56 protein-coding genes, 1 tRNA gene and 1 pseudogene (2 of these 58 only partly in view) are annotated in these 56183 nt (G+C 57.4%); 41 read left to right on the forward strand and 17 right to left on the reverse strand.

The window, feature by feature from the left end:
* The 20 genes and pseudogenes from frr to ispD all read left to right on the forward strand — a co-directional run.
* Positions 1-486: the 3' portion of a ribosome recycling factor gene (gene frr, locus AC19YQ_RS07085; RefSeq protein WP_019822187.1), read on the forward strand. 72 nt of this gene lie to the left of the window's left edge; only the last 486 of its 558 coding nucleotides appear in the window; its start codon lies beyond the left edge, outside the window; the stop codon is at positions 484-486.
* A gap of 15 nt (positions 487-501) precedes the next feature.
* Complete coding sequence (gene uppS / locus AC19YQ_RS07090; protein ID WP_133077727.1) at positions 502-1257, forward strand: polyprenyl diphosphate synthase; 756 nt, start codon at positions 502-504, stop codon at positions 1255-1257.
* Positions 1257-2063, forward strand: a complete 807-nt coding sequence (locus AC19YQ_RS07095; protein ID WP_219261625.1) for a phosphatidate cytidylyltransferase — start codon at positions 1257-1259, stop codon at positions 2061-2063. The genes uppS and AC19YQ_RS07095 overlap by 1 nt, the downstream gene beginning before the upstream one ends.
* Entirely contained in the window at positions 2060-3247 is a 1188-nt protein-coding gene (gene ispC / locus AC19YQ_RS07100; RefSeq protein ID WP_133077725.1) for a 1-deoxy-D-xylulose-5-phosphate reductoisomerase, read from the forward strand. The genes AC19YQ_RS07095 and ispC overlap by 4 nt, the downstream gene beginning before the upstream one ends.
* Before the next feature lie 43 nt (positions 3248-3290).
* Positions 3291-4643: an RIP metalloprotease RseP gene (rseP, locus tag AC19YQ_RS07105; RefSeq protein WP_500594857.1), complete on the forward strand. Its 1353-nt coding sequence runs from the start codon at positions 3291-3293 to the stop codon at positions 4641-4643.
* A 75-nt stretch (positions 4644-4718) separates the two neighbouring features.
* Positions 4719-7067, forward strand: coding sequence for an outer membrane protein assembly factor BamA (gene bamA / locus AC19YQ_RS07110; protein ID WP_133077723.1), 2349 nt, complete (start codon positions 4719-4721; stop codon positions 7065-7067).
* Between the two features lie 44 nt (positions 7068-7111).
* Positions 7112-7615, forward strand: coding sequence for an OmpH/Skp family outer membrane protein (locus AC19YQ_RS07115; protein WP_003440444.1), 504 nt, complete (start codon positions 7112-7114; stop codon positions 7613-7615).
* 2 nt (positions 7616-7617) lie between these two features.
* Positions 7618-8672, forward strand: a pseudogene (lpxD, locus tag AC19YQ_RS07120) (UDP-3-O-(3-hydroxymyristoyl)glucosamine N-acyltransferase).
* Between the two features lie 109 nt (positions 8673-8781).
* Positions 8782-9222 carry a 3-hydroxyacyl-ACP dehydratase FabZ gene (fabZ, locus tag AC19YQ_RS07125; RefSeq protein ID WP_016781990.1) on the forward strand — a complete coding sequence of 147 codons (441 nt, stop codon included), beginning with the start codon at positions 8782-8784 and terminating at the stop codon, positions 9220-9222.
* Positions 9219-9995, forward strand: coding sequence for an acyl-ACP--UDP-N-acetylglucosamine O-acyltransferase (gene lpxA, locus AC19YQ_RS07130; protein ID WP_133077721.1), 777 nt, complete (start codon positions 9219-9221; stop codon positions 9993-9995). Before fabZ ends, lpxA begins: the two co-directional genes overlap by 4 nt.
* Positions 9996-9997: 2 nt before the next feature.
* A complete protein-coding gene (gene lpxB / locus AC19YQ_RS07135) occupies positions 9998-11128 on the forward strand; it encodes a lipid-A-disaccharide synthase (RefSeq protein WP_219261622.1) in 1131 nt (376 codons plus the stop codon).
* Positions 11129-11139: 11 nt separating this feature from the next.
* The gene (rnhB, locus tag AC19YQ_RS07140; protein ID WP_133077719.1) at positions 11140-11757 is read left to right on the forward strand and encodes a ribonuclease HII; all 618 of its coding nucleotides are present in this window, start codon (positions 11140-11142) and stop codon (positions 11755-11757) included.
* A gap of 78 nt (positions 11758-11835) precedes the next feature.
* Entirely contained in the window at positions 11836-15357 is a 3522-nt protein-coding gene (dnaE, locus tag AC19YQ_RS07145; protein WP_133077718.1) for a DNA polymerase III subunit alpha, read from the forward strand.
* 184 nt (positions 15358-15541) lie between these two features.
* Complete coding sequence (locus AC19YQ_RS07150) at positions 15542-16489, forward strand: acetyl-CoA carboxylase carboxyltransferase subunit alpha (RefSeq protein WP_046810490.1); 948 nt, start codon at positions 15542-15544, stop codon at positions 16487-16489.
* Positions 16490-16597: 108 nt separating this feature from the next.
* A complete protein-coding gene (gene tilS / locus AC19YQ_RS07155) occupies positions 16598-17914 on the forward strand; it encodes a tRNA lysidine(34) synthetase TilS (protein ID WP_500594859.1) in 1317 nt (438 codons plus the stop codon).
* A 272-nt stretch (positions 17915-18186) separates the two neighbouring features.
* Positions 18187-19818, forward strand: a complete 1632-nt coding sequence (gene pyrG / locus AC19YQ_RS07160) for a CTP synthase (protein WP_019822213.1) — start codon at positions 18187-18189, stop codon at positions 19816-19818.
* Between the two features lie 5 nt (positions 19819-19823).
* Positions 19824-20669, forward strand: a complete 846-nt coding sequence (gene kdsA / locus AC19YQ_RS07165) for a 3-deoxy-8-phosphooctulonate synthase (protein WP_019822215.1) — start codon at positions 19824-19826, stop codon at positions 20667-20669.
* A 153-nt stretch (positions 20670-20822) separates the two neighbouring features.
* The gene (gene eno, locus AC19YQ_RS07170) at positions 20823-22112 is read left to right on the forward strand and encodes a phosphopyruvate hydratase (protein ID WP_133077716.1); all 1290 of its coding nucleotides are present in this window, start codon (positions 20823-20825) and stop codon (positions 22110-22112) included.
* A 168-nt stretch (positions 22113-22280) separates the two neighbouring features.
* A complete protein-coding gene (gene ftsB / locus AC19YQ_RS07175) occupies positions 22281-22559 on the forward strand; it encodes a cell division protein FtsB (RefSeq protein WP_019822218.1) in 279 nt (92 codons plus the stop codon).
* Positions 22556-23260 carry a 2-C-methyl-D-erythritol 4-phosphate cytidylyltransferase gene (gene ispD / locus AC19YQ_RS07180; RefSeq protein WP_133077715.1) on the forward strand — a complete coding sequence of 235 codons (705 nt, stop codon included), beginning with the start codon at positions 22556-22558 and terminating at the stop codon, positions 23258-23260. Before ftsB ends, ispD begins: the two co-directional genes overlap by 4 nt.
* Positions 23261-23383: 123 nt before the next feature.
* Here ispD and AC19YQ_RS07185 read toward each other — a convergent pair whose 3' ends face one another.
* A complete protein-coding gene (locus AC19YQ_RS07185) occupies positions 23384-24280 on the reverse strand; it encodes a LysR substrate-binding domain-containing protein (protein WP_133077714.1) in 897 nt (298 codons plus the stop codon).
* A gap of 108 nt (positions 24281-24388) precedes the next feature.
* Here AC19YQ_RS07185 and AC19YQ_RS07190 point away from each other — a divergent pair, with 108 nt between their 5' ends.
* From AC19YQ_RS07190 to rpoS, 8 genes are all read left to right on the forward strand, one after another.
* Positions 24389-25501, forward strand: coding sequence for an S-(hydroxymethyl)glutathione dehydrogenase/class III alcohol dehydrogenase (locus AC19YQ_RS07190; RefSeq protein WP_133077713.1), 1113 nt, complete (start codon positions 24389-24391; stop codon positions 25499-25501).
* 155 nt (positions 25502-25656) lie between these two features.
* Entirely contained in the window at positions 25657-26499 is an 843-nt protein-coding gene (gene fghA, locus AC19YQ_RS07195; RefSeq protein WP_133077712.1) for an S-formylglutathione hydrolase, read from the forward strand.
* Positions 26500-26561: 62 nt separating this feature from the next.
* Positions 26562-27035, forward strand: coding sequence for a 2-C-methyl-D-erythritol 2,4-cyclodiphosphate synthase (gene ispF / locus AC19YQ_RS07200; protein ID WP_095001325.1), 474 nt, complete (start codon positions 26562-26564; stop codon positions 27033-27035).
* On the forward strand, positions 27032-28090 hold the full coding sequence (gene truD, locus AC19YQ_RS07205) for a tRNA pseudouridine(13) synthase TruD (RefSeq protein WP_133077711.1): 1059 nt from the start codon (positions 27032-27034) through the stop codon (positions 28088-28090). Before ispF ends, truD begins: the two co-directional genes overlap by 4 nt.
* Positions 28078-28827, forward strand: a complete 750-nt coding sequence (surE, locus tag AC19YQ_RS07210; protein WP_133077710.1) for a 5'/3'-nucleotidase SurE — start codon at positions 28078-28080, stop codon at positions 28825-28827. Before truD ends, surE begins: the two co-directional genes overlap by 13 nt.
* Before the next feature lie 41 nt (positions 28828-28868).
* A complete protein-coding gene (locus AC19YQ_RS07215; RefSeq protein ID WP_219261723.1) occupies positions 28869-29504 on the forward strand; it encodes a protein-L-isoaspartate(D-aspartate) O-methyltransferase in 636 nt (211 codons plus the stop codon).
* 209 nt (positions 29505-29713) lie between these two features.
* Positions 29714-30541 (forward strand): peptidoglycan DD-metalloendopeptidase family protein, encoded by an 828-nt coding sequence (locus tag AC19YQ_RS07220; RefSeq protein WP_500594889.1) that lies wholly within the window; start codon positions 29714-29716, stop codon positions 30539-30541.
* Between the two features lie 106 nt (positions 30542-30647).
* Complete coding sequence (gene rpoS, locus AC19YQ_RS07225; RefSeq protein WP_500594860.1) at positions 30648-31652, forward strand: RNA polymerase sigma factor RpoS; 1005 nt, start codon at positions 30648-30650, stop codon at positions 31650-31652.
* Positions 31653-32279: 627 nt separating this feature from the next.
* Here rpoS and AC19YQ_RS07230 read toward each other — a convergent pair.
* The 3 genes from AC19YQ_RS07230 to AC19YQ_RS07240 are packed head-to-tail and all read right to left on the reverse strand — an operon-like array spanning position 32280 to position 34830.
* Positions 32280-33329 carry an alkene reductase gene (locus tag AC19YQ_RS07230; protein ID WP_133077706.1) on the reverse strand — a complete coding sequence of 350 codons (1050 nt, stop codon included), beginning with the start codon at positions 33327-33329 and terminating at the stop codon, positions 32280-32282.
* 20 nt (positions 33330-33349) lie between these two features.
* Complete coding sequence (locus AC19YQ_RS07235; protein ID WP_133077705.1) at positions 33350-34516, reverse strand: MFS transporter; 1167 nt, start codon at positions 34514-34516, stop codon at positions 33350-33352.
* Positions 34517-34527: 11 nt separating this feature from the next.
* Positions 34528-34830, reverse strand: coding sequence for an ArsR/SmtB family transcription factor (locus AC19YQ_RS07240; RefSeq protein WP_019822239.1), 303 nt, complete (start codon positions 34828-34830; stop codon positions 34528-34530).
* Between the two features lie 155 nt (positions 34831-34985).
* Between AC19YQ_RS07240 and AC19YQ_RS07245 the strand changes: the two genes are divergently transcribed.
* Positions 34986-35573, forward strand: a complete 588-nt coding sequence (locus AC19YQ_RS07245) for an acyl carrier protein phosphodiesterase (protein ID WP_133077704.1) — start codon at positions 34986-34988, stop codon at positions 35571-35573.
* 424 nt (positions 35574-35997) lie between these two features.
* The gene (locus tag AC19YQ_RS07250; protein ID WP_326397457.1) at positions 35998-36267 is read left to right on the forward strand and encodes a short-chain dehydrogenase; all 270 of its coding nucleotides are present in this window, start codon (positions 35998-36000) and stop codon (positions 36265-36267) included.
* Positions 36268-36908: 641 nt separating this feature from the next.
* Here AC19YQ_RS07250 and AC19YQ_RS07255 read toward each other — a convergent pair.
* Both AC19YQ_RS07255 and olsB read right to left on the reverse strand, forming a co-directional pair.
* A complete protein-coding gene (locus AC19YQ_RS07255; protein WP_326397459.1) occupies positions 36909-37688 on the reverse strand; it encodes a lysophospholipid acyltransferase family protein in 780 nt (259 codons plus the stop codon).
* Complete coding sequence (olsB, locus tag AC19YQ_RS07260) at positions 37688-38443, reverse strand: L-ornithine N(alpha)-acyltransferase (protein WP_133077700.1); 756 nt, start codon at positions 38441-38443, stop codon at positions 37688-37690. Before olsB ends, AC19YQ_RS07255 begins: the two co-directional genes overlap by 1 nt.
* Positions 38444-38681: 238 nt before the next feature.
* Between olsB and AC19YQ_RS07265 the strand changes: the two genes are divergently transcribed.
* The 4 genes from AC19YQ_RS07265 (at position 38682) to AC19YQ_RS07280 (ending at position 42514) form a co-directional block, all read left to right on the forward strand.
* Entirely contained in the window at positions 38682-39272 is a 591-nt protein-coding gene (locus AC19YQ_RS07265; RefSeq protein WP_133077699.1) for a YceI family protein, read from the forward strand.
* 1 nt (position 39273) lies between these two features.
* Positions 39274-40431: a phospholipase D-like domain-containing protein gene (locus AC19YQ_RS07270; RefSeq protein ID WP_326397460.1), complete on the forward strand. Its 1158-nt coding sequence runs from the start codon at positions 39274-39276 to the stop codon at positions 40429-40431.
* A gap of 89 nt (positions 40432-40520) precedes the next feature.
* Complete coding sequence (locus tag AC19YQ_RS07275) at positions 40521-41156, forward strand: LysE family translocator (protein WP_133077697.1); 636 nt, start codon at positions 40521-40523, stop codon at positions 41154-41156.
* Between the two features lie 80 nt (positions 41157-41236).
* Positions 41237-42514 (forward strand): diguanylate cyclase domain-containing protein, encoded by a 1278-nt coding sequence (locus AC19YQ_RS07280; RefSeq protein WP_133077696.1) that lies wholly within the window; start codon positions 41237-41239, stop codon positions 42512-42514.
* 85 nt (positions 42515-42599) lie between these two features.
* On the opposite strand, the gene AC19YQ_RS07285 is transcribed toward AC19YQ_RS07280, so the two are convergent.
* The 4 genes from AC19YQ_RS07285 to AC19YQ_RS07300 all read right to left on the reverse strand — a co-directional run bounded on the left by AC19YQ_RS07285 (position 42600) and on the right by AC19YQ_RS07300 (position 44687).
* A tRNA-Gly gene (locus AC19YQ_RS07285) sits at positions 42600-42673 on the reverse strand.
* A 106-nt stretch (positions 42674-42779) separates the two neighbouring features.
* On the reverse strand, positions 42780-43637 hold the full coding sequence (locus AC19YQ_RS07290) for an alpha/beta fold hydrolase (protein ID WP_326397461.1): 858 nt from the start codon (positions 43635-43637) through the stop codon (positions 42780-42782).
* Between the two features lie 84 nt (positions 43638-43721).
* The gene (locus AC19YQ_RS07295) at positions 43722-44432 is read right to left on the reverse strand and encodes a pseudouridine synthase (RefSeq protein ID WP_133077694.1); all 711 of its coding nucleotides are present in this window, start codon (positions 44430-44432) and stop codon (positions 43722-43724) included.
* 45 nt (positions 44433-44477) lie between these two features.
* Positions 44478-44687 carry a cysteine-rich CWC family protein gene (locus AC19YQ_RS07300; protein WP_133077693.1) on the reverse strand — a complete coding sequence of 70 codons (210 nt, stop codon included), beginning with the start codon at positions 44685-44687 and terminating at the stop codon, positions 44478-44480.
* Between the two features lie 273 nt (positions 44688-44960).
* Between AC19YQ_RS07300 and AC19YQ_RS07305 the strand changes: the two genes are divergently transcribed.
* The 3 genes from AC19YQ_RS07305 to ung all read left to right on the forward strand — a co-directional run bounded on the left by AC19YQ_RS07305 (position 44961) and on the right by ung (position 46662).
* Entirely contained in the window at positions 44961-45398 is a 438-nt protein-coding gene (locus AC19YQ_RS07305) for a DUF3757 domain-containing protein (protein WP_133077692.1), read from the forward strand.
* Positions 45399-45598: 200 nt separating this feature from the next.
* Positions 45599-45907 carry a hypothetical protein gene (locus AC19YQ_RS07310; RefSeq protein ID WP_219262926.1) on the forward strand — a complete coding sequence of 103 codons (309 nt, stop codon included), beginning with the start codon at positions 45599-45601 and terminating at the stop codon, positions 45905-45907.
* A gap of 62 nt (positions 45908-45969) precedes the next feature.
* Positions 45970-46662, forward strand: a complete 693-nt coding sequence (ung, locus tag AC19YQ_RS07315; RefSeq protein WP_133077690.1) for a uracil-DNA glycosylase — start codon at positions 45970-45972, stop codon at positions 46660-46662.
* Between the two features lie 44 nt (positions 46663-46706).
* Here the strand turns inward: ung and AC19YQ_RS07320 are convergent, their stop codons facing one another.
* The 4 genes from AC19YQ_RS07320 to AC19YQ_RS07335 are packed head-to-tail and all read right to left on the reverse strand — an operon-like array spanning position 46707 to position 50756.
* Positions 46707-47753 carry an AbrB family transcriptional regulator gene (locus AC19YQ_RS07320; protein ID WP_326397464.1) on the reverse strand — a complete coding sequence of 349 codons (1047 nt, stop codon included), beginning with the start codon at positions 47751-47753 and terminating at the stop codon, positions 46707-46709.
* Positions 47746-49260 (reverse strand): tripartite tricarboxylate transporter permease, encoded by a 1515-nt coding sequence (locus AC19YQ_RS07325; RefSeq protein WP_133077688.1) that lies wholly within the window; start codon positions 49258-49260, stop codon positions 47746-47748. Before AC19YQ_RS07325 ends, AC19YQ_RS07320 begins: the two co-directional genes overlap by 8 nt.
* A gap of 1 nt (position 49261) precedes the next feature.
* The gene (locus AC19YQ_RS07330; protein WP_133077687.1) at positions 49262-49720 is read right to left on the reverse strand and encodes a tripartite tricarboxylate transporter TctB family protein; all 459 of its coding nucleotides are present in this window, start codon (positions 49718-49720) and stop codon (positions 49262-49264) included.
* A 58-nt stretch (positions 49721-49778) separates the two neighbouring features.
* A complete protein-coding gene (locus AC19YQ_RS07335; RefSeq protein WP_133077686.1) occupies positions 49779-50756 on the reverse strand; it encodes a Bug family tripartite tricarboxylate transporter substrate binding protein in 978 nt (325 codons plus the stop codon).
* Positions 50757-51179: 423 nt separating this feature from the next.
* Here AC19YQ_RS07335 and AC19YQ_RS07340 point away from each other — a divergent pair, with 423 nt between their 5' ends.
* The gene (locus tag AC19YQ_RS07340; RefSeq protein ID WP_133077685.1) at positions 51180-51851 is read left to right on the forward strand and encodes a response regulator; all 672 of its coding nucleotides are present in this window, start codon (positions 51180-51182) and stop codon (positions 51849-51851) included.
* On the forward strand, positions 51844-53247 hold the full coding sequence (locus AC19YQ_RS07345; RefSeq protein WP_133077684.1) for a sensor histidine kinase: 1404 nt from the start codon (positions 51844-51846) through the stop codon (positions 53245-53247). Before AC19YQ_RS07340 ends, AC19YQ_RS07345 begins: the two co-directional genes overlap by 8 nt.
* Before the next feature lie 115 nt (positions 53248-53362).
* On the opposite strand, the gene AC19YQ_RS07350 is transcribed toward AC19YQ_RS07345, so the two are convergent.
* Positions 53363-54166, reverse strand: coding sequence for an HDOD domain-containing protein (locus AC19YQ_RS07350; protein WP_133077683.1), 804 nt, complete (start codon positions 54164-54166; stop codon positions 53363-53365).
* A gap of 30 nt (positions 54167-54196) precedes the next feature.
* On the reverse strand, positions 54197-55141 hold the full coding sequence (gene ygfZ / locus AC19YQ_RS07355; RefSeq protein WP_133077682.1) for a CAF17-like 4Fe-4S cluster assembly/insertion protein YgfZ: 945 nt from the start codon (positions 55139-55141) through the stop codon (positions 54197-54199).
* A 138-nt stretch (positions 55142-55279) separates the two neighbouring features.
* On the opposite strand from ygfZ, the gene AC19YQ_RS07360 reads away from it, so the two are divergent.
* On the forward strand, positions 55280-55534 hold the full coding sequence (locus AC19YQ_RS07360; protein WP_003440597.1) for an FAD assembly factor SdhE: 255 nt from the start codon (positions 55280-55282) through the stop codon (positions 55532-55534).
* Positions 55518-55970, forward strand: a complete 453-nt coding sequence (locus tag AC19YQ_RS07365; protein WP_326397465.1) for a protein YgfX — start codon at positions 55518-55520, stop codon at positions 55968-55970. The genes AC19YQ_RS07360 and AC19YQ_RS07365 overlap by 17 nt, the downstream gene beginning before the upstream one ends.
* Positions 55971-55980: 10 nt before the next feature.
* Here the strand turns inward: AC19YQ_RS07365 and AC19YQ_RS07370 are convergent, their stop codons facing one another.
* Positions 55981-56183, reverse strand: partial view of a lipase family protein gene (locus AC19YQ_RS07370; RefSeq protein WP_326397466.1) — the end only. The gene runs 1987 nt beyond the window's last position; 203 of the gene's 2190 nt are visible here — the last part of the coding sequence; its start codon lies beyond the right edge, outside the window; the stop codon is at positions 55981-55983.

The following is a 56183-nucleotide window of genomic DNA, read 5'->3' on the forward strand; positions in this document are numbered from 1 at the left end:
GGCCAGATTCGTACCGGCAAGGCTCACCCAAGCATCCTGGGCAGCGTGATGGTGCCTTACTACGGTTCGGATACTCCGATCAGCCAGGTAGCCAACATCACGGTTAAAGATTCGCGCACCCTGCAAGTTGTTGCATTCGAGCGCAACATGCTTGGCGCAGTAGACAAGGCAATCCAGAGCGCGGGCCTGAACCTCAATCCGACCAACCTGGGCGAATTGTTGCTGATCTCCATGCCTGCCCTGACTGAAGAAACCCGTAAGGTTTTCGCCAAGCAGGCTCGTGACGCAGCTGAAGATGCGCGTATTGCCGTGCGCAATATCCGTCGTGACGCGTTGAGCCAGTTGAAAGACCTGGTCAAGGAAAAGGAAATCAGCGAAGACGAAGAGCGTCGTGCTGCTGATGACATTCAGAAGCTGACCGACAAGGCCGTGGCTGATATCGAAGTGGCCACCAAGCAGAAAGAAGCGGACCTGATGGCCGTATAAGGGTCAGGGCGTTTTATGGAAAAGACGAAGCAGGCTGATCCGTCATCTGTTCCGCGACATGTCGCGATCATCATGGACGGTAATAATCGCTGGGCGAAAAAACGCTTTATGCCGGGTGTTGCCGGGCATAAAGCAGGTGTGGATGCAGTTCGTGCGGTCATTGAGGTGTGTGTCGAGGCCAAGGTCGAGGTACTCACCTTGTTCGCGTTCTCCAGTGAAAACTGGCGGCGTCCTGCGGCTGAAGTCAGTGCCTTGATGGATTTATTCTTCAGGGCACTGCGTCGTGAGGCCAAGCGCCTCAACGAAAACGAGATCAGCCTGCGGATCATCGGCGACCGCTCACGCTTTCATCCCGACTTGCAAAAGGCGATGCGTGAAGCGGAAGAAATGACGGTGGGCGAAGGTCGCTTTGTCTTGCAGATTGCCGCTAACTACGGTGGTCAGTGGGACATTGCCCAGGCTGCGCAGCAACTGGCGCGTCAAGTCCAGGCAGGCCACTTGCAGCCTGAGGACATTTCTCCGGAGTTGCTGCAAACCTGTCTGGTAACGGGCGATCTGCCTTTGCCTGACCTGTGTATTCGCACCGGTGGCGAGCATCGCATCAGCAATTTCTTGCTGTGGCAGCTCGCCTATTCCGAGTTGTACTTCTCCGACCTGTTCTGGCCGGACTTCAAACACGAGGCCATGCGTCATGCATTGGCTGATTTCGCTTCTCGCCAGCGCCGCTTCGGTAAAACGAGCGAGCAGGTTGAGGCTGGAGCCCGGATTTAATGCTTAAACAACGAATCATCACTGCACTTATCTTGCTGCCAATTGCCTTGTGCGGCTTTTTCCTGCTTGAGGGTAGCGGCTTTGCGCTGTTTATAGGCCTGGTCGTTACCTTGGGGGCCTGGGAGTGGGCCCGTCTTGCAGGTTTTGAGGCTCAATCTGCACGGGTTTTATTTGCAGCGGTAGTGGCCTTGCTGCTCTTTGGTTTGCACATTTTTCCTGATCTGGCGCCGTGGGTGCTGGGTGCGGCGGTGTTGTGGTGGGCGCTGGCAACCTTTCTGGTGCTGACCTTTCCGCAATCCGCTGTGCATTGGTCGAGTATTGCAACCAAGCTGGTGATTGGCCTGTTGATCCTGTTGCCAGCCTGGCAAGGTCTGGTTTTGATCAAGGCGATGCCGTTGGGCAATTGGCTGATCATGGCAGTGATGGTTCTGGTGTGGGGCGCAGATATCGGCGCTTATTTTTCAGGTCGCAAATTTGGCAAGCGCAAGCTCGCCCCTAAAGTCAGCCCGGGTAAAAGCTGGGAAGGTGTTTTTGGCGGTCTGTTACTGAGCCTGCTGATCACCGCTGCAGTAGGTATTGTGCGTGACTGGAGCGCCTCACAGATGTTTGCTGCGCTGGTAGGTGCTGCCTTGATCGTACTGATTTCGGTGGTGGGTGACCTCACAGAGAGCATGTTCAAGCGCCAGGCCGGTGTTAAAGACAGCAGTAACCTGCTGCCGGGCCATGGTGGTGTTCTGGATCGCATCGACAGCCTGACGGCGGCGATCCCTGTATTTGCTGTATTGCTGTGGATGGCTGCCTCATGAGTCGTCCACAACAGATTACTGTTCTGGGGGCTACGGGTTCCATTGGCCTGAGTACCCTGGATGTTATTGCGCGTCACCCTGATCGTTATCAGGTATTTGCCCTGAGTGGCTACAGTCGTCTCGCCGAGTTACTGGCCTTGTGCATCAAGCACAGGCCTCAGGTTGCTGTGGTGCCCCATGAAGGTGCTGCCGTCCAGTTGCAGGCAGATCTGCGCGCTGCCGGGCTCAACACCGAGGTGTTGGTGGGTGAGGAGGGCTTGTGCCAGGTGTCGTCTGCCCCTGAAGTCGACTCGGTGATGGCGGCAATCGTCGGTGCTGCAGGTCTGCGCCCGACGCTGGCAGCGGTCAATGCCGGCAAGAAGATCCTGTTGGCCAACAAAGAAGCGCTGGTGATGACGGGCGACCTGTTCATGCAGGCTGTGCGTCGCAGCGGTTCGGTTTTGCTGCCTATCGACAGTGAACACAACGCGATCTTCCAGTGCTTGCCGCAAGACTTTGCGCGCGGACTGGGTAATGTGGGCGTTCGTCGCATTTTGCTGACGGCGTCTGGTGGCCCTTTCCGTGAAACACCGCTGGCAGAGCTTGAGCACGTCACGCCGGATCAAGCCTGCGCTCATCCCAATTGGTCGATGGGGCGCAAGATTTCCGTAGATTCTGCGAGCATGATGAACAAGGGGCTGGAGCTGATCGAGGCGTGCTGGTTGTTCGATGCCCGACCGGATCAAGTTGAAGTGGTGATTCATCCGCAGAGCGTGATTCATTCGCTGGTTGATTACGTGGATGGCTCGGTACTGGCGCAGTTGGGTAATCCGGATATGCGAACACCGATTTCCAATGCCCTGGCCTGGCCTGAACGTATTGATTCGGGTGTTGCGCCACTGGATCTTTTTGCGGTCGCGCGGCTGGACTTCGAGCGTCCTGACGAGCAACGTTTCCCTTGTTTGCGTTTGGCTCGAGAGGCTGCGCTGGCAGGCAATAGCGCCCCGGCGATGCTCAATGCGGCAAACGAGGTGGCAGTGGCTGCCTTTTTGGACGGGCGCATCCGTTACCCACAGATCGCCCGTATCATCGAAGATGTATTGAATAGCGAGCCTGTGGTTGCCGTAGATGAATTGGAAGCGGTATTTGCCGCTGACGGCAAAGCCCGGATGCTGGCTGAACAGTGGTTGAGTCGTAACGGCTAAAAGTGGTGATTGCCGGACCCGGACAGAATCGCGGAGAAAGTAGATGAGCGCGCTCTATATGATTGTTGGCACCCTGGTGGCATTGGGGGTGCTGGTCACTTTTCATGAATTCGGTCACTTTTGGGTGGCGCGCCGTTGCGGCGTCAAGGTTCTGCGTTTCTCCGTGGGCTTCGGTACGCCTTTGCTGCGCTGGCATGATCGCCAGGGCACCGAGTTTGTTGTCGCAGCCATACCGTTGGGTGGCTACGTAAAAATGCTCGACGAGCGCGAAGGCGAAATACCGGCCGACCAGCTCGACCAGTCTTTCAATCGCAAGACCGTGGGTCAGCGCATTGCCATCGTCGCGGCGGGGCCAATTGCCAACTTCATGTTGGCGATGGCCTTTTTCTGGGTGCTGGCAATGATGGGCAGCCAGCAAGTGCGCCCTGTCATTGGTTCGGTAGAGAGCGGCAGTCTGGCGGCCCAGGCCGGTTTGGCAGCGGGTCAGGAAATCATTTCCATTGATGGCGAGCCGACGACGGGCTGGTCCAACGTTAATCTGCAACTGGTTCGCCGTCTGGGTGAGAGTGGTTCTCTGCAGGTTGTTGTGAGTGAGCCGGGCTCCACCGCCCAGGCCTCGCATCAGCTTGTATTAAAAGATTGGCTCAAGGGCGCTGACGAACCGAACCCGATCACCTCTCTGGGGATTCATCCGTGGCGCCCCGAGTTGCCTGCGGTTCTGGCGGAGCTGGATCCGAAAGGTCCTGCCCAGGCTGCCGGGCTTAAAGCTGGCGACAAACTGCTGGCGATGAACGATCAGGCTATCAAGGATTGGCAGCAAGTCGTGGACTGGGTGCGTGTGCGTCCAGGCAGTCGTGTTGTGCTGCACGTCGAGCGCGATGGCGTCCCTGTTGATATTCCTGTCACGCTGGCTGCTCGGGGCGAAGGCAAGGACGCTACGGGTTACCTGGGAGCCGGGGTTAAAGGTGTCGACTGGCCACCAGCGATGATCCGGGAGGTCAGTTACGGCCCGCTTGCTGCAATCGGGGAAGGGGCAAAACGTACCTGGACCATGAGCATATTGACGCTCGACTCACTCAAGAAAATGTTGTTCGGTGAGCTCTCGGTAAAAAACTTGAGTGGACCGATAACCATTGCTAAAGTGGCGGGCGCTTCTGCCCAGTCGGGTGTTGCGGATTTCCTGAATTTTCTGGCTTATCTGAGCATAAGCCTGGGGGTTCTGAACTTGTTGCCCATACCAGTACTGGATGGGGGGCATTTGTTGTTTTATCTGATCGAGTGGGCGCGTGGTCGTCCCTTGTCGGATCGGGTACAGGGTTGGGGAATGCAGATCGGTATCAGTTTGGTGGTCGGGGTGATGTTGCTTGCCTTGATCAACGATCTGGGCCGTCTGTAAACGCTTCGCTGAATTGCGAATCTGCCGCATTTTGCGGCAGTTTGTTTATTGCCAGTTGGAATAAGAAAGGACTTCATGAAACGTCTGCTGCTAACTGCGGTTCTCGCCGTACTGATGATCGCCGAAGTTCACGCCGAGTCCTTCACTATCTCTGATATCCGTGTCAACGGGCTCCAGCGGGTTTCCGCAGGTAGCGTGTTTGGTGCGTTGCCCCTGAACGTGGGTGAGGTAGCGGATGACCGCCGTTTGGTGGAATCCACTCGTGCGTTGTTCAAAACCGGGTTCTTTCAGGATATCCAACTGGGTCGTGATGGCAACGTGCTTGTTATCACGGTTGTCGAGCGTCCTTCTGTCTCCAGCATCACCATTGACGGGAACAAGGCGATCTCCACTGATGACCTGATGAAAGGTCTTAAACAGTCGGGGCTGGCCGAAGGTGAAATTTTCCAGCGCGCTACCCTTGAAGGTGTGCGTAACGAACTGCAACGTCAGTATGTTGCCCAGGGCCGCTACTCGGCGACTGTCGACACCGAAGTGGTGTCCGAGCCGCGTAACCGCGTTGCCTTGAAGGTCAACATCAACGAAGGCACTGTTGCCGCTATCCAGCACATCAACGTGGTGGGCAACACGGTTTTCCCGGAATCTGACCTGGTTGACCTGTTCGAGCTCAAAACCACGAACTGGTTGTCGTTCTTCAAGAACGACGACAAGTACGCACGTGAAAAACTGTCGGGTGACCTTGAGCGCCTGCGCTCTTACTACCTCGATCGTGGCTATATCAATATGGATATCGCTTCGACCCAGGTGTCGATCACTCCCGACAAGAAAAGCGTCTACATCACCGTCAACGTGAATGAAGGCGAGAAATACAACGTCGGCGAAGTGAAACTGAGCGGTGACCTCAAGGTTCCGGAAGACCAGATCAAGTCGCTGTTGCTTGTTCAGCCGGGCCAGGTGTTCTCGCGCAAGCTGATGACCACCACCTCCGAGCTGATTACCCGTCGTCTGGGTAACGAGGGTTACACCTTCGCCAACGTTAACGGCGTACCTCAGCCAAACCCTGAAAATCACACCGTTGCCATCACCTTTGTGGTTGATCCGGGCAAGCGTGCTTACGTAAACCGCATCAACTACCGCGGTAACACCAAGTCGGAAGACGAAGTGCTGCGTCGCGAAATGCGTCAGATGGAAGGTGGCTGGGCGTCGACTTACCTGATTGATCAGTCCAAGGTCCGCCTCGAGCGCCTGGGCTTCTTCAAGGAAGTGAACGTCGAAACACCGGCAGTACCGGGTACTGACGATATGGTGGACGTAAACTATGCAGTTGAAGAACAGGCGTCGGGTTCGATCACTGCAAGCGTCGGTTTTGCCCAGAGCGCCGGTTTGATCCTTGGCGGCTCGATCACCCAGAACAACTTCCTGGGTACGGGTAACAAGGTCAGCCTTGGTTTGACGCGCAGCGAATACCAGAGTCGCTACAACTTCAGCTACGTTGATCCGTACTGGACTGCTGATGGCGTGAGCCTGGGTTACAACGCGTTCTACCGCACCACCGACTACAAAGATCTCGACGTTGACGTAGCAAACTACTCGGTGGACAGCCTGGGCGCTGGTATCACCATGGGCTACCCGATCAGCGACACATCGCGTCTGACCTACGGCTTGACTGTGCAGCAGGATGAAATCAGCACGGGTCAGTACACCGTTGACGAGATTTTCGACTTCGTAAACCGTGAAGGTGACAAGTACCTCAACTTCAAGGCGTCGGTTGGCTGGTCTGAGTCGACCCTGAACAAAGGTGTATTGCCAACTCGCGGCAGCTCGCAAAGCCTGGTGCTCGAGACGACAATCCCGGGCAGCGACCTGCAGTTCTACAAACTTGATTATCGCGCCCAGTTGTTCCAGCCGTTGACCGATACCTACACCATGCGTCTGCACACAGAGTTGGGCTATGGTGATGGTTACGGCTCGACTGCGGGCTTGCCGTTCTACGAGAACTACTACGCCGGTGGTTTCAACTCGGTACGTGGCTTCAAGGACAGCGCTCTTGGCCCTCGCAGTACGCCAAGTACCGGTAAAAACCCGGGCACCATTGCTGACCCGGACCAGGACCCGCTGCCATTTGGTGGTAACGTGCTGATCCAGGGTGGTGTCGAGGTTCTGTTCCCTATGCCGTTTGTGAAAGACCAGCGTTCCCTGCGTACCTCCGTGTTCTGGGATGTGGGTAACGTGTTTGACACCAACTGCAAGGGCGAAACCAAGGATTGCGATATCAGCTTCAGCAATATGGCCAGTTCTGTTGGTGTTGGTGTGACCTGGGTGACTGCGCTTGGCCCGTTGAGCTTTAGCTTGGCCATGCCGATCAAGAAACCGGATGACGCAGACACTCAAGTGTTCCAATTCTCCCTCGGCCAGACTTTCTAAAGCCTGACCTTAGATACAGACAACGGATTTTTTAGGAGTGCATCGTGCGTAAGTTGACTCAATTGGTTCTCCTGGCTTCGGTTTTGGTAGCTGGCCCGGCTTTCGCCGATATGAAAATTGCCGTACTGAACTATCAGATGGCTTTGCTTGAATCGGACGCTGCCAAGCGTTATGCCGTAGATGCCGAGAAGAAATTTGGCCCGCAACTGACCAAGCTCAAAAGCCTGGAAAGCAGCGCCAAAGGTATTCAGGACCGCCTGGTGAAGGGCGGCGACAAAATGCAGCAGGGCGAGCGTGAGCGTCTGGAGCTTGAATTCAAGCAAAAGGCCCGTGACTTCCAGTTCCAGTCCAAGGAACTGAACGAAGCCAAAGCCGTTGCTGACCGCGAAATGCTGAAACAGCTGAAGCCAAAACTGGACAGCGCTGTTGAAGAAGTCATCAAAAAAGGCGCCTTTGACCTGGTGTTCGAGCGTGGTGCTGTGATTGATGTTAAGCCTCAGTACGACATCACTCGCCAAGTTATCGAGCGCATGAACCAGCTGAAGTAATTATGACTGCGACTATAAAACTCGGCCAATTGGCCGAGTTCCTCGGCGCCACCTTGCGTGGCTCTGCGGAGAAAGAAATCACTGGGCTAGCCACTTTGCAAGAGGCTGGCCCAGCTCAGTTGAGCTTTCTGGCCAACCCCCAGTACCGGAAATTTCTCGTCGATTGCCAGGCTGGAGCTGTATTGCTCAAGGCTGCTGACGCCGAAGAGTATGTCGGTGATGCCCTGGTTGTACCTGATCCTTACCTGGCATATGCACGCATCTCCCATCTGTTCGATCCCAAGCCCAAGGCGGCTGCCGGCGTTCATCCAACGGCGGTCATTGCTGCTGACGCGGTGGTTGACCCTGCGGCGAGCATTGGTGCTTTTGCCGTGATCGAAAGCGGTGCTCGCATCGCTGCCGGTGTCACGGTCGGGCCTCATTGCTTCATCGGGGCTCGTTGCGAAATTGGCGAAGGCGGCTGGCTGGCTCCACGAGTGACGCTCTATCACGATGTCCGCATCGGCAAGCGAGTCGTCATTCAATCGGGTGCTGTGCTGGGAGGCGAAGGTTTTGGCTTTGCCAATGAGAAGGGTGTTTGGCAAAAAATTGCGCAAATCGGTGGCGTGACCATCGGTGATGATGTCGAAATCGGTGTCAATACCGCTATCGATCGCGGTGCTTTGGCTGACACGCTGATCGGTAATGGCGTCAAGCTGGACAACCAGATCCAGATCGCGCACAACGTTCAGATCGGTGACCATACGGCTATGGCCGCCTGTGTAGGGATTTCCGGTAGCACTAAAATCGGCAAGCACTGCATGTTGGCGGGGGGTGTCGGTTTGGTGGGGCACATTGAAATTTGTGACAATGTGTTCTTGACTGGCATGACGATGGTGACCCACTCGATTACCGAGCCTGGCGCCTACTCTTCCGGCACCGCCATGCAGCCAGCCGCTGAGTGGCGCAAAAGTGCGGCACGTATTCGTCAGTTGGACGATATAGCCCGGCGGTTGAAACAACTGGAAAAGCGCGTCGGTAAGTGACCCCCGACGGTAATGCTTCTTCAAAAGGCTAATACAATTTCCATATCAAGCATGCAGAGCCTCTGGTTTGCTTCCTTGATTTGCTAGAGGAGCGCGCCTTAGTCGCGCGCGCCCAATCTTTATTACAGGCTTCCCCACGAAATGATGGACATCAACGAGATTCGCGAATATCTGCCCCACCGTTACCCGTTCCTGCTGGTGGACCGAGTGGTGGATCTGGATGTCGAGAACAAGCGCATTCGTGCCTACAAGAATGTCAGCATCAACGAGCCATTTTTCAACGGTCACTTCCCGGCGCACCCGATCATGCCCGGTGTATTGATCATTGAAGCCATGGCTCAGGCTGCTGGCATCCTTGGCTTCAAGATGATGGACCTCAAGCCGGCTGACGGTACGCTCTACTACTTCGTAGGCTCCGACAAACTACGCTTCCGTCAACCTGTGCTGCCAGGTGATCAACTGATCCTGGAGGCCAAGTTCCTGAGCTGCAAACGCTCCATCTGGAAGTTTGAATGCCAGGCAACGGTTGATGGCAAGCCGGTATGCTCAGCTGAAATTATCTGTGCGGAACGCAAACTATGAGTTTGATTGACCCTCGCGCAATCATCGATCCGACGGCCATTTTGGCCGACGACGTCGAGGTCGGCCCTTGGTCGATCGTCGGCGCTGGTGTGGAAATCGGCGAGGGGACAGTGATTGGGCCGCATGTAATTCTCAAAGGCCCAACCAAAATCGGTAAGCACAATCGCATCTACCAGTTTTCTTCGGTAGGTGAAGACACTCCTGATCTCAAGTACAAGGGGGAGGAAACTCGCCTGGTGATCGGTGACCATAACGTTATTCGTGAAGGGGTCACTATTCATCGCGGAACGATTCAGGACCGTGCCGAAACTACCCTGGGTGATCACAATCTGGTGATGGCCTATGCTCACATCGGCCATGACAGCGTCATCGGCAACCATTGCATTCTGGTCAATAACGCCGCGTTGGCGGGTCATGTGCATATGGGTGATTGGGCGATCCTGTCAGGTTTCACGCTGGTTCATCAGTTCTGCCACATTGGTGCCCACAGCTTTTCGGGCATGGGTACTGCAATCGGCAAGGATGTGCCTGCGTTCGTGACCGTGTTTGGCAGTCCTGCCGAAGCACGCAGCATGAACTTCGAAGGTATGCGTCGTCGCGGCTTCAGTGAAGATGCCATTCATGCGTTGCGTCGTGCCTACAAAGTGGTTTATCGCCAGGGCTTGACCGTTGACCAGGCGCTCGCCGAGCTGGCTGAGCCTGCGGTGCAGTTCCCGGAAGTTGCCATGTTTGTAGAGTCCATTCGTTCTTCCTCCCGCGGCATTACGCGCTAGTCATGGCCAGATTGCGTATCGCGCTGGTGGCGGGAGAGGCCTCGGGCGACATTTTGGGCTCAGGATTGATGAGAGCGCTCAAGGCTCAGCATTCTGATATCGAATTTATCGGCGTTGGCGGTCCATTGATGGAAGCTGAGGGCATGAGCTCCTACTTCCCGATGGAGCGTCTGTCGGTAATGGGCCTGGTCGAAGTGTTGGGTCGTCTGCGAGAACTGCTTAAGCGCCGCAAACTCCTTGTCCAGACCCTGATCGCCGAAAAACCCGATGTGTTTATCGGTATCGATGCGCCCGATTTCACCCTCAATATTGAACTTCAATTGCGCCGTGCCGGGATCAAGACCGTGCATTACGTCAGCCCGTCAGTATGGGCGTGGCGTCAGAAGCGAGTGCTGAAAATTCGCGAAGGTTGCGATTTGATGCTGACGCTGCTGCCGTTTGAAGCCAAATTCTACGAAGAGCACGGCGTGCCCGTGCGCTTCGTTGGTCATTCATTGGCCGACACTATCCCCCTTGAAGCCGATAAAACCGGTGCCCGAGCCGAGTTGGGCCTGTCTGACGGGCCGTTGGTCGCCTTGATGCCGGGCAGCCGCGGCGGAGAAGTGGGCAAGCTGGGCGGTCTGTTTCTCGATGCAGCGCAGATAATTCGAGAGGCCCGGCCAGATGTGCATTTTGTATTGCCATGCGCGAGCGCCGCACGTCGCGAGCAGATCGAGCAGATGCTGGTGGGGCGTGATCTGCCGCTGACCTTGCTTGACGGTCAATCCCATCTGGCACTGGCGGCCTGTGATGCGGTATTGATTGCATCCGGTACCGCGACGCTTGAGGCCTTGCTCTACAAACGGCCAATGGTGGTGGCTTATCGCCTTGCACGTCTGACGTTCTGGATCCTCAAGCGGCTGGTCAAAAGCCCTTACGTGTCCCTGCCCAATTTGCTGGCTCAGCGCATGTTGGTGCCCGAGCTCTTGCAGGATGCCGCCACGCCTGAGGCGCTGGCCCGCACGTTGCTGCCTTTGCTCGAGGGTGGCGAAGAGCAGACCCGCGGCTTTGACGAAATTCATCGTACATTGCGTCTCGACGCTTCCAATCAGGCCGCTAAAGCGGTACTGGACCTGATTGCACAATCCAAATGAGTAAAGTAACCATGCAAATCGGGTTGGATTTCAATCTGGTCGAAGACCTCGTGGCCGGTGTCGACGAAGTGGGGCGCGGCCCATTGTGCGGCGCTGTCGTGACGGCGGCCGTTATTCTTGATCCCAACCGGCCTATAGCCGGGCTCAACGACTCGAAAAAACTCACCGAGGCCCGTCGCGAAAAGCTGTACGACGAAATCCGTGAAAAGGCTTTGAGCTGGTGTATTGCCCGGGCCGAAGTTGAAGAAATCGATGAGCTGAATATTTTGCACGCCACGATGCTGGCCATGCAGCGCGCTGTCGAAGGGCTGAGCATTACCCCTAAACTGGCGATGATCGACGGCAATCGCTGCCCCAAGCTGACAATGCCTTCAGAGGCCGTGGTGAAGGGCGATAGCAAGGTGCCTGCGATTGCGGCAGCATCGATTTTGGCCAAGGTCAGTCGTGACCGTGAAATGGCTGCCTTTGAGCTGCAATACCCGGGCTATGGGATTGGTGGACACAAGGGGTATCCAACGGCTGTTCACCTCGAAGCGCTTGAACGTCTGGGCCCGACACCGATTCACCGGCGTTCGTTTGGCCCGGTTCGTCGTGCGTATGAGGCGCTTGAAGGTCTTGCCAAGGTTTAGCCGCAAGGCTGATGTTTTTGCCAAGGCCCGGTACAATCCGGGCCTTGTTGTTTCTCAAAGCTTATAGACAGGATCACCATGCCGGCTTCATTCGTTCACCTGCGCCTGCACACTGAATATTCCCTGGTCGATGGCCTGGTGCGGATCAAACCGCTGATCAAAACCCTGGCTGGCATGAATATGCCCGCTGTTGCGGTGACCGATCAGAACAACATGTGCTCCCTGGTCAAGTTCTATAAGGCCGCCATGGGGGGCGGGATCAAGCCGATCAGTGGTGCGGACCTGTGGCTGTCGAACAAGGATCCGGAAAACCCGCTCAGCCGAATCAGCCTGCTGGCAATGAACCCGTTGGGTTATCGCAACCTGACCGAGCTTATTTCCCGTGGTTACATCGATGGCCAGCGTAATGGCCAGGTCATCATTGAGCGCGAATGGGTTGCCGAGGCTGCAGAAGGCCTGATCATGTTGTCGGCGGCGAAAGAGGGCGAGATTGGCGTCGCGCTGATCAGTGGCAACACTGAAGAAGCCGAGGCCCTGGCCCGCGAATGGATGGCGGTGTTCCCGGATCGTTTCTACATCGAAGTTCAGCGCACCAAGCGTCCCAACGATGAAGAGCATCTGCATGCTGCCGTCGCCCTGGCGGACAAAATTGGCGCGCCACTGGTTGCGACCAACGATGTGCGTTTCATCAAGCAGCAGGATTTCGAAGCCCACGAAACCCGTGTGTGCATCGGTGAAGGCCGGGCGCTGGATGACCCGCGCCGCTCAAAGAATTACAGCGATCAGCAGTATCTGAAAAGCGCCGAGGAAATGGCCGAGCTGTTCAGTGACTTGCCTGAGGCGCTGGCCAACACGGTTGAAATTGCCAAGCGCTGCAATATCGAAGTGAAGCTGGGCACTCACTTTTTGCCCAACTTTCCGATTCCCGATGGCATGACCATCGATGAGTATTTCCGCAAGGTGTCGTTTGATGGTCTGGAAGACCGTCTGAGCGTTCTGCTGCCCAGGGACACCACCGAGGATTACGACGCCAAGCGGCAGGTGTATGTCGACCGGCTGAATTTCGAGCTGGATATCATCATCCAGATGGGGTTCCCGGGCTACTTCCTGATCGTGATGGACTTTATCCAGTGGGCCAAGAGCAACGGCGTGCCTGTGGGGCCGGGCCGTGGATCGGGTGCCGGATCGCTGGTGGCCTATGTGCAGAAGATTACTGACCTCGACCCGCTGGAATATGACTTGCTGTTCGAGCGATTCCTTAACCCGGAACGGGTATCGATGCCCGACTTCGACGTCGACTTCTGCATGGACGGTCGTGACCGGGTGATCGAGTATGTGGCCGAAAAATATGGCCGCAACGCTGTAAGCCAGATCATCACGTTTGGTTCGATGGCTGCCAAGGCGGTAATTCGTGACGTGGCGCGGGTGCAGGGCAAGTCTTACGGCCTGGCGGATCGTCTGTCGAAGATGATTCCGTTTGAAGTCGGCATGACGCTTGAAAAAGCCTTTGAGCAAGAAGAAATCCTGCGTGACTTCATCAAGGTCGATGAGGAAGCCGCTGAAATCTGGGAAATGGCCCGCAAACTTGAAGGCGTTGTGCGTAACGTCGGCAAGCACGCCGGTGGCGTGGTTATTGCGCCGACCAAACTGACCGACTTCTCGCCGATTTACTGCGATGAAGAGGGCGGCGGTCTGGTTACCCAGTTCGATAAAGATGACGTTGAGTCTGCCGGCCTGGTGAAGTTCGACTTCCTGGGGCTGCGGACCCTGACGGTTATTGACTGGGCGCTGAAAACCATCAACCGCGATCGAGCCAAGGTTGATGAGCCGCCACTGGATATCGCCTTTATCCCGCTCGATGACAAGCCGACGTATCAATTGCTGCAAAAGGCCGAGACCACTGCGGTGTTCCAGCTTGAGTCGCGCGGCATGAAAGAGCTGATCAAAAAGCTCAAGCCCGACTGCCTGGAAGACTTGATCGCACTGGTGGCCCTGTTCCGTCCGGGTCCGCTGCAGTCCGGCATGGTTGATGACTTTATCAACCGCAAGCACGGTCGCGCCGAATTGGCGTACCCGCATTCCGACTATCAGTACGAAGGTCTCAAGCCAGTCTTGGCGCCGACCTACGGCATCATCCTGTACCAGGAACAGGTGATGCAGATTGCCCAGGTCATGGCCGGTTATACCCTCGGCGGCGCCGACATGCTGCGTCGGGCAATGGGTAAGAAAAAACCCGAAGAAATGGCCAAGCAGCGCGGTGGTTTTATTGAAGGTTGTGCCAACAACAACATTGATGGCGACCTGGCCGGTAACATTTTTGACCTGGTAGAGAAATTCGCCGGTTACGGATTCAACAAATCCCACTCCGCTGCCTACGGCCTGGTGTCGTACCAGACTGCCTGGCTGAAAACCCACTACCCGGCACCTTTCATGGCCGCGGTACTGTCGGCGGATATGCATAACACCGACAAGGTCGTGATCCTGATCGAAGAAATTCGCAGCATGAAGCTGCGTCTGGACGCGCCGGACGTGAACGCCTCGGAGTTCAAATTCACCGTAAACGATGAAGGCCGGATCATTTACGGCCTTGGGGCGATCAAGGGTGTTGGCGAGGGGCCTGTAGAGGCCATCACCGAAGCGCGTCAGGACGGTCCGTTCACGGATCTGTTCGATTTCTGTGCCCGGGTTGACCTCAAGCGCATCAACAAGCGCACCCTCGACGGTCTGATTCGAAGTGGTGCACTGGACCGTCTTGGGCCGTTCTTTCATGACGAGCCCAAAGCCTGGCAAGCCAGCATCGACCAGAACCGCGCGGTGTTGTTGTCGGCCCTGGAAGAAGCAATCAAGGCGGCCGAACAAACCGCGCGCACCCATGACAGCGGTCACGCCGACCTGTTTGGCGGGTTGTTTGTCGAAGTGGACGCGGACGTCTACGCCAATCACCGCAAGGCCAAGGAACTGACGCTCAAGGAGCGACTCAAAGGCGAGAAGGACACGTTGGGCCTGTACCTGACCGGTCATCCGATTGACGAATATGAAGGCGAAATCCGTCGTTTTGCGCGTCAGCGCATTATTGATCTCAAGCCTGCGCGCGATACTCAGACCGTTGCCGGGATGATCATTGCGTTGCGGGTGATGAAGAACAAAAAAGGCGACAAGATGGGCTTTATCACCCTCGACGACCGATCGGCGCGTATCGAAGCCTCGCTGTTTGCCGAGGCCTTCCATTCGGCACAGTCATTGTTGCAGACCGATGCGATGGTGGTGGTCGAAGGGGAGGTCAGTAATGATGACTTCTCTGGCGGGCTGCGCCTGAGGGTCAAGCGGGTGATGAGCATGGAAGATGCCCGCACCAGCCTGGCCGAGAGCTTGCGCCTGAAAGTGAATCGGGCTGCACTCAAGGGCGATCAGTTGCGCTGGTTGGGCGAATTGTTCAAGAAACATCGTGGTGCGTGCCCGATCACCATGGATTACACCGGCGAAGACGCCAAGGCCATGTTGCAGTTTGGCGAGACCTGGCGGATCGATCCGGCAGACAGCTTGATTCAAGCCCTGCGTGACCAGTTCGGGCGAGACAACGTCTTCCTCCAATACCGTTGACGGTCAGGGGCTACAGCTGCGCCCTGACCTCGACCTGAATTTTTAATCTCGACCTGAGAGCGCCTGTCCCTTAAGGTAGGCGCGATACAGATCAACCGGCTGCCCCAGCTCGGTTCGAAACGCCAGTAAATGCTGGGTTTCAGACCTTCTGGCATGCTTTGCCGCCGACCCAAGACGGATGCTTATGAACCCGAATTTTCTTGATTTCGAACAGCCGATTGCTGACCTGCAAGCCAAAATCGAAGAGTTGCGCTTGGTTGGTAATGACAATTCGCTGAATATCAGTGATGAAATCTCTCGTCTGCAAGACAAAAGCAAAACGCTGACTGAAGATATTTTCGGCAAGCTGACCAGCTGGCAGATTGCCCGTTTGGCCCGTCACCCGCGTCGTCCATACACACTGGACTACATCGATCACATCTTCACCGAGTTCGATGAGCTGCATGGCGACCGTCATTTCTCGGATGATGCGGCCATCGTTGGCGGTATTGCCCGCCTGGATGATCAGCCAGTGATGGTGATTGGTCACCAGAAAGGCCGTGAAGTCCGTGAAAAGGTACGCCGCAACTTCGGTATGCCGCGTCCTGAAGGCTATCGCAAGGCCTGCCGTTTGATGGAAATGGCCGAGCGTTTCAAAATGCCGATCCTGACCTTCATCGACACGCCGGGTGCTTACCCTGGCATCGACGCTGAAGAGCGTAACCAGAGCGAGGCCATTGCCTGGAACCTGCGTGTCATGTCGCGTCTGAAAACCCCGATCATCGCCACCGTTATCGGCGAAGGCGGTTCGGGCGGTGCCTTGGCGATTGGTGTTTGCGACCAGTTGAACATGCTGCAGTACTCGACCTACGCGGTGATCTCGCCGGAAGGTTGCGCATCGATTCTGTGGAAAACCGCAGAAAAAGCACCGGACGCCGCTGAGGCCATGGGCATTACCGCCGAGCGCCTCAAAGGCCTGGGTATCGTGGACAAGGTGATTGGCGAGCCATTGGGTGGCGCACACCGTGACCCGGCTGCTGCGTCTGCCAGCATTCGTGCCGACCTGATTTCCCAGCTGGACATGCTGAACAAGCTGGATCACGAAACACTGCTCAAGCGTCGTTACGATCGTCTGATGAGCTACGGTCTCTGATTCGGATTTAGTGTGGGAGCGGGCTTGCCCGCGATGGCATCTGCGCGGTTTGGCTCAAAGATCGAGTAGTCAGCATCGCGAGCAAGCCCGCTCCTACAGGATTGCGTAATGCCCAGTCTATCGATTCCGCTGCTGCAAGCCCTCAGCCCCTGGCGCAACGCCAAGGCCTGGCATGTCGCGCTCTCCGGCGGTCTCGATTCGACTGTGCTGCTTCACCTTCTCGTTCAATTGCGCCAGACCCACCCATTACCGCCCATTACCGCTGTCCATGTTCATCATGGCCTGCAGGCGGCGGCTGATGCGTGGCCGGATCATTGTCAGGCGCTGTGTGACCGGTTGAGCGTGCCGTTGCAGGTGATTCGCGTGCAGGTGCAGGCAGGCGCAAGTGTCGAGCGTGCGGCGCGGGATGCGCGCTATCAGGCGTTTGCTGCGCTGACGGGTGTTGAAGAGGTGCTGCTGGTCGGGCAGCACCGTGACGATCAGGCTGAAACCCTGCTGTTTCGCCTGCTGAGAGGGGCAGGGGTCAACGGGTTGGCGGCCATGCCTCGTCAACGACGTTTGGGGGCAGGGCACCTGTGCCGGCCTTTGCTGGACGTTTCTCGCGCTCAGCTTGAGGCTTACGCCCTTGAGCAGGGGCTGGGCTGGATCGAAGACCCGTCCAACGCCCAAACAGATTTTTCCCGTAATTATTTGCGCCATGAAGTGTTTCCAGTCCTCGCACAGCGATGGCCACAGGCGGCTGCCAGCCTGGCCCGTAGTGCAGCCCATTGTGCCGAGGCTCAAGGCCTGCTTGATGAGTTGGCGCAACAGGATCTTCGCGATGCGGGTACAGACACCGAATTTGCCTGGCTCGGGGTGCCCTCGCTGGCGCTTGCGCCCATCGTCCGTCTGTCGCCTGCACGTCAGCGCAACGCATTGCGTCACTGGCTGGCAGCATTCACCCCATTGCCTGATACCGATCACTGGGCTGGGTGGAATGCCCTGCGTGACGCCCGTGAGGGTGCCCAACCGCTCTGGAAACTCGCCGGCGGTGAGCTGCATCGCGCTGGCGGCCGCATCTGGTGGTTGTCCGGTGACTGGTTGCTCCCGCCCGCTGTGCCAGGATTGTGGACGCAACCCGACCAGGCGCTGACCCTGCCGGGTAATGGTCAGGTGCGCTTTGTCGGGACGACGGCCGATGGCCCCTTGCAAGTGAGCTATCGTCAAGGGGGCGAAGTGATGGCGCTGGAACAGCGCGGTCACCGTGATCTGAAGCGGTTGTTCAACGAGCGGGGTGTTCCGTTGTTTGCCCGTGGCAGATTGCCGCTTCTGTACCGCAATGATCAGTTATTGGCCGTGGCAAACCTCAATGGACTGGACTCCAGCCCCTGTGGACGCTGGCAATTACAGTGGCTGCCAACTTCGAGCGATCAAGGTTTGAGCTGAAAGGGGGTTTCCGGTAGACTACGCTCCCTTCTTGATACAACTTCTGTGGATTCACCGGAATTACAGAAGTTGCCGATTACCAAGCAGTCTTTGCTGGGCGATTTTAAAAAAATGTGTGGCTTGCATCGAACCGATGATTTACGTCGGTCTGTTTCAACGCAGCAGTTTTTCGAAAGGTGCACTGTGACTAATGCTGGTGATTGGGGGCTTCGGCCTTCCTTCGCTTTCCCCGGCGGCTCTGACCGCTTTAACGCAGACTTCTAGGGTTTTTCATGACGCGCTACATCTTCGTCACGGGCGGTGTTGTTTCTTCATTGGGGAAAGGCATTGCCTCGGCTTCATTGGCAGCCATCCTGGAGGCGCGGGGACTTAAGGTCACCATGCTGAAGCTGGACCCCTACATCAACGTTGATCCGGGCACCATGAGCCCGTTCCAGCACGGTGAAGTGTTCGTCACTCACGACGGCGCCGAAACCGACCTGGACTTGGGGCATTACGAGCGGTTCATCCGCACGACCATGACCCAGAACAACAACTTCACCACGGGCCGCGTTTACGAACACGTCCTGCGCAAGGAGCGCCGTGGTGATTACCTGGGTGCAACCATCCAGGTGATTCCGCACATCACCGACGAAATCAAACGTCGGATCATCAAGGGCGCCGGCGATGCCGACGTAGCGATGGTTGAGATTGGCGGTACTGTGGGTGACATTGAGTCCCAACCGTTCCTCGAGGCTATCCGTCAGTTGCGCATCGAAGTGGGCGCCAAGCGCGCCATGCTGATGCACCTGACGCTGGTTCCGTACATCGCCACTGCTGGCGAAACGAAAACCAAACCAACGCAACACTCGGTTAAAGAATTGCGCTCCATCGGCCTGCAGCCAGATGTCCTGATCTGCCGTTCCGATCACCACGTTGATATTTCTTCGCGTCGCAAGATTGCGTTGTTCACCAACGTTGAAGAGCGTGCCGTTATTTCGCTGGAAGACGCCGACACCATCTACCGCATCCCGGGCATGCTGCACGCCCAGGGTCTGGATGATTTCGTTGTCGAGCGTTTCGGCCTGGAATGCAACAGCGCCGACCTGTCCGAATGGGAACAGGTTGTCGATGCCAAGCTCAATCCAGAGCACGAAGTCACCATCGCGATGGTGGGCAAGTACATGGAACTGCTGGACGCGTACAAGTCGCTGATCGAAGCGATGAGTCACGCCGGTATTTCCAACCGTACCAAGGTCAACCTGCGTTATATCGACTCCGAAGACATCGAAAACAAAGGCACTGAACTGCTTGAAGGCTGTGATGCCATTCTGGTTCCGGGCGGCTTCGGTCTGCGCGGCGTAGAAGGCAAGATCACTGCTGTTCAGTACGCTCGCGAGAACAAGGTTCCATACCTGGGTATCTGCCTGGGCATGCAAGTAGCGGTAATCGAGTTCGCACGTAACGTGCTGGGCTGGAAAGACGCCAACTCCACCGAGTTCGATCGCAGCAGCGGCCATCCGGTTGTGGGCCTGATCACTGAGTGGGAAGATGCCACCGGTGCAGTCGAAACCCGTACCGAAACGTCGGATCTGGGCGGCACCATGCGTCTGGGTGCGCAGGATTGCCAGCTGCAAGCCGGTTCCCTGGTTCACGACTGCTATGCCAAGGACGTGATTGTTGAACGTCATCGTCATCGCTACGAAGTGAACAACAACCTGCTGCCGCAACTGACTGAAGCAGGCCTGAAAGTGACCGGTCGCTCCGGTGACGGCGCGCTGGTAGAAGTGGTTGAAGCTCCGGATCATCCTTGGTTCGTCGCTTGCCAGTTCCACCCGGAGTTCACCTCCACGCCACGTGATGGCCATCCACTGTTCACCGGTTTCGTCAAAGCTGCACTGGCGCAACACGAGAAGAAGGCGTAATCAGAATGGCGCAAAAGATTATCCGTGTAGGCAATATCGAAATTGCCAACGACAAGCCAATGGTCTTGTTCGGTGGCATGAACGTGCTGGAAAGCCGTGATATGGCCATGCAGGTGTGCGAAGAATACGTACGGGTTACCGAAAAGCTCGGCATCCCTTACGTGTTCAAGGCCAGTTTCGACAAGGCCAACCGTTCATCTGTCAGCTCTTACCGTGGCCCCGGCCTCGAAGAAGGCATGCGGATTTTTCAGGACATCAAGGCTGCTTTCGGTGTGCCGCTGATCACCGACGTTCACGAGCCTGCGCAAGCAGCCGTGGTCGCCGAAGTCTGCGACATCATCCAGTTGCCGGCGTTCCTGTCGCGTCAGACTGACCTGGTCGTGGCCATGGCCAAGACCGGCGCCGTGATCAACATCAAAAAGGCCCAATTCCTTGCGCCTCAGGAAATGAAGCACATCCTGAGCAAATGCGAAGAAGCGGGCAATGATCAGTTGATCCTTTGCGAGCGTGGTTCCAGCTTTGGCTACAACAACCTTGTTGTAGACATGCTGGGCTTCGGCATCATGAAGCAGTTCGAATACCCGGTCTTTTTCGACGTGACCCACGCGCTGCAAATGCCCGGTGGTCGCTCGGACTCAGCCGGTGGTCGTCGTGCCCAAGTGACCGACCTGGCCAAGGCTGGCATCAGCCAGGGCCTGGCGGGCCTGTTCCTTGAGGCGCACCCGGATCCGGACAATGCCAAATGCGACGGCCCTTGCGCCTTGCGTCTGGACAAGCTGGAGCCTTTCCTGGCCCAGCTGAAGTCTCTGGATGAGTTGGTTAAAAGTTTTCCGACAATAGAAACCGCGTAAACCTCGTTTCTCCGGTAAAGTACCGCACGATTTCTCGGGCCTCAGGGCCCGAGCCTTATCGCCCGCAAGGCTGCCCGCTATTTGCCCCTTGCCGCCGATAACAATATTTCCCTCAGCTGCGTCGTTTTCGTCAACTTTGGAGTGTTTACAACAATGGCAAAAATCGTCGACATCAAAGGTCGTGAAGTTCTCGACTCCCGTGGCAATCCCACTGTGGAAGCGGACGTGCTTCTCGACAACGGCATCATCGGCAGTGCTTGCGCGCCGTCCGGTGCATCCACTGGTTCCCGTGAAGCGCTGGAACTGCGTGATGGCGACAAGAGCCGTTACCTGGGCAAAGGCGTGCTGAAAGCCGTTGCCAACATCAATGGCCCGATTCGTGATTTGCTGCTGGGTAAAGACCCGGTTGACCAAAAGGCGCTGGACCACGCGATGATCGCGCTGGACGGCACTGAGAACAAAGGCTCCCTGGGCGCCAACGCCATCCTGGCCGTGTCTCTGGCTGCTGCCAAAGCCGCTGCCCAGGACCAGGACCTGCCGCTGTACGCACACATTGCCAACCTGAACGGTACTCCGGGTGTTTACTCGATGCCGGTTCCGATGATGAACATCATCAACGGTGGCGAGCACGCTGATAACAACGTCGACATTCAAGAGTTCATGGTTCAGCCGGTTGGCGCCAAGACTTTTTCTGACGCGCTGCGCATGGGCACCGAAATCTTCCATCACCTCAAAGCTGTGCTCAAGGCTCGTGGCCTGAACACCGCAGTGGGCGACGAAGGTGGTTTCGCACCGAACCTGGCTTCCAACGAAGATGCACTTAAAGTGATCTCCGAAGCCGTTGCAAACGCCGGTTACACCCTGGGCACTGACGTGACCCTGGCTCTGGACTGCGCTGCCAGCGAATTCTACGAAGACGGTAAATACAACCTGTCGGGCGAAGGTCAAGTCTTCAGTTCCGAAGGTTTTGCTGAATACCTCAAGGGTCTGACTCAGCGCTACCCGATCATCTCCATCGAAGACGGCCTGGACGAGTCTGACTGGGATGGCTGGAAAATCCTGACCGACAAAATCGGTGAGAAGGTTCAGCTGGTGGGTGACGACCTGTTCGTAACCAACACCAAGATCCTGAAAGAAGGCATCGACAAGAGCATTGCCAACTCGATCCTGATCAAGTTCAACCAGATCGGTACCCTGACCGAAACGCTGGAAGCCATTCAGATGGCCAAGGCTGCTGGTTACACGGCTGTGATCTCGCACCGCTCCGGCGAAACCGAAGATTCCACGATTGCCGATCTGGCGGTGGGTACTTCGGCTGGCCAGATCAAGACCGGCTCTCTGTGCCGTTCTGATCGTGTTTCCAAGTACAACCAATTGCTGCGTATCGAAGAGCAATTGGGTGCAAAAGCCAAGTACAACGGTCGTGGCGAGTTCCGCGGCTGAGTACTGAATCGTAAAAAGTCAGCAGATTGTGTTGAAAAGCTCGTCAATGCGGGTCTTTTGACACTAATCTGATGCTTCTGTATACAAGCCTGGTTCTTCCAGGCTTTGTACTATTCGATGTTTACGTTTGTCGGCATGGCTGTCTTTTTACTGGATACCTGATATTCGATGCGCAGTCCCTATTGGTTGTTTCTCGTCCTGCTCTTGCTGCTGGCTGGCCTACAGTATCGCCTGTGGGTGGGGAATGGCAGTTTGGCGCAGGTTACCGACCTGACTCAGCAAATCGCCGATCAGCGTGCTGAAAACGAAATTTTGCTGGAGCGTAACCGCGTGCTGGATGCGGAAGTGCTGGAGCTTAAAAAAGGCATGGAGACCGTTGAAGAACGCGCTCGCCATGAGTTGGGCATGATCAAGGAGGGTGAAACCCTCTATCAGTTGGCCCAATGAGTCATTCATCACCGGCCTTTTGGGCCGTGATTCCTGCCGCGGGCGTGGGTGCCCGTATGGCCGCGGACCGTCCCAAGCAATATTTGCAATTGGGCGGGCGCAGTATTCTCGAACACAGCATCAGCTGTTTTCTCGATCATCCAGGCCTCAAGGGGCTGGTGGTCAGCGTTGCTTTTGATGATCCCTTCTGGCCGTCATTGCCGTGTGCTTCTGATCCGCGGGTTGTGCGGGTGGACGGCGGGCGGGAACGGGCGGACTCCGTACTCAACGCGTTACTGTACCTGCATGCGCAAGGTGCGGCGGATGACGACTGGGTATTGGTCCACGATGCGGCACGTCCAAACCTGTCCCGTGAAGACCTGGACAAGCTGCTGGGTGAGTTGGCTGACGACCCGGTGGGTGGTTTGCTGGCTGTTCCTGCGCGGGACACACTCAAGCGAGTGGACAAAAAAGGTCGTGTGGTTGAAACCGTTGATCGCAGTTTGATCTGGCAAGCCTATACACCGCAGATGTTTCGCCTGGGGCCATTGCATCGCGCTCTGGCGGACAGCCTTGTGGCCGATGCGACCATCACGGACGAATCTTCGGCAATGGAATGGGCCGGCCTGGCCCCGCGACTGATCGAAGGGCGTGGGGACAATATCAAGGTCACTCGCCCGGAAGACCTTGAGTGGTTGCGTTTGCGTTGGGCCACTCGCTGATCAGCGCGTCCCGGGGACTTGTGGGAGCGGGCTTGCTCGCGATGACATCACCTGGTTTACCCGGCAGACCGTGGCGTCTGCATCGCGAGCAAGCCCGCTCCTACAGGTAAAAGCAGCAGCGGCTTACCCCTGATACTCCTCCCGCTTGGCCAAACCTTCCTTCAGGTAATCCACCAGCTTTCTAACCTTGGGCGACAAGTGCCGCTGTTGCGGATAAAGCGCCCAGACAGCAGTGTTTGGCGGCTGGTGCGTGTCGAGCAAAGACACCAGGGCCCCTGTCTTCAAGTGCTCCAGTACGTAATAGTCCGGCAGCTGACAAAGCCCTACACCTTGAAGTGCCGCATCCAATACCGCTTGCCCACTATTGCAGCGCCAATTCCCCTGCACCCGTTGCGAAAACTCACGCCCGTCCTGCTGCAGTTGCCATAGATCCGAGCTACCAATCAGACAGTTATGTCGGCTCAGCTCTGACAGGCTGTGGGGGCGGCCATAATGTTCCAGGTAGGAAGGTGACGCGCAGACATACATGCGCCTAGGTGCGAGCCGCGTGGCCACCAGCCTTGAGTCCTGCAAGCGTCCCAGTCGAATCGCCAGGTCCAGGCTTTCATGTACCAGGTCCAGTGGTCGATTGCTGAGTTCTATGTCGACCCGCAACTGCGGATACAGCCCCATGAAGCGCGTCACCAATGGCACGATAAATCGTTCGCCATAGGCCACCGCGCAGGTCATGCGCAACATGCCCTTGGGCTCGCTGGCCAGATCTCCTACCGCTCGCAGTGCTTCTTCACGTCCGTCCTGCAGGCGCTGGCAATGCTGCAAAAAAGTTTGCCCTGCCTCTGTCAGCGTTACCTTGCGGGTACTGCGATAAAACAGACGGGTCTGCAGGCGCTCTTCGAGGCGCGCGACCTGGCGACTGATATGGGATGAGGAGACGCCAAGGCGCTCGGCCGCCGCCGTAAATTGGCCGCACTCGGCCACGGCGACAAACTCATCGATACCTTCCCAGCGGTTTTCATTCACGGCTGATTATCCCTGCATGGCAATAATGTTTTGCTTTTGTCTGGATTATTAATCACTCAGCGCTGATTTACACTCGTCGTCTTGTTTTTACTTTGCTGGAGACGATCGATGATCAAGTCACGTGCTGCCGTAGCTTTCGAGGCCAAAAAGCCCCTGGAAATCGTAGAGGTTGACGTTGCCATGCCCAAGGCTGGCGAAGTGCTGCTGCGGGTTGTGGCGTCGGGTGTTTGCCATACCGATGCCTACACCTTGTCAGGCGCGGACCCGGAAGGCATTTTCCCGTCGATCCTGGGCCATGAGGGCGGCGCCATCGTTGAAGCGATTGGCGAGGGCGTGACCTCCGTTGCGGTCGGTGATCATGTCATCCCGCTGTACACCCCCGAGTGCGGCAAGTGCAAATTCTGTCTGTCGGGCAAGACCAACCTGTGCCAGGCGATTCGCTCGACCCAAGGCAAGGGCTTGATGCCGGACGGCACTACGCGTTTCTCCTACAAGGGTCAGCCGATTTTCCACTACATGGGGACTTCGACCTTTTCTGAATACACCGTGCTCCCGGAAATATCGGTCGCCAAGATTCAGAAAGATGCGCCGCTTGAGAAGGTTTGCCTGCTGGGTTGCGGCGTGACGACCGGGATCGGCGCGGTGCTCAACACCGCCAAGGTCAAGCCGGGTGATACCGTGGCCATCTTCGGTCTGGGCGGTATTGGCCTGTCCGCGGTGATCGGTGCGGTGAAAGCCAAGGCTGCACGGATCATTGCCATCGACATCAACCCGGCCAAGTTTGAAATCGCCCGGCAGTTGGGTGCGACCGATTGTGTCAACCCGAAAGACTTCGATCGCCCGATTCAGGAAGTGATCGTCGACATGACGGATGGGGGTGTCGATTTCTCCTTTGAATGCATTGGCAATGTGCATTTGATGCGTGCGGCGCTGGAGTGCTGTCACAAAGGGTGGGGCGAGTCTGTGATCATCGGCGTAGCCGGTGCAGGCCAGGAAATTTCCACCCGTCCATTCCAGTTGGTGACCGGTCGCGTCTGGCGTGGTTCGGCGTTTGGTGGCGTGCGTGGTCGTACGGAACTGCCAAGCTATGTCGACATGGCGCAAAGCGGCGAGATTCCGCTGGATACCTTCATTACTCACACCATGGGCCTGGAAGATATCAATAAGGCATTTGACCTGATGCATGAAGGCAAAAGCATTCGTACCGTCATCCATTTCTAATTAACAGCGGTAAGTCTAAACACCGCTAAACACGTGTGGGAGCGGGCTTGCTCGCGATTGCAGCTACCCGGTTTGACTGAAAGACCGAGTTGTCTGCATCGCGAGCCAGCCCGCTCCCACAGGTGGGGTGTTTTGCTTGCGGACTGGAGTTGCCCATGACACTGGAAAATATCTCCTGCCAAAAAAGCTTTGGCGGTTGGCACAAGCGTTACAAGCATCGTTCTGAAGTGCTGGGCTGCGACATGGTATTCGCCGTGTACTTGCCGCCGCAGGCGGAGCAGGGGGCAAAGTTGCCGGTGCTTTACTGGCTGTCTGGCTTGACCTGTACCGACGAGAATTTCATGCACAAGGCAGGTGCAATGAAGATGGCTGCCGAGTTGGGGCTGATCATCGTGGCGCCGGACACCAGCCCCCGTGGCGAAGGTGTACCGGATGACCCGCAGGGCGCCTGGGACTTTGGATTGGGTGCAGGTTTTTACCTTAACGCTACGCAAGAGCCTTGGGCGCAGCATTATCGGATGCACGATTATGTAGTGCAGGAGTTGCCGGCTTTGGTCGAAGCGCATTTTCCCGCTTCGCAAAAGCGCGGTATCAGCGGGCACTCGATGGGCGGGCACGGGGCATTGGTTTGTGCATTGCGCAATCCAGGACGCTATCAGTCGGTGTCAGCCTTCGCGCCGATCAGTAACCCGATGGACTGCCCATGGGGGCAAAAGGCGTTCTCCAACTATTTGGGCGAGGAACGTGCTCGCTGGCGTGAGTGGGATGCCAGCGTGTTGATTGGCGAAGCGCGCGAAAAACTGCCGCTGCTGGTTGATCAGGGTGATCGGGATGACTTCCTGGCTGTCCAGCTCAAGCCTGAGGTGCTGCAGCAGGCCGCCAAACTGGCCGACTACCCGCTGACCCTGCGACTGCAGCCAGGCTACGACCATAGCTATTTCTTCATCGCAAGTTTCATCGATGACCACTTGCGTCATCACGCCAATGCACTGAGCTAATAGCGCCCAATGTTGGTCAAAGTAGGTAGAATCACGCCCTGACTTAATCGGGGCGTTTTTTTATGCGTATTGGCCACGGCTATGATGTGCACTGTTTCGCTGAAGGCGATTTCATTACGTTGGGCGGCGTGCGGATCTCCCACAAATTCGGGCTGCTGGCCCATTCTGATGGCGATGTGCTTTTGCATGCCCTCAGCGATGCCTTGCTGGGGGCTGCGGCGCTTGGCGATATAGGCAAACATTTCCCGGACACCGATCCGACCTTCAAGGGCGCTGACAGTCGTGTCCTGCTGCGTCATGTCGTGGGTCTGATCCATGCCAAGGGCTGGAAAGTCGGCAATGTCGACAACACCATCATTGCCCAGGCGCCAAAAATGGCGCCGCATATTGAAACGATGCGTGCGCTGATTGCCGCGGATCTAGAGGTTGACTTGGACCAGGTAAACGTAAAGGCCACGACCACCGAAAAGCTTGGCTTCGTGGGTCGTGAAGAAGGTATTGCGGTGCATTCCATTGCGTTGTTGGTTCGCTCATGAACGAGTCGGATCTGCTCGGCCCTCGGGCCTACGGCGAGGCATTGGGCACTGCCGTGCTCAAAGCGACGGCTGAAGATTTTCAAGTCGACGAGGTGCTTGATATACCGCTGTCCGGGGACGGCGAGCACCTGTGGTTGTGGGTTGAAAAGCGTGGCCTGAATACCGAAGAAGCAGCGCGTCGCATTGCCAAGGCGGCGGGCGTGCCTTTGCGCACGGTCAGTTACGCGGGCCTCAAGGACCGCCAGGCGTTAACTCGCCAATGGTTCAGCGTGCAGCTGCCGGGCAAGGCAGACCCTGACTTGTCGGGCGCTGAAAACGAAACCCTGAAAATTCTCAAGACCTCACGCCACAAACGTAAATTGCAGCGTGGTGCCCATGCGGCCAACGGATTCACACTGCGCCTGACGCAACTGGCCGGGGACAAGGACGCGCTGCAGCAACGCCTTGAATTGATCGCCAAACAGGGTGTGCCGAACTATTTCGGCACCCAGCGTTTCGGCTGGCAGGGTGGCAATGTGGGCGAGGCGCGTGACTATGCTGCGCGCAAGGCCTTGCCTGAGCAGCGCAACGTTCGCTCGCGTCTGTTATCCACTGCCCGCAGCTATCTGTTCAATCAGGTGCTGGCCGCACGGGTGGCGGATGGTAGCTGGCAGCGGGCACAGGTCGGCGATTTGCTGGCCTTTACCGACAGTCGCAGTTTTTTCCCGGCAGGCGAGGCTGAATGCAGCGATCCGCGGCTGGCTATTCTCGATCTGCACCCCACCGGTCCCCAGTGGGGCGAGGGTGAGTCACCGACCACCGGCGTGACCCATGCGCTGGAACAGTCGATTGCAGAGCGTGAAGCCCAATTGCGTGACTGGCTGGTTCGCGCAGGCATGAGCCATGAGCGACGTATCCTGCGACTGCCCATTGGACGATTGACGTGGCATTATCCGCAGCCTGACATTCTGCAACTGGAATTTGTTCTGCCGGCCGGATGCTTCGCCACTGTTCTGGTGCGCGAGCTTGTTGATCTGGTGCCTTTGGATCAAGCGGATAGCCTATGCGTATTCTGATTTCAAACGATGATGGGGTCACCGCTCCGGGGTTGGCTGCGCTCTACGGTGCGCTGGCCGACTACGCCGAGTGCGTGGTGGTTGCCCCGGATCAAGACAAAAGCGGGGCGAGCAGTTCGCTTACCCTGGATCGTCCCCTGCATCCACACACCTTGGCCAATGGCTTTATCAGCATTAATGGCACACCCACCGACTGCGTGCACCTGGGCCTTCACGGCTTGCTGGAGCCGCAACCGGACATGGTGGTGTCAGGGATCAACCTGGGTGCCAATCTGGGTGACGACGTGTTGTATTCCGGCACTGTAGCGGCGGCACTTGAGGGGCGTTTTCTGGATCGTCCATCCTTTGCCTTTTCGTTGGTGTCGCGCCAGGTGGACAACTTGGCGACTGCGGCATTTTTTGCCCGCAAGCTGCTTGAAGCCCACGCATCGCTGGACTTGCCGCCGCGTACGGTCCTCAATGTGAATATTCCCAACTTGCCGCTCGAGAAAATTCGCGGCATTCAACTGACCCGCCTCGGGCATCGGGCACGCGCTGCGGCGCCGGTGCGGGTAGTTGATCCGCGAGGCAAGGCCGGCTACTGGATTGCCGCGGCAGGTGACGCCGAAGATGGCGGTCCGGGCACCGACTTTCATGCCGTGATGCAGGGGTATGTGTCGATCACGCCGCTGCAACTGGATCGCACCTTTGGGGATGGTTTCAAAAGCCTGAATGACTGGCTGGAGGGCATGGGCTGATGGCGCGCGAGCAGGATGGCATGATGCACCGTGGCATTGGCATGACCTCTGAGCGCACACGAGAGCGGCTGATCCAGCGCCTGCGTGAAGAGGGCATCGTTAACCAGGACGTGCTTGAGGTCATTCGCCGCACGCCACGTCATTTGTTTGTGGATGAAGCCCTGGCCCACCGGGCATACGAAGACACGGCGCTGCCCATCGGCAATAACCAGACCATCTCCCAGCCTTACATGGTGGCGCGCATGAGCGAGCTGCTGCTTGAGGACGGGCCGTTGGACAAGGTGATGGAGATCGGCACCGGATCGGGTTATCAAACCGCCGTGCTCTCGCAGCTGGTTGAACGGATATTCTCGGTCGAGCGCATCAAGGTGCTGCAGGATCGGGCCAAGGAACGATTGCTTGAACTCAATCTGCGCAACCTGGTGTTCCGTTGGGGCGATGGCTGGGAAGGCTGGCCTGCGCTGGCGCCTTACAACGGCATCATCGTGACGGCCGTCGCGACCGATGTGCCTCAGGCATTGCTCGACCAACTGGCCCCCGGTGGACGCATGGTGATCCCGGTCGGTGCGGGAGAGGTCCAGCAGTTGATGTTGATCGTACGCGAAGAGCACGGCTTTGCCCGACGGGTAATCGGTAATGTGCGCTTTGTGCCACTGCTTAACGGGCCGCTGGCCTGAGTCTTTATTGGCGTCGGGTGAATTATAGGGTGAGCTGCGGGTCATAAAGCCCGTCACCCGGGCCCTGCCCAGTGTTTGTTTATATTTTATACAGTGTGTTTATGATTCGGCTTTGCAGTCTGTAAAAGCCCTGTAGCCAGTTATACTTGCGCTAAACCATGGCCAGTACTGGCGTTTTACTATTTAGCCATCTTCAAAGGGAGCGGCGGGTGAGTCTCACAGTCATTGCGCAGCGTATGAGCAGCAAAAGCCTTCAGAGGCTGGTGGTCGGTCTGTTCCTGAGTGCCACACTGGCATTGTTGGCCGCGTGCTCCAGCAGCCCCAAAAGTGGCGTAAATGTCGTTGACCGTAACGGGGTAGCCCAGCGTCCGGCAGTGACCACAGGGCAATACGCCGTACGTCGTGGCGATACCTTGTTTTCGATTGCTTTTCGCTACGGCTGGGACTGGAAGGCTCTGGCCGCCCGTAACAATATTGGCGCCCCGTTCACCATTGTCCCAGGCCAGGTGATTCGTTTTGACGGACGCTCTGGGAGCCAGCCAGCAGGTGGCACGACCAGCGCCGTGGTTTCGTCTTCTGCGGGCAGCAAGACCACGGTTATCAAGCGTACCGGCACTGTCGCAGCTGCGCCTGCAGCCGCCGCGCCGCTGCCAGCAGGCCCCGCACCCAAGGGTTGGGGATGGCCTTCGAACGGTATTTTGATCGGCAAATTTTCTTCAAACGGTAGTTTGAATAAAGGTATTGATATCGCCGGTGATTTGGGACAGCCTGTTTTAGCTGCGTCTGATGGGTCGGTTGTATACGCTGGCAGTGGATTGAGGGGCTACGGCGAACTGATCATCATCAAACACAGCGATACCTACGTCAGTGCTTACGGTCATAACCGTAGGCTGTTGGTTCGGGAGGGGCAGCAGGTCAAGGTCGGACAGACAATTGCCGAAATGGGGTCAACTGGTACAGACCGGGTGAAGCTTCACTTTGAAATTCGCCGTCAAGGTAAACCTGTAGATCCATTGCAATTCCTTCCTCGCCGTTGATCGCTTACCAGCCTGTTCCTGATGTGGATAAGGAACAGGCTCCAGCGTTGCCAAGGACTTGGGCGATGCTTGAGCTTGAGGTCGAACTCATCAAAGGACTATAGCAATGGCTCTCAACAAAGAAGCGCCGGGGTTTGACATCGACGATGAGGTGCTCCTTATGGACTCCAACACCGACAGCGACTTGATGTCAGAAGAAGACGATTCAACCCCTACAGCTCGAACCAAGTCCAAAAAAGCACCCGCTACAAAACAGCATAAGTACATTGACTACACGCGGGCGCTCGATGCGACCCAGCTGTACCTCAATGAAATAGGCTTCTCTCCGTTGCTCTCCCCTGCAGAAGAAGTCCACTTTGCTCGTTTGTCGCAAAGTGGCGATCCCGCCGGGCGAAAACGCATGATTGAAAGCAACTTGCGGCTGGTGGTGAAAATCGCACGTCGCTACGTCAATCGTGGGTTGTCGTTGCTTGACCTGATTGAAGAGGGCAACCTGGGACTGATTCGGGCCGTCGAGAAATTCGACCCGGAACGAGGGTTTCGCTTCTCGACTTACGCCACCTGGTGGATCCGCCAAACGATTGAACGGGCGATCATGAACCAGACCCGCACCATCCGTTTGCCGATCCATGTCGTTAAAGAACTCAATGTCTATCTACGGGCTGCGCGTGAACTCACGCAAAAGCTCGATCATGAACCTTCCCCTGAAGAAATCGCCAATCTGCTCGAAAAACCTGTCGCAGAGGTCAAGCGCATGCTTGGGCTCAACGAGCGGGTGTCCTCGGTAGACGTTTCTCTAGGCCCTGACTCAGACAAAACGCTGCTTGATACCCTTACCGATGATCGTCCTACAGATCCTTGCGAGCTGCTCCAGGACGATGATTTGTCGCAAAGTATCGATCAGTGGTTGTCTGAACTCACAGACAAGCAGCGTGAGGTGGTGATTCGCCGTTTCGGGCTGCGTGGTCATGAAAGCAGCACCCTTGAAGATGTAGGTTTGGAAATCGGTCTGACACGTGAACGCGTGCGCCAGATCCAGGTCGAGGGTCTCAAGCGCCTGCGGGAAATCCTTGAACGCAACGGTCTGTCGAGTGAGTCGCTGTTCCAGTAACTCACAACAGGCTGACTTGAAACCCCGAGCTTTTCGGGGTTTTTTGTGTGTGATGGAAAATGTTTCGATTGCCGTTTTGTCTTGTGCCTTATCGGTTTGTTTGGAAATGGGATGTCACGGACAAGATTGATTATTATCTGCGTAGTGCTGTAAGCCTTTACTTACCTTTCACGTAAGCCAAGGGCTTAAATAGGTCAGGCAAGCACCTTTTTCTTACTTCATTGTTTTCATAACTCAATGAAAAATAAGGTTTTTTAATACAAATCCAAAGAGGCTGCGTAATAAAAATCTATAACTGATGCGCTTGCAGCAATCCTATAAAACTCTAGTATTTGAATTGTGTCGACGGATCGACACGGCGCTCAAGGAAGAACGCAGACGGACATCGCGGGATGCGATTCATCAGGATGATGAGAAGGAAAAAAGGGACTAGGGAAAAAATGTGGGCGGGTCAAACCGCCCCTTTTTTTTGCCTGAATAATAACCGGGTGTGCTGCTTTAGAGCCTCAAGACTCGCGAAAAACGCTTTACCGAATCGTGCAACGCAAAACGCCCAAGGTCACAGACCTCGGGCGTTTTGCGTTGTGGTGCCAGCCAGCCTGTTTCTGCAGGCCGACGGTTCAGTACTTACAGCGCTGGATAGTCGATATAGCCCACAGGACCTTTCACATAAAAGGTTTCAGGGTGTGCTTCATTGAGTGGCGCATCGGCCTTCAGGCGTGCAGGCAAGTCCGGGTTGGCGATAAAAGGTACGCCGAAGGCTACGGCATCTGCCTTGCCCGCAGCGAGCCATGCATTGGCGCTGTCCTTGGTGAAGCTTTCGTTGGCGATGTATGGGCCACCAAAGGCTTGCTTGAGTTGTGGGCCGAGGCTGTCTGCTGCTTCGTGCTCACGGGCGCAGATATACGCAATGCCACGTTTGCCCAGTTCGCGGGCTACATAACCAAAGGTTTCAGCCAGGTTGTCGTCACCCATATCGTGCAGGTCGGCCCGTGGCGACAGATGCACGCCAACCCGGCCAGCACCCCAGACTTCGATGGCTGCGTCGGTGACTTCAAGCAACAGGCGAGCGCGATTCTCTACGCTGCCACCGTACTGGTCGGTGCGCTTGTTGGTGCTGCTTTGCAGGAACTGATCGAGCAGGTAGCCATTCGCGCCATGAATCTCTACACCATCAAAGCCGGCAGCCTTGGCGTTTTCTGCGCCTGTGCGGTAGGCCTCTACAACATCGGCGATCTCGGCCGTTTCCAGTGCGCGAGGTGTCGGGTATTCAACCTTGGGGCGAACCAGGCTGACATGGCCTTTGGCGGCAATGGCGCTTGGGGCGACTGGCGCTTCGCCGTTCAGGTACATCGGGTGCGAGATGCGCCCGACATGCCACAACTGCAGAGCGATCCGGCCACCGGCAGCGTGTACTGCCTTGGTGATGTTGGTCCAGCCGCGGACCTGGTCGTTGGACCAGATTCCTGGGGTGTCGGGGTAGCCGACGCCCATCGGCGTCACCGAAGTTGCTTCGCTCAGAATCAAGCCCGCAGAGGCGCGCTGAACGTAGTATTCAGCCATCAGCGCATTGGGAACCCGACCTTCATCGGCGCGGCAGCGGGTTAGCGGAGCCATGATGATGCGGTTGGGCAGTTCAAGATCACCCAGCTTGATCGGATCAAAAATCGTGGTCATTTATGCAGCCCTCTCAGGGATCAATGTGTGGCAGTTGCCAGCTCGGCATTACCGTTCTGGCGAAAAGTAATCAGGGTGACCAGCAGTGCCAGAATCGCCAGCGCTGCAGCAGCCAGGGGAACGCTGGTCAGGCCGAAACCGTGGGCGATGACACTGCCGCCGACCCAGGCGCCCAGCGCATTACCGACGTTGAAAGCGCCGATGTTCAAGGTTGAAACCAGGTTGGGTGCGGCCTTGCCGAAGGTCACGACGTTGATTTGCAGCGCCGGTACGGCGGCAAACGAAGCGGCGGCCCACAGGAACAGGGTTATTTCGGTCGGGATCACGGCGACGCTGGTCCAGGTCAGTACGGTCGACATCACGGCCATCGCGATAAAAACACCGATCAATGTAGCGGCCAGGCGCTTGTCCGCCAGCTTGCCCCCGATGATGTTGCCTACCGTCAGGCCAAGGCCGATCAGCAGCAAGGTCCAGGTCACGCCGCTTGGCGATACGCCGGTGACATCACCGAGCAGGGGCGCTACGTAAGTGAACAGGGTGAACATGGACGCGGAAAACAGCGCAGTCATGCTCAGGGAAAGCCAGATCCCGGCGCCTTTGAGTGCGGCCAGTTCGGCACGCATGTCGAGCTTTTCTTCGTCACGCTTGGCGGGCAGAAAGCGGATCAGGCCGATCAGCGCCACGACACCAATCACGGTGACTGCAAAAAACGTTGAACGCCATCCTGCGGCCTGCCCCAGAGCGGTGCCCAAGGGAACGCCCAGCACGTTGGCCAGGGTCAGGCCGGTAAACATCAGTGCTACCGCCGAAGCGCGCTTGTTGGCAGGTACCAGGCCTGCAGCCACGACCGAGCCGATGCCGAAGAACGCACCGTGACACAAGGCTGTAACGACACGGGCAAACATCAGCACGTTGTAATCACTGGCCAGGGCACAGAGCAGGTTGCCGATGATAAAGATCACCATCAAGGCGACGAGAGCGGCTTTGCGCGGCAACTTGGCCGTGGCCAGTGCCATGAACGGAGCACCGATGGCCACGCCCAGCGCGTAACCGGTCACCAGCCAACCCGCACCCGGGATCGATACGCCAAGATCGGCTGCTACATCAGGCAGCAAGCCCATGATCACGAACTCGGTGGTCCCGATGGCGAAAGCGCTGAGCGCCAGAATGAGTAGCGAGAGTGGCATGGAAGTCCTTGTTAAAGCTCTTGGCTGATTTTTTCGAGGAAGACCTTGATGGTTTCCTCATTACGTTTGAAGAAGTGCCACTGGCCGTGCTTCTGACTGGTAATCAGGCCCGCTCGTTGCAGCGTTGCCAGGTGGGCAGAGACCGTCGACTGCGACAGGCCGCAGAGTTGATCAAACTGCCCGGCGCACACACCGTGTTCGGTGGAGTGGATTTGGTCAGGGAACGAAGCATCAGGGTTTTTGAGTGCGTTGAGAATTTCTCGGCGTACTGGGTGTGCCAGGGCTTTTATTATTTCGTCGAGGTCGATCGGCATGGTGGCAGTGCTCAATGGGTACAACGTTATATCGCGATGAGGCGAACTTTAAATCGTTATATCGCGATATACAAATATGGATTTGATCTTAGGTCGGTTCAAATCGGTATATCGGGTTATAACGATATTGGTGTGGCAGTGCTAAACTGCGCGCCATGAATTATCTCGCACATCTGCACCTGGGCGGCCAGCGCCCTGAAGAATTACTCGGCAGTCTTTATGGCGATTTCGTCAAAGGTCGGCTGCACGGTCAGTACAGCCCCGAGATTGAACACGGGATTCAACTGCATCGCAGCATTGATGTCTTCACGGACAATCACCCGTTGGTTGATCAGTCGTTGACGCGTTTTACCCGCACTCGCAGGCGCTATGCCGGCATCGTGCTGGATGTGTTTTTCGACCACTGCCTGGCCCGGGACTGGGGGCAGTATGCCGAGGGGCCGCTGGAGCGTTTTACCTCGGATTTTTATCGCGTGCTGGTGGCTGAGCAGCAGTTGCCGCGCAGGCTGGCCAGTATTGCACCGCACATGGCGGCCCATGACTGGTTGGGTTCGTACCGGGATTTTGACGTGCTGGAGCAGGTGTTCAACGGGATTGCGCGGCGTTTGTCGCGACCCGAAGAACTGGCGGGGGCGATGCAGGATTTAAAGGCGTTGTATGAGCCGTTGAGTGAGGATTTCCGGTTGTTTTATCCGCAGTTGCAGGGGTTTGCAGCGGGCTGCTACCGGCAGGGATCTCTGTAGTCGCTGCCGAAGGCTGCGATCTGCTGCGAAGCAGCAGCAAAAACCCTATGTTGACACGTGCATTGATGTGGACTCGATTTCCCTTGGCCATGGGATTGCCCGCGTTGCTTAACGCTCACGTTTTTTCGGGATTTTTCGCACAGGGTTGGCAATTGCTGGGGCTTGGTGCGCGGCCTATAGTCGGTGCTCGCCGATAAGGCGACCGGGTTTGGCGACTTGGAACATTTTCAAAAATATGTGCAATTGCTATATATGGCGGAGCGTGTATTTTGCGCGCTGTGTTTTATGGCGGCTGTACGTGGGAGACCTTCGGGTCTGCCGGGTTTTGGGGATGACCGGTTCGCCAACCCGCGTACAGCGGCCACCTGTTTTTGTTTGGCGACGAAAACGGATGGCTATTACATATAGCATCAGAGGTTTACTTATGACTCATTCCCAGTTTATCCCCCTCACCGCTATCGACTGCACCATCCCCGCCTTATTGATCGACCGCAACGCTCCCCTGGACGTACTTCACGCCAACGCCGTCGCCCGCGTTCTGGCCGTCACCCAGTTGATGGAAATGTTCTTCGCCCGCGAAGTGCAGCAGGCCGATTCTGTCGACCTCAAACACCTGGCCACGGTTTCGGCGCAATTGCTGCGCGACGGTTGTGACATGCTTGATGTCTTGGGCTGGCGCTTGCGGCCTGTTTGATACCGTTTTTATTACTGATGTATTGAGTACATATCCGGCATCAGCGTTTAACTGGAATATTGGTTTCGCTCTTACAGCGAGTCCCTTTTTGAAGGACCAAAAAGGAACCAAAAAGTCCTCGCCCCAGCGTACGGCCTTCGCTTCGCTCAGGTTCCCTCGTTCCGGTCCCGCTCCGTGGGCCCGCCGTGACGGGCCATCCCTGGCCCAACACGGCTCTCCCGGCATCCATGCCGGGATGCCCACTGCGCAGAACCTCCTCTCGGCCTCCCGAAGGGGCGGGCAGATCAAAAGCACTGCGCCCCGAAGCGGCCGACCGGCCGGCCTGTTTGGTGTAAGTCTGCGCGGCTCAATCTGTAGTCGCTGACGAGCCGTGCGAGGCTGCGTCCGGTTGCGAAGCGACCGTAAAACCTGAGTCCGGGATTTACCTGAACGATCGCTGTGTCCGGCTTTACGACTGCCGCGTCGCAGTGGCGCACCAAACCGAACGCAGCCTTCGTTCCTCGTCAGCGACTACGGAGTTTTGCGCAAGGTTTTGTGACGTCTGCGACGCATTTGTAGCCACTCGATTACCTGAACGCCACGAATGCCCATAACAGTGCCGGAATGAGGGCGGAACCTTTATTCCAGTTACACAGGGCAGTTCAGATCGTCGCCCCCAGAGGAGCTGTTTGCGTCACCGGCGCTGTCACCACCCGCCGTATCGCCTCCTGCGCCCTGAACGCCAGCACGGCGCGCTCCTGCGCCTGGCTGGCGATGGGCTCTAGCAGATGGATCTCGACCTCGGCCTGTTCATGGCTAAACAGGCGCAGTAAATGTGACAGCAAGTCATCGTCGCCAATAAACGGTGCTATCCCATCAATCTCGCCATTGCGTAAATAGCGTATGGCCACCGGCTGCAGGGGCACTTGGCTGTCTATCGCCGCCGATAACAACCGACCATGAAAGGTACGTATCGAACGCCCGTCAGTGGTGGTGCCCTCGGGAAACATCAGCAGAGAAAGCGGGTGCTTCAAGTGCTGGCTCATTTGCTCGCGAATCAGTTGGCTGTCTCCTGCGCCCCGGCGAATAAACAGGCTCCCGGCCTTGGCCGCCAGCCAACCGGCAACGGGCCAGCCGCGGACTTCTGATTTGGACAAAAACGAAAGCGGGGTGAGTTGCCCCAGCAGCGCAATGTCGGTCCATGACACGTGGTTGCTGACCCACAGCATGGGCGTTGCCGGTAACTGGCCGACGACGGTGATGCGAAAGGGCAGGGCGTTGCTCAGGCGAGACATGAAAAATTGCGACCAGCGCTGGCGACGGTCCATCGTGCTGCTCAGATTCAAGCGCTCAAGCACGGCGAACGCACTGGCCATGCCCAGCCCCAGGCTGACAACGGCCAGCACACGCGCCACTCGGCCATATCGGCGCAAACGGCTCATTACATGGCCGCCTTGAAGTGTCGCGCATAACGCGGGCATAGCTCATCGCGCTTGAGCAAAATAAACACGTCTGCCACCTGGAAGTCTTCATCCCAGCAAGGTTCACCGCAAATCTTGGCGCCCAGGCGCATGTAGGCCTTGAGCAATGGCGGCATTTCGGCGATGACGTTGGCGGGTATTTCCTGGGCCGGTAACGGCTTTTTCGGTTCGGCGCGCAAATGTTCCGTGCACAGGTAGCGTTCGCGCAGGCGCTGCATGATTGCCTGAGCCTGGATGCCGCCGTCCTGCATGGGGATGCTGGCGCAGCCCATCAGGTATCGGTAATTGCCGTGGTTGAGGACTTCTGCCAGCTCGCCCCAGAGTACGGCGATGGTGCCGCCGTTGCGGTAGGCAGGGTCGACACAGGTTCTTCCAATTTCAAGTACGGGCCCTTGCAGATTGGCCAGGCCGTGAAGGTTGAATTCTTCTTCGCTGTAAAAGTGGCCGATGTTTCGGGCGGCACTGTGATCCAGCAGGCGAGTGGTGGCTACCAACTGGCCGCTATTGAGGTCGCGGACCCCGATATGTTCGCAATGCGCGTCGTAACCGTCCTCGTCCAGTCCATGTTCGGCGCCTTTGAGCCTGGCCTTCAACTCGCCGCTGAACACACGAAAACGCAGGGTCTGGGCCTCGCGCAAAGCGTCGGGCCCGATCAGGCGCTCTGCCTGCAGACGGCGTTCTGGAGCGGTGTCGCGGATACGGACGATCTGGGACATTGCGAATCTCCGTGCAGGCACCGGGCCCGCCTTGGGTTTCTGCCAATCGACTGAGGTGTGCAACTTCAGGCTAGGCAGGTGCAATGTCACCCCTGTGACGTTTGGATGATGCTTGTATGACAGGAGCCCCGGAGGAACTGTCGGTGTCTGACGGCGTCCTAACACTGTGTTAAAAAGTCCAGCCAAAACCGCTCGCCAGGGTTAATGTTCGCCCACGTTTATTTGTCGATGAGTTTTTATGCTTAAAGTGTTGTTTTCTTCTGCCTGCGCCTTGTTGTTGACCCTTGGCGTGAGCCTTTCTGCCCAGGCCAACTGGTATCTGGACGGTGAGTCATCACGGCTTTCGTTTGTCTCCACGCAAAATGCCAATATCGCGAACGTGCATCGCTTTTTGGTCCTGCACGGCAAGGTCGACCGTAAAGGCCTGGCGCAATTGCGTATAGAAATGGATTCGGTCAACAGTGCCGTACCGCTGCGTGATGAGCGCATGCGCGACGTGCTGTTCGATTTCAAGCATTTCCCGGAAGCACAGATTACGGCGCAGATTGACTTGCAACCGATCAATGATCTTGCCCCCGGTGCGCAACTGGAACTGCACTTGCCTGTCACGGTGAGCCTGCGCGGCAAACAACACACCTATGAGGCCGAACTGTTGGCCACCCGCCTTGATGAACGGCGCTTTCAGGTCGTAACCCTGGAGCCGCTGATGCTGCAAGCCGAAGATTTTGGCCTGCAGCCGGAGCTCGAAACCTTGCGCAAATTGGCTGGATTGTCAGCCATCAGTTTTTCAGTGCCGGTGGGTGCGGTACTGATTTTCACGGCTCGCTAAGATGGCCGGCGCGGTGTTTGGCTGGCGCAGCGACAACCAGTTCGAGTTGCTGATCGATGGTTCCCGGTTTTTCCCCCGGATACTGGCAGCCATCGAGCAGGCACAAGAGCAGATTGATCTGGAGTTGTATCTAGTTGAGGCGGGTGGCTGCGCCGAAGCCATCGTGCAGGCGCTGGAACACGCCGCCTGGCGCGAGGTGCGAGTGCGCTGCCTGTTTGACGCCTATGGCAGTCTGGGCCTGGGTTTGAGTTTGCGCCGAAGGCTCACCGATGCCGGAGTTGAACTCAGGCATTACAACCCGCTTAGCTGGCGCCGTGGCCTGAACAACCTGTATCGCGATCATCGCAAACTGTTGTTGGTGGATCAGCAACTGGCCGTGGTCGGGGGCACTGGCGTTACGGATGAGTTTTGGCGCCCCAGTGACGACACCTGTGAATGGCATGAAGTCATGGTCAACATTCAAGGCCCGCTGGTCATGGACTGGCAGATGCTGTTTGATCGTCAATGGCGCGCCAATATCAGTCGCAAGGCATGGAAGCCCGCCACTCACTTCGGGCTTGCACGCTTGCCTGGCCTGCCCCAAGAGGCCAAAGGCATGGGCCGTGTCGCCTATGCGGATGCTCATCAACATCGCGATATCCTGCAATCGCTGGTGCGGGTGATCAACAGTTCCAGCCAACGTATCTGGCTGGCCACGCCTTATTTCTTGCCCACCTGGAGTGTGCGCCGCTCTCTGCGTCGCGCGGCGGCCAGGGGCGTTGATGTACGGCTGTTGCTCACGGGGCCGCGCACCGACCATCCTTCCGTGCGTTACGCCGGTCATCGCTATTACCCGCGCCTGCTGAAGTCCGGTGTGCAGATACTGGAATACCAGCCCTGTTTTTTGCACCTGAAGATGGTGCTGGCTGACGATTGGGTCAGCATTGGCTCGTGCAATTTCGACCACTGGAACCTGCGCTTCAACCTTGAGGCCAACCTCGAGGCGCTCGATCCGGCGCTGACGCAGGCGGTGGTCGCCAGTTTTAACGCGGACTTTGCCCAAAGCCTGCCTGTCAGCTTGCAAGACTGGCAGTCACGACCACTCTGGCGACGGGTAAAACAGCGTATCTGGGGCTGGGTCGATCGGCTGGTGGTTAATGTTTTGGGGCGTCGACACTAGACGCGGTTACAGACGCTTCAAGAACGTGCAAAATCGGGCGACCTCACGGGTCACGCAAAGCGTGAGGCATGATTTTTGGAGCTGTGTGCATGACACCTTCGTTGTTACTGGCCGTTCTGGCTTCTGGTTTTATCTATGGCATCACCCCGGGGCCAGGCGTGCTCGCTGTTTTTGGCATTGGTGCGGCCCGTGGGCGACGTGCCGGAGCCGGATTTCTGTGCGGGCATTTGCTGGGTGATGTGATCTGGTGCAGCACGGCGCTGATCGCCATCGTGGGCGCGCGTGAATTTGGCAGCACCGCCTTCAATGTGTTGGGCTTGATCAGCGGGCTCTACCTGTTCTGGCTGGGATTGCGCGCGGTGCGCGCCCAGCGCAGCAGCGTTGCCCGGCAAGGACCGGCGCGACAGCCGTTTGCTCACGGGATTTTCTTCGGCCTGACCAATCCCAAGGCGTATCCCGTGGCGGTGGCGACGTTTACGGCGCTGCTGTCCAGCCGGGCAGAGCTTCTGACCTGGGAAATGCTGCCCTGGTTGATCGCATTGAGTTTTGTCGGTGGGGCGATGGCCTACGCGATTTTGGTTGGTATTGTAGGAGCGGGGCATGTCAGGGCACTCTATCAGCGTCATGAGCTACTGATTACCCGGCTGTGCGGGGTCATGTTCATCGGTTTTGCCATCAGTGCGTTGATGCATGCACTGCCTGGGTTGTTACGAACTATCGTTTGACGTAGGTGGCAGGGAATGCGGTGCGGTGTGTGAGTCAGGGATGAATGTTTCCATTTAACCCTGAGGCATCGAGTTGCCCTATGGACATCAAGAATTACCTGCTCCAGGCAGGTTTTATTGACCTGTTGCTTGACGCTGTCTGTGTGGTGGACCGCAATGGTCGCTTCGTTTATGTCAGTGCAGCCTGCAAACGTATCCTGGGCTATGAGCCCCACGAGCTTAAAGGCCAGTCGATGATCGATCTGGTCTTCCCCGCTGACCGTGAGCGAACGCTGCTCGCGGCCAGCGACATCATGGCCGGTGAGCCCAAGCTCAATTTCGAGAACCGCTATGTGCACAAGGACGGGCATGTGGTGCATATCCAATGGTCTGCATGCTGGTCTGAAACCCATGAAATGCGCATTGCCGTGGCCCGCGATGTCACCGAGCGCAAACTGGCGGAGTCACGCCAGGCGGCTCTTTTTGCGATTTCGGAGGCTGCCCATGGGGCCGAGGATTTGCTGGCGCTGTTCAAATGTGTGCACCAGCTCATCGGGCAGTGGTTGCCCGCGGTGAGTTTCTCGGTCGCACTTCGGGAGCAGGGTTCGCTGACGTTTCCCTATTACGTCGACGATCATCCACTTGAGCAGCACTCGCCCGTTCGCCACCTGAGTGAGGAGGTCATGCTCAGTGGCCAGCCCGTCATGCGTGTGCCTGACCATGGGCCGTCATGGCTGGGTGTTCCGCTGGCCACTCAGAACGGCACTATGGGTGCGTTGGTGGTCAAAAGCCTGCCGGGTGAAGAGCGCTACACCGAGCAACACAAAGACTTGCTGCAATACGTGTCGACCCAGGTGGCAACGGCCATTGAGCGCAAGCAATTGCATGCCCGCCTGCAGTATCTGGCGCAGTACGACGCCTTGACTCACTTGCCCAATCGCGACCTTCTCTATGATCGCCTGCACCGCGCGCTGGCCGCTGCCAAACGGGACAATGAATGCCTGGCCGTGCTGTATGTCGATCTGGACCATTTCAAACTCGTCAACGACAACTATGGGCATGCGGTGGGTGATGACTTGTTGCAGCAGACGGCGCGGCGCCTGACGCTGTGCGTGCGCGAAAGCGATACGGTCTCCAGGATGAGCGGGGATGAATTTGTGCTGGTGCTGGAGAGGCTCAAACTGCCATCGCATGCGCTGATCGTGGCTGAAAAAATTCGCCTCAACCTCAGCCAGCCTGTCTTTATTGGCAATCACACGCTGAACATCATTCCCAGCATTGGCATTGCGGTTTACCCCGAGCACGGAGAGCAGGCCCAGCAATTGCTGCACCATGCAGATACGGCGATGTATCGAGTCAAAAAGAGGGGGCGCGGGTGAACATCGTGTGCAAGCTGTAAAACGCGAAGGGGGAGTTTGCTGCTGTACAGGCCAGGCTTTCAGAGGGGTGAAAGCCTTGAAGAAGTGGAGCGGGTGGCGGGAATCGAACCCGCGTGATCAGCTTGGGAAGCTGGAGTAATACCATTATACGACACCCGCTCAGAGCGGCTGACTTTGTACCAGATGTCAGCCTTGATGAGAAGTTTTATTCTTCAAATGCGTAATTTTGCAGTGTTTTTTCAATTTCCGGGTTACCTGGAACGCTTCACAGGGACTGTTGCCGGTGTTCACTTTGTGTAGGTTCTAAAAAATTGAGCAGCGCGGTTCTGCTGATGTGGCTGGCAGATTTGTGCTCCATGTCCAGAAAGTGCCCGGTGTTTTCCAGGCTGATGAACTGGCTGTTGGCGATGGGGTGCGCAAAGCGCCTGGCATCGTTGGCCACGGTGTACTCGTCCCATGCGCCGTTGATAAACAACACCGGAATATCAATGCCCCTGGCAGCATCGAGAAAGCATGGTTGGTCATTATTGAGGACGTGGTTGATATGAAAATGCATCTGCGCGTATTCATGGGCGGCCAGCGTGCTGACATGGCGGAAGTTGAAGCGCTTGAACAGGGGCGGCAAATGTTTGCCCAGCGTGTCGTTGACCAGGTTGCCGACCTGAGTGCGATTGCAGGCTGCCAGGCAATTGCGGCCACGTTCCAGGTAATCGCGCATGGCTTCGTTGATCAGCGGTGAAAAGGAACTGATCACCGCTTTTTCGATACGCCGTGGTGTGTTTGCCAACGCTGTGAGTGCCGCAGTCCCCCCCCACGAGAATGACAGCAGATAATTCGCGTCAAAGTGTTCTATCAGCTCAAGAAGCACCTGGGCTTCCAGCTCTTTTGTCAGCATCTTTTGATGAGGGTTGTGGGGTTTTGACTTGCCCGCGTACGGCTGGTCATATAGAACGACGTTCAGATGGGGGTGCAGGTTTTTCAGGGTCTGGCCAAACGAGGCGGTCGTGGCCATCGAGCCATTGACCAGAATAATGGTGTTTTCTGCGGTGTCGCAGCGATAGAACTCGGTGTGGATTCGATAGTGGCCTTGAATATCGAGCACAGCGATTTCGGGCTTTATCATGGCGTCAGACTCCGGTGAATCGAGCGTCGGTCTGACTGATGGTGCTCCGTGATTGTTACAGAAAGGGGTAGGACCCGTTGCTGGCTAACTCGCAGGTGCGGGTTGGAATTGAAGCACTTCCTGCTCGCTCAGCGCCCGGTACTCGCCGGGGGCCAGTTGGCTGTCGAGCACCAGTGGCCCGATGCTCTCACGGTGCAGGCGCATGACCTTGTTGTCGAAGAAGCCGAACATGCGTTTGACTTGATGGTAACGACCTTCAACGATACTCAGGCGCGCACTGAATGGGCCCAGCAGTTCCAGCCCGGCGGGCTGGGTGGTCAAGTCTTCGAAAGCGAAATAGACGCCCTCGCGAAATTTGCTGATGTAGGCATCGGTTATTTCCTGCTCGGTCTCGACGTAATACACCTTGGGCATCTTGGTCTGCGGCTGGGTGACATGGCGCGACCAGTGCCCGTCATTGGTGATCAGCAGTAGCCCGCTGGTATTGAAGTCCAGTCGACCGGCGATATGCAGGTCATGCTTGTCCGGCTCATTCAGCAAGTCGAGCACAGTGGGATGCTCCGCATCCCGGGTGGCGCTTACGCAACCTTGTGGCTTGTGCAGCATGAAGTACCGGGCAGGTTTTCCGGCCTGCAGGATGTTCTCATCCAGCTCGATACGGCTGAATGCATTGATTTCGTGGCGCGGATCGCTGATGACCTGCCCATCGACCTGGATGCGCTTCTCAATCATGAGCAAGCGAACCTGTTGGCGGTTGAACTGGGGCAGGTTGCTCAGAAAACGGTCTACACGCATAGCGATCAATCACAAGGAATACAGCCGAACATCTTACGTGAGGTGTTACGTTTGCGCTGGCTGCAATTGGCTCAGAACTTTCGCGCAGCGAGGACAGAGACACGTCAGATTGCGCTGTTCAACTGGCAAGGCACGGATGATTTCTGGGTCGATAGTCACGCCGTAGCACCAGCAGGGTTGGCCCAGGGTGTCAGGGTTGGCCTGGGTGCAGTCGTTACGGGCGCCACAGGCTGGGCAAAGGTCGGGCGTGGTCATTTCAGATGTCCGTTGTGGGGCAGGCGTTTACTCGAGCTATGGTAATCGCTGTTGGAGGTGTACGCAGGGTTCTGTTGCTCGAGTCGTTCAGGTGTGTACACCCGCTCATTGGCGAATAGTTAGTTGTTAAAGAACTTCACGCAACATTATCGGAAAGTAGCTACGTATAACGGCATTGTTAAATAGTCTTGGTTGATTACTCTTGAAGTTATCGGCAGGCAACGCCTGTTCGTAAATATCAACATTAAAATTCATCTTCTGGAGTGTCTGTTTATGAAGTCAGTTCATGTTTTTTTGTGCGCACTGTTTCTGTCGGCAAGTTCACTGGTAAGTGCGGCCGAAAGTTGTCCGAGTGTTGATAATGTGACCCTCAGGGAGGGCGTCTACACGGCGCCGAGCCACAGGGCCGGGGATGAATGGATCGCGGTCTCCAGTGCATTGTCACCTTCGCGGCTGACGTCATTTGAGGGCGCTGTTTTTTATCCGTTGAACAATCTGCAAGGCACTGCCGGTCGCATCGGATATTGTGAATATAAAGCTCAGGACCGCTCCCGGATCAACTTGTCGTATCGTCAAAGTACGGCGAATGAACATTCAATGCGTCTTGCCAATATTGACAGCTGGACAATGATTGAAAGCGGCGTGGGGCTGATAGTGTACGAGTGCACTGCCGCAAACGCTGGTGCCTGTGCTTTTTCGGTGCTCGACTGAGTGCTTGATTAACTGACGGCGGGTCGACCTGCGAGAGGTGCCAGGGATGGCACTCACCCTTGGTCGGATCTGCAGGTCTGACGCGTTTTATCAACGGCACTGAATATCATTTTTGCTGTCTTAACAGGTGTCAGACGCTGTTGCTGTTTGTCGCCCCCCAGCGTCGCTGGGGGTGCTCTTTCGCGGTCCAGGAGGCCGCCATGTATCGTCGCCTACTTTCTATCATTGCCATCAGCTTATCTGTGACAGCCTGCGTGCCTTACTACTCGGGCAGTTCCGGTTACTACCGCTCTGAGGTGTACTCGGCTCCGGTCACTTATTACGAAGGCGGTTACCGTCCTTACTATGTTTACCCGCGTGGCTACTACGCGCCAGCTCCACGCTACTATCAGGGGCCGCGTTACTACCCTGCACCACGGGGCTACTACCGCGAGCGAGGCTATCATCCTGGCCACGGGCCTGGTTATGGCAGGGGCCCCGATAATGGCGGAGGGTGGCGGGGCCGTTAGGGCAGTTGACAATGGGGGCGGGCTTTTCTAGTGTCCGCCCCATTGTTTTTCAGGATGTAGCCATGACGTCGGATGACCGTATAAAACTTGAACCTGTCTGGAAGCAGGCTTTGCGTGAGGAGTTCGATAAACCTTACATGGCCGGGCTGCGCGAATTCTTGCGCCAGGAGCATGCCGCCGGCAAAGAGATCTACCCGCCAGGTCCGCTTATTTTCAACGCCCTGAACCTGACGCCGCTGGACAAGATCAAGGTGGTGATTCTGGGGCAGGATCCTTACCACGGCCCGGGCCAGGCGCATGGCCTGTGTTTTTCAGTGCAGCCCGGTATCCCGACGCCGCCTTCGCTGGTCAATATCTATAAAGAGCTCAAACGTGACCTGAACATCGATATCGCCCCCCACGGCTGCCTGCAGCATTGGGCCGAGCAGGGTGTATTGCTGCTCAACACGACAATGACGGTGGAGCGCGCCAATGCGGCCTCCCATGCCAAAAAAGGCTGGGAACACTTCACTGACCGGATTATCCAGGTGGTGAGCGAGCAGCAGCCCAAGCTGGTTTTCCTGTTGTGGGGTGCCCATGCCCAGAGCAAGCAAAAACTCATTGATGCGACCAAGCATCTGGTGCTGACCTCGGTGCATCCTTCACCGTTGTCTGCCTATCGGGGTTTTATTGGTAACGGCCACTTCAGTCGGACCAACAAGTTCCTTGAGCAAAACGGCCTGTCCCCGATCGACTGGAAACTGCCGCCGGTTTAAGTGCATGGGAGGAGGCACACCCGCGACATCGGGTGTGCCCAGGATTACAGAGATGACCCGTTGTGGTCCTGGCGAACCCAGTATCGAAACAGGGGTTCGGCTAAAAACAGCACGAAGATCAGCCGCATGACCTGCAAGGCCGTGACCAGCGGGACTGACAGTTGCAGGGTTTCTGCCGTGAGGCTCATTTCTGCGATACCACCGGGCATCATGCCCAGGGTCATGGAGCGCAGATCGAGCTGGGTCAGGGTGCTCAAGCCCAGCGCACACAGGCTGGCGATCAGCATTGTCACCGCGGTGCCGAGCAAGGTTCGTCCGAGAAAGGACGGCGCCCGACGAAAGAACGCCCGGTTGAAGTGACAACCCAGCCCGCTGCCAATCAGCCACTGGCCCATCTGGCTGCTGCCGTCCGGCAGGCCAGTGTGCAAATCCCACAGGATACTGACGCTGGCGCTGACCAGCAGCGGCCCGAACAGCCACGGATTGGGCTGGCGCAAGCGTTGCCAGATCCAGGCCAGCAAAGCCCCTGCCGGAAACAGCAGCGCCAACCAGTAAAAATTGACAGGTGCGGGCTGCAAGGCGGGAGCGCCTTCGCCCATCAGGTATTTGAAGGCTGCCGGGACGCACAGTACAACGGTCAGCACCCGCAGGCTCTGGCCAGCAGCAACCCGGCTCAACACGGCGCCGTTGCGGGCGCCGAGGTTGACCATCTCACCCGAACCACCAGGCATGCTGGAGAAGAACGCCGTGGCGCGGTCCTCACCACTGCGGCGCATCAGCCACACACCGATGACGCTCGATACGCTGGTGAGCAGGGCGCCCGCCAGGATCAGCCAGAAGTGTGCCAGCACCTGCTCCATGACCACGGGCGTGAAGTGCAGGCCGATACCGATGCCCACAATCCACTGACCGCATTTACGTCCGCCAGGGATCTCGGCCAACTGCCAGGGTGTCAGGCAGCGCACCAGGATGATGGCCAGCAAGGAGCCGACCATCCACGGCAACGGCCAGCCGATCAGGCTGGCGAGGTAGCCACCGGCCAGACCGACCAGTGGCGTGCCCCACCAGTGCCTGAATCCTGAATCAAGCATCGGCCAAGGCGCGACGTTGAGCACTACGCTTGCGCCAGATGCGCAGCACAGGCAGCAGCAACATGATCGCCGTCAGTACCCAGACACCCAGGGTGATCGGGCTTGCCCACAGGATCTCCAGCGCACCGTTGGAAATCGACAACGCACGACGCAAGTTCTGCTCCATCAAACCACCCAGGATGAACCCCAGCAGTACCGGAGAGAGCGGGAAGTCGAGCTTGCGCAGGATGTAGCCGAAGATGCCGATACCGATCATCAGGAACAGATCGAACGTGGTGGCGTGCACGGCGTAGACACCGATTGCGGTAATGATTGCGATCACCGGCACCAGCGCCCAGTTTGGCACCGAGAGAATGCGGGTGAAGATGCGGATCATCGGGATATTGAGGATGACCAGCATGATGTTGGCGATAAACAACGACGCAATCAGGCCCCAGACGATATCGGGTTGCTGTTGGAACAGCAGCGGGCCCGGGGTGATGTTGTACAGCGACAGGGCGCCGATCATCACCGCCGTGGTGCCGGAACCCGGTACGCCGAGAGTCAGCATGGGCACCAGTGCGCCGCAGGCCGAAGCGCCGATTGCGGTTTCAGGTGCTGCCAGACCACGCATGTCGCCCTGGCCGAATTTTCCGCTAGCGCCTGCCAGACGTTTCTCGGTCATGTAGGCCACGGCGCTGGCCAGTGTTGCGCCTGCCCCCGGGAGTACGCCCATGATGAAGCCGAGCAAGCCGCAACGGATGTTCACGACAAATACAGCAGACGCTTCCTTGAAGTTGAACATCATGCGGCCCGTGGCCTTAACGGCTTCCTGGCCGCGGTGGGTTTTCTCCAGCAGCAACAGGATTTCGCTGATGGAAAACAGGCCCAGTACCAGCACGACAAACTGAATGCCGTCAGTCAGGTGGATGTTGTCGCCGGTGAACCGGTAAACACCGCTGTTGGCATCAATCCCGACTGTAGACAGAAACAGCCCGATAAGTGCAGCGATAAAGGTCTTGAGAGGGCGGTCCCCAGCCATGCCGCCCAGGCAAACGATGGCGAACACCATCAGCACGAAATATTCCGCCGGGCCGAAGGCAATCGCCCACTTGGCCAATAACGGGGCGAACAGCACCATTCCACAGGTGGCAATGAAGGCGCCGATGAACGAGCTCCACGCGGACAGCGACAGCGCCACCCCGGCCAGCCCCTTGCGGGCCATAGGGTAGCCGTCGAGGGTGGTCATCACGGTGGACGCTTCGCCCGGGATGTTCAGCAGGATTGAGCTGATACGGCCGCCGTATTCACAGCCCAGATAGACCGCGGCCAGCAGAATCAGGGCAGACTCCGGTGGCAGGCCCAGGGCAAATGCGATTGGAATCAGCAGTGCGACCCCGTTGATCGGCCCAAGCCCCGGCAACAGGCCGACCACCGTGCCGATCAGAGTCCCGCAAAGCGCGGTGACCAGGTTGTACGGGCTGAGTGCGACGCCAAAGCCCTGGCCCAAATAGCCAAAAGTATCCATATCAGTTCTCCAGAGCTTCGAGCAGGCCAAGCGGCAGTGGGACGTCCATCGCTTTATCGAACAGCAGATAAAGACCGACGCTTATCAGGCTGACGATCACGCAACTGGGTAGCCAGCGTCCGCCATACAGGCGTGCCATCGGGATACCGATCAGGATGCTGCTAAGGATAAAACCCAAGAGCTCGAACGTACCGGCGAAGATCAGCAGCAACACGGTGCACAGCGCGATCTTGGTCAGGGTTTCGCGGTCCAGCTGCGGGTCGTCTTCACTGTGGACGACGGGCGTGGGGCGAAAAATCATGTAGACAAGCCCCAGTCCCATCAGGCCGAGCATCAGCAGCGGGAAGGCCCGCGGGCCAACGGGTTCATAGGAAAACTGCGCCTGATAGGGCCAGGCCATCAGCGCCAGTGCGGCACACGCGAGCAGCAGCACTGAGGCAAAAATGCGTTGGAAGAGCATGGTTCACTCCTGAACCGGGCCTGCGAAGGATCGTGGCCCGGTTACCGGTCAGTAAGGCTTACTGAATGAGGCCAAATTCCTGGGCCAGGACTTTGTAGTCAGCCACCTGCTTTTTGACGTAGGTGTCCAGCTCCGGGCCGGTCATGGCAAACGGGAACAGCTCTCGCTGATCGCGCAGGGTGTTGAACTCTTCGGAGACCAGCAGCTTGTCGAAAGCCGCTTTCCACCAGGCGTAATCCTCGTCGCTGACCTTCGGCCCCAGGTAGAAGCCGCGCACCACGGGCCAGACAATGTCATAGCCCTGCTCTTTGGCGGTCGGAATGTCCTTCATCTCCGGCTCGTCCAGGCGTTCGTTGGCGAACACCGCCAGCAGGCGCATGTCGCCGCTCTGGATATGCGGCATGGAGTCGGAAATGTCCGTGCTGCCGACCTGGATATGGCCGCCCAGCAACGCTGTGGCGATTTCACCACCACCTTCCAGTGCCACATAACGCAGGTCGCGGGGGTTGATCCCGGCAGCCTTGGCAATCAGTGCCGTTTGCATCCAGTCCTGGCTGCCTACCGTGCCGCCCGAACCAATCACCACTTTGCTCGGATCTTTCTTCAGTGCTTGAACCAGATCGTCGAGATTTTTGTAGGGCGAGTCGTTTTTCACCGCAATCGCTCCGTAGCTGGTGCCGACAGCAGCCAGCCAGCGCACGGCACCTTCATCGAAACGACCGAATTTGCCCTGCGCCAGGTTGAGCAATGAGCCGCTGGACCAGGCGACCAGGGTGCCACCATCGGCCGGGCGCTGGGCGACCACGGCGTTATAGGCAACGGCGCCCACGCCACCGGGCATGTAGGTCACGCGCATCGGCTTGCTGAGCAGCTTTTCGTTCACCAGTGCGCTTTGCGCCAGTTTGCAGGTGAGGTCGAAGCCACCGCCGGGGGAGGCCGGGGCAATGCATTCAGGACGTTTTGGCTCGGCCATGAGCTGGCCGGTGAACAGCATGCAGCCGGCAGCGAGTGCCAGGGTGCGCAGGGGAAGTTTCATATCGTCTCCTCAGGAGCTTTTGTTTTTATAGGGCATTTTTTGTTGCTTGGAATCGTTGGCGCAGAGCCGTGCTCCACCCGCGTTACGTAGAACGTGCAGACGGCAGACAGCCACTCGCAGGGGCCGCGAGGGGAGTATCGGACACGCAAGAAATACAGAAGCGAGGGGTCTTGGACTGATAAGTCAGCATGGGGTGCTCCGTTATTGTTCTTATTGACGAAAACGCTTCAAGGCGTTTTTCGGGCCGTTGTGCTGTGCATAACGGCAACAGAGATTCCTGTCAGTCTCGCGATGCTAGCTCGTCAACCTTTCGCTAACCTTTCAGTAGACATTCCCTGTTTTTGGGCTTCACAGCACTCCTGTCGTCTGTACACTCCGCGCACAAAAGGCTGCGGCCCGGACAAAAAAATTGAGGTAAACACGATGCGTGTGCTTTTGGTCGAAGATCAGCTACAGCTGGCCGAGAGTGTTGCCCAGGCCTTGAAAGGCACTGGCCTGACCGTGGATGTACTGCACGATGGCGTGGCGGCCGACCTGGCCTTGAGCAGCGAAGAATATGCAGTGGCGATCCTAGATGTGGGATTGCCTCGCATGAATGGTTTTGAAGTGCTGGCGCGTTTGCGTGCCCGTGGCAAAACCTTGCCGGTGTTGATGCTGACGGCGCGCAGCGACGTAAAGGACCGGGTTCATGGGCTCAACCTTGGGGCCGATGATTACCTGGCCAAGCCTTTTGAGCTGACCGAGCTGGAGGCGCGGGTCAAAGCGCTGTTGCGCCGTAGCGTGTTGGGCGGCGAACGCCAGCAGCAATGCGGGTCCCTGGTGTACGACCTGGGCACCCGACGCTTTTCCCTGGGTGATGAGCTGCTGACCCTGACCTCTCGCGAGCAAGCCGTGCTCGAAGCGCTGATTGCACGGCCGGGAAGGGTCATGAGCAAGGAGCAGCTGGCGGCTCAAGTGTTTGGCCTGGACGAGGAAGCGAGTCCTGACGCCATCGAAATCTATATTCACCGCTTGCGCAAGAAGCTCGACGGCCAGGCGGTGGCGATTGTGACCTTCAGGGGCCTGGGGTACTTGCTGGAAAGCCGCGATGTTTAAACTCGACAGCTTGCGCTGGAGCCTGCTCTGGCACCTCACGCTGTTGCTGGTTGTCTTGATGCTGGCTAGTGGGCTGAGCGCCTATTTCAATGGTCGTGAGGCCGCCGACACGGCGTACGACCGAACCTTGCTGGCCTCGGCCCGAACCATTTCTGCAGGCCTTTCGCAACGTGATGGCACCCTGAGCGCAGATGTTCCCTACGTTGCCCTTGATACGTTTGCCTACGACAGTGCGGGCCGAATCTATTATCAGGTCAACGATATCCATCAGCACCTGATTTCAGGTTATGAAAACCTGCCTGCTCCGCCACCGGGCACGCCGCGTACCGATGATTACCCGGCGTTGGCGCGTTTCTATAACGGCACCTACCTGGGGCAGAACGTGCGGGTCGTGAGTTTGCTCAAGGCCGTCACCGAACCCAGCATGAATGGCATGGCGGAAATCCGCGTCGCCGAAACCGATGAGGCCCGGGTGGCCATGGCGCGCAGCTTGATGGCGGATACCTTGCTGCGTTTGGGCATGCTGGGGCTGGGGGCGTTGTTGGTCGTGTGGTTTGCCGTCAGTGCCGCTTTACGCCCGCTGGAGCGTTTGCGCACAGCCGTTGAGGAGCGTGAGATGGATGACTTGCGACCCTTGCCGCTGGTCTCGGTACAGCGAGAGTTGCGGCCATTGGTTCAGGCGCTCAATCACTTTACCGAGCGCTTGCGCAGTCAATTCAAGCGTCAGGCGCAGTTTATTGCAGATGCCGCCCATGAGCTGCGTACACCCCTGGCGGTGCTCAAGGCCCAGCTTGAGCTGGGTTTGCGCGCCAATGATCCGTCGACCTGGCGCAATACGCTCGAGCAGGCGACCCAGGGCACTGACCGCCTGACCCACATGGCCAATCAGCTACTGTCGCTGGCGCGTATTGAAAATGGCGCCCGCGCCATCGCCGAAGGGGGGGCGCAGTTGCTCGACCTCAGCCAGTTGGCCCGCGAGCTGGGGATGGCAATGGCACCGCTGGCCCATGCCCGGGGTTTTGCGCTGGCGCTTGAGGCCGACCAGCCGGTGTGGTTGTACGGTGAGCCCACGTTGCTGCATGAACTGCTGAGCAATCTGGTGGACAACGCCATGGCCCACTCGCCATCGGGTAGCAATATTATTTTGCGAGTCAATTCGCCCGCGATACTGGAAGTCGAAGATGACGGTCCGGGGATTCCTCTTGAAGACCGCGAACGGGTTTTTGAACGCTTCTATCGACGCAATTCACACGTGGCGGGGTCGGGGTTGGGCCTGGCGATTGTGGGCGATATCTGTCGCGCTCACCTGGCACACATCAGCCTGCATGACGGTGCCCAGGGCGGGTTGAAAGTGCGGGTCAGTTTCGTGCCGGCCAATGGCGGGCGGGTGCAGTAGCAGGCGTGTTTTGTGTGGGAGCCGGTTTGCCTGCGATCCAGGCGACCCGGTTTGACTGAAAGACTGCGCTGATGCCATCGCGAGCAAGCCCGCTCCCACAAAGCCAGCTGCTGGCCTAGATAAACATTCCGCGTGCGTCATTGAGCTGCTGTTCAAATTTTGCATCGCCTGCATCCAGCCCCAGGTGCTTGAAGGCGGGCAGGGCGTTCAGCTTGTCGATGTCCTGTTGCATGAACACGGTCGCGATTTGAACAAGGTCGATGTAGTCGATGTTTTTGGATTCGCGAGAAAAGTCCTGATACTGGCCCGGAACCTTTAACAGCATTTCCGGGAACTCCCACCCCGCCAGCAATTTGTCGCCAATCAGCGGGTGAATGCTTTCAATGACGTGATTGAGTGAAATCGGGTCGGAGAGCAGTTCGTTGTTCTCTTCGGCGTAGGTCAGGATGGGCAGCACGCCGATTTGATGCACCAGGCCACCCAGTGCCGCCTGGTCGGGCTTGAGCGAGGTATGGCGGCGGCACAGGGTGTAGCAAATCCCTGCCACCTCCAGGCTTTGACGCCATACATCGCGCATTTTTTGCTCAACGACTTCCGAGCGGGCATGGAAGATTTGCTCCATGACCAGCCCGATCGCCAGATTGCTGCTGTAGTTGACTCCCAGGCGCGTGATCGCGGTGTGCAGGTCAGTGACCTCCCGGGTGGCACGCAGCATCGGGCTGTTGACCACTTTGATCAGGCGTGCGGACAGCGCGGTGTCGCGACCGATGACCTTGCTCAAGTGGCTGACGCTGATTTCAGGGTTTTCAGCTGCCTTGCGGATGTTCAACGCCACTTCAGGCAGCGTTGGTAAAACCAGATCATCTCTATCAATGGCCTTGATCAAGTCCATTTGGACTCTGCGCGCCAGCATGCTCATTTCTCTAGGGGGTATTTCGATGTGTGGCAATCAACGCTGGATCTCACGATCACGGTCCAGTTGATACGGCAGCTCAAGCAGCGAAAGGCCAGGGCCTTGCAAGTCGCCCACGTGAATATCCCCCGCTTGCGCGGCATCGGAGGTCAGGACGGCCAGCAACTCGATCCCGTTCTCTGCTTTGGCCCCAAGCACCACTTCGCCTACGGAGCTGGTGTGGGTAGGGGAGAACAGAGGGGTGCCGGGCGCCGGGACATCATGACCCGCCTCCAGCGACAAACGGTAAAGATGGCGTTTGAGCTTGCCCAGGTATTGCATGCGGGCGACGATTTCCTGGCCGGTATAGCAACCTTTTTTGAAGCTGACACCGCCCACGGCTTGCAGGTTGATCATCTGCGGAATAAACAGTTCGCGGGTCTGGGGCATGACCTGGCCAATGCCTGCGCGTACCTGGCCCAGCAACCATTCATTGAGATCGGCCTCAACCAGTTGCGTTTTCAAGTGCTGGACCAGGCTTTCGGTCTGCTCCACAGGAGCCCATAGCTCAGCACGGTCTTCGGAGGCGCGAATGGCGATCAAATCGCTGGCACGAGCAACGCTGTCGGTTTCGGCAGGCAGGTTCAGGCCCAGGCTTTGCAGTACCGCGTCCGCCTGGTACAGGCCAAAGCGAACCCAGTTGGCGCTGTCGTCGGTCAATTTGGATTTGGAAAACACCGCGTATTTTTTCAGGTCTGCCAACTGGGGTTCAACCAGCTCGCGAGCCATCGCCAGCAGACAGCCGTTGTCCTGCAGCACGATGCGAAAACTGGACTGCATGCGGCCTTTTTGCGTGCAGCGGGCCCCCAGGCTCGAGCGGGTTTCACTCAGGTAGTTGAGGTTGCAGGTCAACTGGCCTTGCAGAAACTTGCTGGCGTCGTTGCCGATCACAGCAAGAATGCCTTCGTGGTTCAGAGTGCAGAAAAAAGCAGAGTCGGCCATGGGTCATCGCAGGTAAAAAATGTCTGGGACACATCATAGAGGTGTGCCCTGCAAATGGGTAGTTCCAGGGGCCGACCAAAGCCGACTGTTCTATGACGGATCGGCCTGTATACTTGCGCTCTATTTGAGGAGCGCTCCATGGTCGAAGATGTTGAACTCAATCGTCTCTACTGGCACAGCCGTCGCGGCATGCTTGAACTGGACGTGCTGCTGGTGCCTTTCGTCAAGGAGGTGTATGCCACCCTTAACGACGTGGACCGCGAATGCTATCGCAAGCTGCTGGAATGTGAAGACCAGGACATGTTTGGCTGGTTCATGGAGCGCGCCGAGTCTGAAGACCCTGAGCTGCAGCGCATGGTTCGCATGATTCTGGATCGTGTCCAGCCCAAGTAATTATTTTGAATGCCGCTGGCATGCCTGCGGGCAATTGCTGGCGGCTTATCTTGCAGCCCAGGCCCTGGCGCTGATCTCAATCTGCCTTCTTTCAATACCTGTCTGGGCACGTGTGCTTGGCGCTTTGTTGTGCCTGGCCCATGGGGTTTGGGCGCTGCCACGGCATATTCGACTGACCCACGCCAGTGCCGTAACCCGATTGCGCCATGATGCCGATGGCTGGCAGTTATGGAGTCGTGACAAGGGCTGGCAGGCCGTGCAGTTGCGCCGTGACAGCCTGGCGCTGCCCTGGGTCGTGATCGTGCGCTTTCGTGTACGCGATGAGTGGCGGGTGCGGGCGGTGTGCATCCCGGCAGATGCGCTGGCGCCGGATCAGCACCGACGCTTGCGCGTGCGACTGAAGTTCAGTCGGCGTAGGTGGCTGGCACCCGAATAGTGCCCAGGGCCTAGAACAGTGAATCAATACTGACGGTAAAGGGCGTACCAATGACGCGTCCGTGGAGCAAGCCCAACCGTTCATGATTGGCGTCTGCGGTGGGGGCCATGGCCAGTTGTTCCGGGACCTTGTTTTCCGGATGAGCATCCCAGCGCAACAGGCACTCTGACAGCAGGTCGGGCTGTGTTGAAAACGCGCCGTAAACACGGGCCT

It is taken from the genome of Pseudomonas sp. MF06569 (genome assembly GCF_059862735.1).

Bases quoted from the DNA above. Each gene is read 5' to 3' on its own strand.
- uppS (WP_133077727.1), top strand. From the start codon at position 502: ATGGAAAAGACGAAGCAGGCTGATCCGTCATCTGTTCCGCGACATGTC.
- AC19YQ_RS07095 (WP_219261625.1), top strand. From the start codon at position 1,257: ATGCTTAAACAACGAATCATCACTGCACTTATCTTGCTGCCAATTGCC.
- ispC (WP_133077725.1), top strand. From the start codon at position 2,060: ATGAGTCGTCCACAACAGATTACTGTTCTGGGGGCTACGGGTTCCATT.
- rseP (WP_500594857.1), top strand. From the start codon at position 3,291: ATGAGCGCGCTCTATATGATTGTTGGCACCCTGGTGGCATTGGGGGTG.
- bamA (WP_133077723.1), top strand. From the start codon at position 4,719: ATGAAACGTCTGCTGCTAACTGCGGTTCTCGCCGTACTGATGATCGCC.
- fabZ (WP_016781990.1), top strand. From the start codon at position 8,782: ATGATGGACATCAACGAGATTCGCGAATATCTGCCCCACCGTTACCCG.
- lpxA (WP_133077721.1), top strand. From the start codon at position 9,219: ATGAGTTTGATTGACCCTCGCGCAATCATCGATCCGACGGCCATTTTG.
- lpxB (WP_219261622.1), top strand. From the start codon at position 9,998: ATGGCCAGATTGCGTATCGCGCTGGTGGCGGGAGAGGCCTCGGGCGAC.
- rnhB (WP_133077719.1), top strand. From the start codon at position 11,140: ATGCAAATCGGGTTGGATTTCAATCTGGTCGAAGACCTCGTGGCCGGT.
- dnaE (WP_133077718.1), top strand. From the start codon at position 11,836: ATGCCGGCTTCATTCGTTCACCTGCGCCTGCACACTGAATATTCCCTG.
- AC19YQ_RS07150 (WP_046810490.1), top strand. From the start codon at position 15,542: ATGAACCCGAATTTTCTTGATTTCGAACAGCCGATTGCTGACCTGCAA.
- tilS (WP_500594859.1), top strand. From the start codon at position 16,598: ATGCCCAGTCTATCGATTCCGCTGCTGCAAGCCCTCAGCCCCTGGCGC.
- pyrG (WP_019822213.1), top strand. From the start codon at position 18,187: ATGACGCGCTACATCTTCGTCACGGGCGGTGTTGTTTCTTCATTGGGG.
- kdsA (WP_019822215.1), top strand. From the start codon at position 19,824: ATGGCGCAAAAGATTATCCGTGTAGGCAATATCGAAATTGCCAACGAC.
- eno (WP_133077716.1), top strand. From the start codon at position 20,823: ATGGCAAAAATCGTCGACATCAAAGGTCGTGAAGTTCTCGACTCCCGT.
- ftsB (WP_019822218.1), top strand. From the start codon at position 22,281: ATGCGCAGTCCCTATTGGTTGTTTCTCGTCCTGCTCTTGCTGCTGGCT.
- ispD (WP_133077715.1), top strand. From the start codon at position 22,556: ATGAGTCATTCATCACCGGCCTTTTGGGCCGTGATTCCTGCCGCGGGC.
- AC19YQ_RS07190 (WP_133077713.1), top strand. From the start codon at position 24,389: ATGATCAAGTCACGTGCTGCCGTAGCTTTCGAGGCCAAAAAGCCCCTG.
- fghA (WP_133077712.1), top strand. From the start codon at position 25,657: ATGACACTGGAAAATATCTCCTGCCAAAAAAGCTTTGGCGGTTGGCAC.
- ispF (WP_095001325.1), top strand. From the start codon at position 26,562: ATGCGTATTGGCCACGGCTATGATGTGCACTGTTTCGCTGAAGGCGAT.
- truD (WP_133077711.1), top strand. From the start codon at position 27,032: ATGAACGAGTCGGATCTGCTCGGCCCTCGGGCCTACGGCGAGGCATTG.
- surE (WP_133077710.1), top strand. From the start codon at position 28,078: ATGCGTATTCTGATTTCAAACGATGATGGGGTCACCGCTCCGGGGTTG.
- AC19YQ_RS07215 (WP_219261723.1), top strand. From the start codon at position 28,869: ATGACCTCTGAGCGCACACGAGAGCGGCTGATCCAGCGCCTGCGTGAA.
- rpoS (WP_500594860.1), top strand. From the start codon at position 30,648: ATGGCTCTCAACAAAGAAGCGCCGGGGTTTGACATCGACGATGAGGTG.
- AC19YQ_RS07230 (WP_133077706.1), bottom strand. From the start codon at position 33,329: ATGACCACGATTTTTGATCCGATCAAGCTGGGTGATCTTGAACTGCCC.
- AC19YQ_RS07235 (WP_133077705.1), bottom strand. From the start codon at position 34,516: ATGCCACTCTCGCTACTCATTCTGGCGCTCAGCGCTTTCGCCATCGGG.
- AC19YQ_RS07240 (WP_019822239.1), bottom strand. From the start codon at position 34,830: ATGCCGATCGACCTCGACGAAATAATAAAAGCCCTGGCACACCCAGTA.
- AC19YQ_RS07245 (WP_133077704.1), top strand. From the start codon at position 34,986: ATGAATTATCTCGCACATCTGCACCTGGGCGGCCAGCGCCCTGAAGAA.
- AC19YQ_RS07250 (WP_326397457.1), top strand. From the start codon at position 35,998: ATGACTCATTCCCAGTTTATCCCCCTCACCGCTATCGACTGCACCATC.
- AC19YQ_RS07255 (WP_326397459.1), bottom strand. From the start codon at position 37,688: ATGAGCCGTTTGCGCCGATATGGCCGAGTGGCGCGTGTGCTGGCCGTT.
- olsB (WP_133077700.1), bottom strand. From the start codon at position 38,443: ATGTCCCAGATCGTCCGTATCCGCGACACCGCTCCAGAACGCCGTCTG.
- AC19YQ_RS07265 (WP_133077699.1), top strand. From the start codon at position 38,682: ATGCTTAAAGTGTTGTTTTCTTCTGCCTGCGCCTTGTTGTTGACCCTT.
- AC19YQ_RS07270 (WP_326397460.1), top strand. From the start codon at position 39,274: ATGGCCGGCGCGGTGTTTGGCTGGCGCAGCGACAACCAGTTCGAGTTG.
- AC19YQ_RS07275 (WP_133077697.1), top strand. From the start codon at position 40,521: ATGACACCTTCGTTGTTACTGGCCGTTCTGGCTTCTGGTTTTATCTAT.
- AC19YQ_RS07280 (WP_133077696.1), top strand. From the start codon at position 41,237: ATGGACATCAAGAATTACCTGCTCCAGGCAGGTTTTATTGACCTGTTG.
- AC19YQ_RS07290 (WP_326397461.1), bottom strand. From the start codon at position 43,637: ATGATAAAGCCCGAAATCGCTGTGCTCGATATTCAAGGCCACTATCGA.
- AC19YQ_RS07295 (WP_133077694.1), bottom strand. From the start codon at position 44,432: ATGCGTGTAGACCGTTTTCTGAGCAACCTGCCCCAGTTCAACCGCCAA.
- AC19YQ_RS07300 (WP_133077693.1), bottom strand. From the start codon at position 44,687: ATGACCACGCCCGACCTTTGCCCAGCCTGTGGCGCCCGTAACGACTGC.
- AC19YQ_RS07305 (WP_133077692.1), top strand. From the start codon at position 44,961: ATGAAGTCAGTTCATGTTTTTTTGTGCGCACTGTTTCTGTCGGCAAGT.
- AC19YQ_RS07310 (WP_219262926.1), top strand. From the start codon at position 45,599: ATGTATCGTCGCCTACTTTCTATCATTGCCATCAGCTTATCTGTGACA.
- ung (WP_133077690.1), top strand. From the start codon at position 45,970: ATGACGTCGGATGACCGTATAAAACTTGAACCTGTCTGGAAGCAGGCT.
- AC19YQ_RS07320 (WP_326397464.1), bottom strand. From the start codon at position 47,753: ATGCTTGATTCAGGATTCAGGCACTGGTGGGGCACGCCACTGGTCGGT.
- AC19YQ_RS07325 (WP_133077688.1), bottom strand. From the start codon at position 49,260: ATGGATACTTTTGGCTATTTGGGCCAGGGCTTTGGCGTCGCACTCAGC.
- AC19YQ_RS07330 (WP_133077687.1), bottom strand. From the start codon at position 49,720: ATGCTCTTCCAACGCATTTTTGCCTCAGTGCTGCTGCTCGCGTGTGCC.
- AC19YQ_RS07335 (WP_133077686.1), bottom strand. From the start codon at position 50,756: ATGAAACTTCCCCTGCGCACCCTGGCACTCGCTGCCGGCTGCATGCTG.
- AC19YQ_RS07340 (WP_133077685.1), top strand. From the start codon at position 51,180: ATGCGTGTGCTTTTGGTCGAAGATCAGCTACAGCTGGCCGAGAGTGTT.
- AC19YQ_RS07345 (WP_133077684.1), top strand. From the start codon at position 51,844: ATGTTTAAACTCGACAGCTTGCGCTGGAGCCTGCTCTGGCACCTCACG.
- AC19YQ_RS07350 (WP_133077683.1), bottom strand. From the start codon at position 54,166: ATGAGCATGCTGGCGCGCAGAGTCCAAATGGACTTGATCAAGGCCATT.
- ygfZ (WP_133077682.1), bottom strand. From the start codon at position 55,141: ATGGCCGACTCTGCTTTTTTCTGCACTCTGAACCACGAAGGCATTCTT.
- AC19YQ_RS07360 (WP_003440597.1), top strand. From the start codon at position 55,280: ATGGTCGAAGATGTTGAACTCAATCGTCTCTACTGGCACAGCCGTCGC.